This is a genomic window from Brachybacterium vulturis (assembly GCF_002407185.1).
Taxonomy (GTDB): Bacteria; Actinomycetota; Actinomycetes; order Actinomycetales; family Dermabacteraceae; genus Brachybacterium; species Brachybacterium vulturis.
Genome location: NZ_CP023563.1, coordinates 1021963 through 1079633, shown reverse-complemented (window position 1 = coordinate 1079633; position 57671 = coordinate 1021963). Strand labels below are relative to the sequence as shown.

Genomic DNA, 57671 nt, shown 5'->3' with positions numbered 1-57671 from the left:
ATCGCTCCGGCCAGCACGGGAGCAGCCACCTGCCACCACTGGCCGCCGGCCGGCTGCTGCAGGGCGGGGATCAGCAGCGAGCTCATCAGCAGCAGGGCGGTGGGGGTGTGCCAGCCCAGGTCCAGGAACATCAGGTCCAGCAGCAGAGTCACCAGCCCGATCAGGGCCACCAGGAGGACCGTGCCGGGAGCTCCCAGGGCCACCGGCGGGACGCCCGAGGCCAGCTCGTTCACACCGCGGGTGACGATCTCCGCCTGCGCACGGAGCACAGCGACCGGGCCGTCCTGCCACGGTGCCAGACCCAGCACCGTCTCGGCCACCAGCACCAGCACCACCAGCAGTCCGGCCTGGGCCGGCGGCACCAGCAGCTGTCGCGGCACCACGGTGCGCAGCACCACCCCGCCGAGGATCACGGGGACGGCGGCGACCAGGGTCAGCAGCAGCCAGGACGAGCCGGCCAGCAGCTGGGAGGCGGGGGCCGAGGCCAGCACCAGGCCGCACAGCAGCAGCAGCGCCCGACCGGTGAGGTGAGCGCCCTCCAGCGGTGGCCGGCCCAGCAGCGGGCTCATCGTCCCGGCTCCTCATCGGCGGTGAGCAGGTCGGTGAGGGTGTCCGCGGCGGTGCCGCGCACCAGGGTCCAGGTGCCGAGCCGGGAGCGGGTGGGGGCGTGCCGGTCACGGATGGCGGCCAGCTGCCGCGCGTGCTGCTCGTGGGCATGGCCGAAGTCCTCCCCGTCGGCCGGGCCGAGGCGGCGGGCGGGGCCGCCGGGCCGTGCGGGGTGCGGGGCCCTCGCCTCAGGGGCGTCGGGGGCGGCGTCCGGGTTCTCGCGGGCGGGGCGCAGTGCGATCGCGGTGCGGTGGGCGGCGCGGCCGGCGAAGCGGTCCAGCTCGAGGCCGGAGAAGGGGTCGCCGTCGTCGGGTCCGAGGGCGATCGCGAGCGCGGTGTGCCCGGCGGCATGGTCCCGGCCGATGCCGCCGGGGGCGTCGTCGTCGAAGTCGACGTCGGCGAGCGCGAGCAGGGAGGCCCGCTGCTCGACGGTGTCCGCCTCGCGTCCCAGCGGGGACGCGCCGGCCAGGCCGCGGCGGCGGCCGGTGCGGGTGATCTCGTCCCCGGAGGCGTCGACGATGCGCACCTCCCACCCGTTTCGGCCCAGGGCCTCGAGCATGGTCGCGGCGTGTGAGACCAGCGCATCCTCGACCTCGGCGGAGGGGTTCTCACGCCGGCTGGTGTCGAGCACGATCACGGCGCTCTGGGCGGCGGCGGGCTCCTCCTCGCGGGTCATCAGCTGGCCGGTGCGGGCGCTGGCGCGCCAGTTGATGCGGCGGATGTCGTCCCCGCTGGCGTAGGGGCGGGCGATGGGGCCGATCTCGCCGATGCCCGGGGAGCCGGCGGCGCGGTGGGCGCTCTCGCGGCTGATGCCGGTGGCGCGCTCCGCGGCCGGCTCCATCACGCCGATCACCGGCAGTCCGGTCAGGCGCAGGTCATCGTCCACGGTGCGGCGCAGATGGAACAGGCCCAGCAGGTCGCGGACGATGAGCGAGTAGGGGCCCAGGTCGTGCCCGCCCCGTCGGCTCACCTGCAGCACGTGCGGCATCCGCGCGGCCAGCGGCAGATCTCCCTGGCCGCCGAGCGGCTCGGGCAGGTGCTCGCGCACGATCCCGCGACCCAGCGGCACCACGGTGATCCAGGCCGGGCCCTGCAGCTCGAGCATCACGCGGGCGGTGGAGCCGACGGGCACCGCGTCATCGACCAGGTACCGCCGCGCCCGCAGCCCCACGCTGCTCACCGCGATCCCGATCGCCCCGAGGACCAGCATGAGCAGCAGGGCGGCGGCGAGCTGGCGGGCCGGGGTGACACGGGCCAGGTCACCCAGGACCCACATCCCCGCGCACAGCCCGAGCACCGCCACGCCCCGCCCGGTGGGGCGCAGCATCGTGCCCGGGTGCGGGCTCATGCCTGCGAGGTGCCGGCCAGCACCTGATCGACCAGCTCCTCTGCCGTCGCACCGCGGGAGAGGGCCTGCGGGGCCAGGTGCATGCGGTGGCGCCACACCGGCATGATGACGTCGGCGATGTCCTGCGGGGTGACGAAGGTGCGGGCGGAGAGTGCGGCCTTCGCCTTCGCGGCGCGCACCAGATGCACGGCGGCGCGCGGGGACGCGCCGAGGGTGACCTGCGGATGGGACCGCGTGGCCTGGGCCAGGCGCACCGCGTAGTCGAGGATCACCGGGGAGGCGTACACGCTGCGCACCAGGGAGATGTGCGCGGCGATCCGCTCGGGGCTGGTGCGGGTGACGACGGCATCGATCACGTCGTGATCGCCCTCGGGGACGGGCCCGGTCTGGGTGGCGAGCATCCGCGCCTCGGCGCTGGGCACCGGGTAGCCCATGGTGGTCTGAGCCAGGAACCGGTCGCGCTGCGCCTCGGGCAGGCGGTAGGTGCCCTCCATCTCGACGGGGTTGGAGGTGGCGACCACCATGAACGGCTCGGCGAGGGGGTAGGTGGTGCCGTCGACGGTGACCTGCCGCTCCTCCATCGCCTCCAGCAGCGCGGACTGGGTCTTCGGGGAGGCGCGGTTGATCTCGTCGGCCAGCAGGATCTGGGTGAACACCGCGCCCCGGCGGAACTCGAACTCGCTGGTGGCCTGGTTGAACACGCTCGCGCCGGTGACATCGCCCGGCAGCAGGTCGGGCGTGAACTGGATGCGGTGGCGGTCGGCCCCGAGCGAGGCGGCCAGGGACTTGGCCAGCATCGTCTTGCCCACCCCGGGGATGTCCTCGATGAGCAGGTGCCCGCCGGCCAGCAGCACCAGCACCGCGATGCGGGCCACCTCGTCCTTGCCCTCGACGACGGTGGCGATCTCCGAGACCACGCCCTCGGCCTCGGTGGCGATCTCGTGGGCCTGCGCCTCGGTGAGGGACCCGGCGGTCTCGCCGGTCCGGGGGCGGGGATCCCGCGGAGTCTGGACCGCGACGTCGTCCTGGGTCATATCGTGCTCCTTTGGGTCGCCGCCGGCACCGGATCACGAAGAATTTGCCACTCGATGAACTGACCGAGCGGTACTCATGCGTCGACGCCACTTACAGTATGACTGGTCAAATCTGTCGTGCCTGAGGAGTTCCGATGTTCGTCCGACGTGGCCGAGCCCCTGTGAGGCTCGGCGCCGGGCTCCTGCTCGCCATGGCATGCACTGCGGCGCCGGCTCTCGCGCTGGCCCCGCCGGCCGTGGGTGCGCCGACGCCGCCCGGGGCGTGCACCGGTGTGGCAGCGAGCGCGACGGCGACATCGACGGAGCTCGGCGGGCCCGTCGAGGTCTCCGGCGACTGCTTCCCGACGCGCACGACGGGCGAGGTCGAGATCTTCATCCAGGGCGACGACAGCTCGAAGCAATCGACGGAGGTCAGCACCGAGGGCAGGCAGTCCGTCTTCGCCTCGTTCACGCCGACGGTGGCCGGTGAGTACCAGGCGGTCATCGAGGTCGGCGGGACGACCGCGAGCACCACGTTCACCGTGGAGGACACCGGCGACGGCGACGACTCGGACAACGGCGCCGGTGGTGACGGTTCCGATCCCGGCGCCGGTGGTGACGGTTCCGATTCCGGCGCCGGTGGTGACGGTTCAGATTCCGGCGCCGGTGATGACGGCGGCGACGGCGCGGACACCGGCGACGGCGGAGATGGCTCGGACACCGGTGGCGGCGGGGACGGCACTGACGAGGGTGACGGCTCGAATACCGGCGACGGTGGCGACGGTTCAGGCACCGGAGACGGGGACGGGACCGGTTCCGGCGACGGCGCCGACGATGGAAGCGGCGCAGGCGCTGGCGATGGCACCGACGGTGGCGACGGCACGAGCGACGGCTCGGGCGACGGTTCCGGTTCCGGTTCGGGTGGCGACTCAGGCACGGGTGACGGCACGGGCTCTGGCGACAACACGGGCTCCGGTGATGACGCGGGCTCTGGTGACGCCGGCGATGCGGGAGACGGCACCGGTGATGGTGATGGCACGAGCACCGGCGACGGCACCGGAAACACCGACGGGGACGGCGCCCCGTCGGGGAATGACCAGCAGAACGACGGCGATCCGCAGGGCGCGCCCTCGTCGTCCGCCAACCCCTCCCCGAGCCCCGAGGAGGACGAGGAGGGCTCTGCGCCGCCGACGACCTCCGACCGGCCGAGCGAGTCCTCGCCGTCGTCCGACTCCTCCACCCCGTCGGACCCCGGCCCGACGACCGACGACGTCCCGTCCTCGACTCCTGAGCACAGCGCCGACCAGAAGGAGGCGGCCGCGCTCGCGGTGCTGATGACCTCCCTGTTCGCGCACGGGGTCTCCGAGGGCGAGGTGGGCATCTCCCCCGCCGAGGCCCGGGCGGAGACCGAGGCCTCCGGCGACGGCGGCACGTCCGACGGGAGCGATGCCTCCGACAGCGACGGCGCCACCGACGGCGCTGGCGATGAGCTCGCTGAGACGGGGACGAACACCTCCGCGCCCGCGGCGCTCGCAGGGCTCGCCCTGTTCAGCGGTGCCGGTCTGCTCTGGTATCAGCGGCGGCGGGACTGACTTCTCGCGCAGTCGAGCCGTAGGAAGCGTGCGCCAAGACGGGCGATGGGGAACCTTTCCTACGGGTCACCGAGCATTGCCGCACGGAACCTACGGCTAGCACGCCGCCGGGCCGCCGGCGCCGGGGCGGGGCCGACGGGCCGAGGGTCGCTGCGGCGGGGTCCGACGTCGGGCCCGCGGCCAGCAGGCGTCCGCTCAGGCGCTGAGCCCGCGCCGGGCCTGCAGTGCGATCAGCGCCGCGATCAGCAGCGCCCCGACCACCAGCGCGGCCCCGCCGACGGCGACCGCGCCGCTGACGCCGAGCAGCGCGCCGAGCCAGCCGAGGGTGATCCCGTTGCCGGTGCGCATGCCGCTGCCGATCATCGAGTAGACCCCCACCACGCGGCCGCGCTGGTGCTCCGGGGCGCGCAGCTGCACCAGCGCCTGACCGATCGCGGTCGCGGCGAGGTTTGCAATGCCACCGAGCACCAGGGCGATCAGCGCCACCGCGTAGTGGCCGGTGGTGGCGACGATCAGGGAGGTGAGCCCGAACATCACCGCGGCGATGACCGCGCCGCGCACATCGACCTTGAGGATGCCGGTGGCCTCGAGCAGGATCCCGCCCACCACTCCCCCGATGCCGTTGGCGAACAGCAGCGCGCCGTACCCGATCCCGGCCTCGTCCCCCGCACCGAGATTCTGGGCGAAGTTCGGCATCGCCACCTGCAGCGAGGCGCCCACGCACACCGCGATCAGGCCGGCCAGCGCGATCATGCCCACCAGCACCCGGTCACCGCCGACGGTGCGCAGCACCCGCGGGGTGTCCAGGATCGAGATCCGCTCCCTGTGCACGTGACCGCTGCGCACGTGCCCGGTGAAGGGGGTGCGGATCATCAGCAGGGTCATCGGCAGGTAGAACAGGATGTTGACGAAGATGCCGTACGTCGGCCCCAGCGCCAGCAGCAGCACCGAGCCGACCACCGGACCGGCGAGGACGCCGAGGCTCTTGAAGGTCGCGTTCAGCCGCACGGCACTGGGCAGCTCAGGGGGCTCGGCGAAGTCGTGGAGCATCAGCTGCTCGGCCGGGCCCCACAGCGCGCCCGCGCAGCCGTGCAGCACCAGCAGCACGCAGGCGCTCCACATCTCCAGCGTCCCGGTGAGGAACAGCAGGCCCCAGCTGAGCGAGACGAGCGCGAACAGGATCTGGGCGGCCTGGATGATGCGCCGGCAGTCGTACTTCTCGGCCAGGCCCCCGAACAGCACGGAGAACAGCAGGAACGGCAGCCAGTGGCTGATCACCTGGAAGCCCACCAGCCAGGGCGAGGCGAACACCTCCCACAGCACCCAGTAGGTGATGACGTGCTCGATGTTGTCCGCCATCATCGAGAGCCCGGCGGTGATCAGGTAGGGGCGGGAGTGCTTGTCGCGCAGGGGGCCGAAGCGGCGCGTGACGGGCAGGTTCAGCGGGGTTCAGCCTTTCTTGGGCGACGGTTCGACGACGGAGGAATTCGACGTGCTGCTCCGCCGGGCGCCCGGTGGTGACGGACGCACTGGTCCGTCGTCCACGGCAAGGCTACGCGGCGTCGGACAGTCCGCCGAGACGTCGCCGCTCTCGGTCTTAAGGTGCGCACCCACCTCGCTTCATCCAACTTTAAGCCTTAAAGTTGGATTAAGGGCACGAGATCACCACCTTGGGGACTACGCATGGGGCACTTCACGTGGCAGCACTGGGAGAACCCCTACGACTTCGGTGTTGCGCGTGCGGATCGGCGTTCCGGGGAGTTCCGCACCTTTACGCCGTCCAGACTCACCGGGATGAGACTTGCGATCGGTCCTGAGGTCGATGCCGAAGTGGCCGCCGCGGAGCGTGCGGTGCACGCGCTGAACCGCGGGACGCACCAGGATCTGGGGCTCGTCTCTCGGTTCCTGCTGCGCTCCGAGGCGATCGCGTCCTCCTACATCGAGGGGATCGCGCCCAGCCTGAAGAACGTCGCTCTCGCCGAGATCGCCCTCGATGAGGATGTCCGCGGCCTTTCCGATACCGCCCACCAGGTGGCGAGGAATATGGCGATCGTGCGGGCCGCTTCGGACGCCCTGTCCGAGAGGGATGTCCTCACGGTCGACGACCTGGAGGCCCTGCAGGCATCGCTCATCCCGTCGCCGGCCGAACTGCAGGGAGTGCGCACCACCCAGAACTGGATCGGCGGATCCAGCCATCACCCGCTCGAGGCCGCTCATGTGCCCCCGCCGCCCGAGGAAGTCCTCGTGCTGCTCGAAGACCTGGTCCGGTACATGGCCGGCGCGACCCACTCACCGATCATCCAGGCGGCGCTCGCGCACGCCCAGTTCGAGACGATCCACCCGTTCCCGGACGGCAACGGTCGCGTGGGACGCGCCCTCATCCACACCGTCCTCACCCGCCGAGGGCTCACTGCGGAAGCGATCCTGCCGGTGAGCCTGGTCCTGGCCACCCGTCACCAGGAGTACATCGACGGGCTGGACTCGTTCCGCGTCGAGGGGTCACCGGAATCCCCAGAGGTCTCCGCTGCGATCGAGACCTGGGTCGGCACGTTCGCGAACGCGGTGCGCATCGCCGCAGAGCAGGCCGCGATCCTCGAACAGCGCCTGGCCGTACTCCGTGAGGAGTGGTCGCAGATCCTCTCCGAGGCTCGACGCCGGGAGGGAAGGGTACGAGCGACCCGCCGAGACTCCGCGCTGTCCACCATCCTCGACTCGCTTCCCGGCACTCCCGTGCTCACCACCTCCACGGTCACCCGCGTGCACGACGTGACGACCACCGCTGCACAGAATGCCCTCTCCCAGCTCACGGAGTACGGGATCCTGGAGAAGATCTCGATCGGTCGGGCGCAGCGCGCCTACGTGTCCCTCGACGTCCTGGACCTCCTCACCCGCAGCGAACGAGCCATGGCGAGCCGGGACCTCGACACCGCCAGCTCATCCGCGATGAGGCCGGTGCCGGCGCCTCGCACCGGATGAGTACGGCTCACCTCGGCCGCGCCACGTCAGAGGTCGAGCACGAAGCGCAGCGCCTGGTCGACCTCGCTCAGCTGCTCGAGGCCCACGATGCCTCGGCGGGTCACGAGCCGTTCAGTGGAGACGGCCCGCAGCTGATCGCAGCGGGCATAGGAGACGTGTCCCAGGCCGCTGGTGCCCGGTTCCACCTCGACGTGACTGCGCAGGCCGTAGGCGGCAGAGGCGACCGGCACGACCATGACCAGCCCGCCAGGCCCGTTGTTCAGGATGTCGACGGACACCACGACAGCCGGGCGCCGGAACGCCGGCTCATGACCGATCGGCTGACCGAGATCGACGTCGTAGACCTCTCCCCGCCAGATCACGAGAGCGCGTCCCACTCCTGTCGCTCGGCCACATACTGCTCCCAGCGCTCGGGGTCGTCGCGGAGCCGCTCGTAGTCCGCAGCGAGCCCCTCGAGGAACTCCTTCCGCTCGAGCGCGTCGATCGCCACGTGCACAACGTCGATGACCGAAGTCCCACGGGACTTGGCGAGCACTTGAAGACGCTCTGAATCGGGTCGTCGAACTCGAACGGTCGTGGTCTCTGTAGCAGCCATGCTCCAATTGTAGACGAAACGTCTACATTCGGGAAGGGCGTGGCGGTCGCCTCACGGCGCCAGCAGCACCGCGAAGGTCTCCAGCGTCTCCTTGAGCGCGATCGAAGGCTCGAGCAGCCACTGGATCTGCAGGCCGTCGCTCGCGGCGACGACGAGCGCGGCGGTGCGGGCGGGGTCGATGTCGGACCGGACCAGCCCGGCCTCCTGGTCCTCGCGCAGCTTCCGCTCGAGGTTCTCGCGCACCCGCTCGAAGCGAGCGGTGAAGTACTCCTTGGCGGGCCCGGACTCGACCTCGAGCGCGGTGGCGACCAGGGTGGAGTAGAGCTGGACCAGGCCCGGGACCTCGAGGTTCGCCAGCGCCGCATTGGCCATCACGTCCACCGAGCGCTCCTGGCTGCGGTCCCCCCTGCCGGGATCGGGGCGGTTCTCGGCGTGCTCGTAGACGGCGACCAGCAGCTCCTCCCGGGAGGAGAAGTAGTGCAGCAGCGCGCCGTGCGAGATGCCGATCGATTCGGCGATGCGGCGCAGGGAGGTGCCGTCGGCCCCGCGCGCACGGAACACCTCGATGGCGCGGTCGAGGATCTCCTGGCGGCGGGCGATGCCCTTGGAGTAGGAGCCGGCGCGGCCGATGCGCCGGGCGACGGCGGAGGGCGGGGCCGACGGGGTCTCATCGGGCGCGCCCGGCGCTGGATCCTCGGTGCTCATGCCGCCAATGTACCCAGCTCGCGAACTGCTCCGCAGATAAAACCTCCAACTGGTGGCTTCTTTGTTAGGCTGACGACAGCGCGCCCCCGGGGGCGCGAGCCCGCCCTCTGACAACGACGCACGAAAGCAGGTTCGACGTGGCACTGCCTCTCGCCTCCGTCCAGCTGTACACGCTGGCCGCGGAGTTCTCCGCCGACATGAACGGCTCCCTCGACAAGCTCGCGCAGATCGGCCTGAAGAACGTCGAGGCGTTCGACTTCGTGCGCCGCCCGAAGGAGATCCGCGCCGCCCTCGACGCGAGCGGCCTCGCCTCGCCCACCGGTCACGCCCCGCTGCTGTCGGACGAGCTGTGGACGCCGGACGGCTCCATCCCCACCCCGGCCAACGAGGTCGTGTTCGAGGCCGCCGCCGAGCTCGGCATGAAGACAGTCATCGACCCGATGGTCCCCACCGAGCGCTGGCTCACCGAGGACGGCGTGCAGGACATCGCCGAGCGCCTCAACGCCGCCTCCCAGAAGGCCGCGGAGTTCGGCCTGACCGTGGGCTACCACAACCACGCCCAGGAGTTCCTCGCCGACTTCGACGGCCAGAGCGCCTACCAGCGCTTCCTGTCGCTGGTGGAGCCGTCGGTCGCGATCGAGCTGGACCTGTACTGGGCCCTGGTCGGCGGTCAGGACGTCGTGTCGCTGGTCAAGGAGCTCGGCGACCGCCTGGTCGCGATCCACGTCAAGGACGGCATCAAGCCGCCGACGAACCCCTTCGACCCGGACGCCCCGAAGTTCGACTCCTCCAGCCTGGATCAGCGCCACGCCGGCCAGGGCGAGGTCCCCACCATCGAGGCGATGCAGGCCGCGACCGGCGTGAAGTACGCCGTCATCGAGTACGACAACGCCCCCGGCGAGGTCTTCTCGGACATCGAGAACAGCTACCGCTTCCTGATCGACGGAGGACTCGCCGCATGACCACCCTCTCCCCCTTCTCCGGCCCGGTGGGCGTCGGCTTCATCGGCGTCGGCGTCATCTCCGACACCTACCTGGAGAACCTCAGCTCCTTCCCGGACGTCGAGGTGCTGATCCTCGGCGACATCAACACCGAGCGCGCCGCCGCCCAGGCGGCGAAGCACCACGTGCCGGCCTCCGGCACCGCGCAGGACGTGCTGGATCATCCGGGCGTGCAGGTCGTGGTGAACCTGACCCTGCCCGCCACCCACGTCGAGATCTCCTCCGCCGCGATCGCGGCGGGCAAGCACGTGTGGACCGAGAAGCCGCTGGGCCTGGACCGCGAGTCCACCGCCGCACTGCTGGCACAGGCCGACGAGGCCGGGCTGCGGGTGGGCTGCGCCCCGGACACCGTGCTCGGCGCGGGCGTGCAGACCGCCAAGCGGGCGGTCCTGGACGGGCTGATCGGCCGGCCGCTGTTCGCGCAGACCTCCATGCAGTGGCAGGGCCCCGAGGTCTTCCATCCGAATCCCGCGTTCCTGTTCGCCCACGGTGCGGGCCCGCTGCTGGACATGGGCCCGTACTACTTCACCACTTTGGTGAGCCTGTTCGGCACCGTCGACAAGGTCGCCGCGGTGGGCCTGAAGGCCACCGAGGAGCGCGCGATCCGGGTGGGCGAGAAGGCCGGGACCAGCTTCCCGGTCGAGGTGCCCTCGACGATCTCGGTGCTCACCCAGTTCGAGGGCGGCCAGACCGGCACCTCGCTGCTGAGCTTCGATTCTCCGCTGGCCCGCCAGGGCATCGTGGAGATCCACGGCACCGAGGGGTCTCTGGTGGTGCCCGATCCGAACATGTTCGAGGGCCGCATCGCCTACGTGCGCCCCTTCGAGTCCTTCGGGGAGCGCCCACCGGAGCAGGAGTGGATCGACGTCCCGCAGGCCGGGCCGACCACCGGGCGCGGCCTGGGCCTGCTGGACATGGTCCGCGCCATCCACACCGATCGCCCGCACATCGCCACCGGCGAGGTGGGCTACCACGTGCTGGACGTGATGCTCTCGGCCGAGGAGTCCGCCGCCAGCGGCGAGTTCGTCACCGTGGACTCGTCGGTCTCCGAGATCCCGGCAGTCCCGGCGGACTTCGACCCGCTGGCCCGCACCGTCTGAGACCCGCGGGCTGGGCGGGCAGGCCCGCTGGCGCTCCGCCCCGGGCGGACCGGCCGCTGGTGCCCCGACGCTCGCGGGTGCCGACGGATGCGCGCTGAGGACTCATGCGACCACCTCGCATAGGTCCTCAGCGAGCATCTGCATGCGCCGCGCGCCCGACGTGCCGGGCGCGCGGCGCTCGGCTGGGCGGGGGCGCCCGCCCCGGCACCGGCCCAGGCCCGTCGCTCAGGCGCTCAGCAGGAGGGCCTCGCCCTGGCCACCGCCACCGCAGAGGCTCACGCCGGCCCGGCCGCCGCCGCGGCGGGCCAGCTCGAGCGCGGCGGTCAGGGCCAGCCGGGCGCCCGAGGCCCCGATCGGGTGGCCAAGGGCGATGGCGCCGCCGTGGATGTTGGTCTTCTCCAGCGGGTAGTCCAGATCGGTCAGCGATTGGACGACCACTGCCCCGAAGGCCTCGTTGATCTCGATCAGGTCCAGCTCCTGGGCCCGCCAGTCGGCCCGCTCCAGCGCGGCCCGCAGGGCGTTCGCGGGCTGTGAGTGCAGCGAGGAGTCGCGCGGACCCGCCACCTGCCCGGGCGCCCCGATCGCGGCGAGGATCGTGAGGCCGTGCTCCTCGGCATAGGCGCGCGAGGTGATCACGAGCGCCGCCGCCCCGTCGGACAGCGGCGAGGAGTTACCGGCGGTGATGGTGCCGTCCTTCGCGAAGGCGGGGCGCAGGCCGGCGAGGGTCTCGGCGGTGGTGTCGGGACGGACCCCCTCGTCGCAGTCCACGAGCAGCGGGTCGCCCTTGCGCTGGGGGATCTCGACGGGGGCGATCTCCTCGGCGTGGATCCCGGCCTCGGTCGCCGCGGCGGCGCGCTGATGGGAGGCGGCGGCGACCTCGTCCTGCGCACGGCGGTCGATCCGGCGCTCGGCGTTGCCGCCTTCGGTGAGGTCACCCATCGACTCGTGGCTGAGCGCGTCGGTGAGCCCGTCATGCGCGACAGAGTCGAGCATGGTGGCCGGGCCGTACTTGAACCCCTTCCGCGAGCCGGGCAGCAGGTGCGGGCCGTTGCTCATCGACTCCTGGCCGCCGGCGATCACGGCGGTGGCCTCGCCGGTGCGGATCAGCCGGGCGGCGTCGATCACGGCAGTGAGCCCGGACAGGCACACCTTGTTCAGCGTCACGGCGGGGACGTCCCAGGCCAGGCCTGCGGCGAGCGCGGACTGGCGGGCGGGGTTCTGGCCCTGACCGGCCTGGACCACGTGGCCCATGATGACGGTGTCGACCACGGCGGCATCGAGCCCGGAGCGGGACAGGGCGTGGCGGATGGCGTGGGCGCCGAGGTCCACGGCGGCCAGCGCCGCCTGTTGCGAGAGCAGCCGGGTGAACGGGGTGCGGGCGCCGCCGACGATGACGGGCTCGTGGGCGGAGGTGTCGGCGCGGGTCATGGGGTGCTCCTTCGACGGATTCAGCCCTCGGGAGGCAGTCGCGAGGGTCGGAGGGGAGGCGGCTGCCGGCGCGTCGAGGGGCGGGCAGCGGGGAGAGGGTCGGTGGCGACCATCATCCTCCTCCCGGCGCCAGCGGGGAAGGTGAACGACGCAGTCAGGCGGTGCGGTCGGTATCGCTGCCCGCCACCGTGACCGCGGGCCAGTCCAGCGCCGCGAGCTCCTGGAGCTGCGCGGTGGTGACAGCGGCATCGTCGGCGAGGACCTGCAGCTCCTCCACCTCGGCGGCGATCGCGATGCGCCGGGCGAGCACTGGCAGGTCACGCCACCCGGTGAGCGCCGCCACCGTGAATCGGGCGCGCACGGCCGAGGGGGCGAAGCCGGTGGCCGGCTCGGGATGCTCAGCGGCCGACGGGGTGGGGCGCTGCTGGCTCACCTGCGTCACCAGGCGCAGCTGGGCGACGTACCCGCTCGGGTCGAGCCTCTCGGCCAGGTAGCGGAACCGGGCGGACGGTGCACAGCTCGCGCTGAGCAGTGCGTACTCCCGCGGGGCGGCGGCATCGCAGGTCAGCGAGGCGGGAGCGCCGAGGGGGTGGCGGGCGGAGTCCCTCTCGTCGGGGTCGGCCCCGCCGGCGAGGCCCCGCTCGGGGGCCGCGCCGTGCTCGTCGATGCGGCCCTGAGCGTCCGGCACGACTCCCCGTCGCATCGTCGGGGTCCCGTCGGCGGCGACGACGTGGGTGAAGGCCTCCGGATGCAGGGCGGGGTCGGTGCGCTGGCCGGTGGCGGTGAAACGGGCGGCGGGGTCCTCGCCGGGAGAGAGCAGCTGCCGGAAGCGGGCGCTCCCCAGCCATCCCTCGAGGTAGACGTTCGCGGCCTCCGGCACGGAGTCGTCGGCGAGCTGGACGCGGTGGGAGACGGCGCCCTCCCGGGCGGTGGAGGTCAGGCCGGTGACCACCAGCGGGGTGGCCGTGCCGTCGGCCGTGCCGGTGGCGAAGCCGCGCAGCAGGGACAGCACGGTGGGCAGGGACTTCTTCGCCACGGCGGCGTGGCCGCCGCCGATCCGATGCTTGGTCAGGCCTGTGGCGTCGCGCGCGTATTCGATGAGGGAGTCGTTGCTGGACTCGTCGGGGTCGGAGTAGAAGTAGTCGATGCGTCGGCCCTCGGCGAGGTAGCGGCGCAGCAGGGTGCCAGGCTGCTCGACCTCCCACAGCGCCCGGTCCCGGAACAGCCCACCCCGCAGCACGGGCTTGGCGAAGTAGTAGGGCAGGTTCATCTGCGGGGCGACCAGCACCTGCCTGGCCCCGGGCAGGTCGCGGGCGGTCATCGCCGCGATCGAGGCGCCCTTGGAGGCCCCGAACACCAGCACATCCTCCTCGGCGATGCCGTGCCGCCGCATGAGGGCGGTGATCGCGCCGGTGACCCGGCCCGCGAGGAGCCTGCCGGCATTGTCGTGGACCATATAGGTGCCGCTCACGCCGTAACGGTCCTGGAAGCACACCATCAGGGTGTCCGCGAGGTCCTCCTCGGTGAGGGCCTTGAGATAGCTGACGGCGTAGGAGACGCGCGAGTTCGCCGGCGGGAAGCCGGGGAAGGTCACCAGCAGCCGCGCCGGGTTCGTGGTGTTGCCGCGCACCGAGGAGAACAGGCCGTCACGGCGGTGCACGTGGTACTTGCGGTCGTATGCATCCTGCTCCGGCGTGGAGAAGGCACCGGCGCCGATGTGGAGCTGGTGCTTCACCGGGAGGTCGAGCGTGAAGTCGGCGGGGTCCGACGAGGTGACGAGAATGTTGCGGTACTCCAGCGGCGTGCCCGGCGGCGGGGCCTGGATCCGGTTGCCGTAGACCACCTCGCCGCGCTCGAGCAGGCGGAAATCGGCGCCGCGGTGCTTCGCCCAGCCCTTGAGCGTGAGGCGGGCATAGTGGTGGCCGGCGGGCAGAGCCTCGGAGGCGATGCGGCGGAGCAGCTCTCCGTGCCCGCGCTTCTCCAGCGCGTCCCGGACTCCGGGGCGTTCCTCCAGCAGCCGGGCCAGCGCGCGCGAGGGCGGGCTGTAGGCGAGATCGCGCAGCGCGGAGCGCAGACGGCGAGCGGGGGTCCGTGGCGCGGCTGCTGACATGCCGGGCCCTCCTCGATCGGATAGGGGTCGCGCCGGGGCACGAGGTACGCCCGGAAGACTAGCCCGAGGGCCGCGGCACGGCCGTGCGCTCGCAGACCGAGATCGAATACCACTGCCTGCGCACCATCCCGCGTTTGTGACGGCCCTCTCCTCTACTCTGGCCATATGACGCTCCGACAGTCTGCCGCCTCCGCTCCCGATGCCGACGGCACCCAGCGCATGGACCTGGTGCTGGAGGGCGGCGGGGTCAAGGGCATCGCCCTGGCCGGTGCGCTCGAGGTGCTCGAGGAGCGCGGGTACCGGGTGAACCGGGTGGCAGGCTCCTCGGCCGGCTCGATCGCCGGGGCTCTGGCGACCGCCGGGATCCCGGTGAACCAGATCGCGCAGATCCTGCGGGAGACGGACTACCGCCGCTTCGAGGACGGGCCGTGGTGGACCCGCACCCTGCCCGGCAAGGCGCTCAGCATCCTGCTGTTCAACGGGATCAACCCCGGCACCTACCTCCGTGACTGGCTCGAGGAGCAGCTCTCCCTCCACGGGGCCCCGGGCCGTACCGGCACCTTCGCCGATCTGCGCTACCAGGACCCCGATCCCGGTGCCGAGGTCTGGGGTCCGCGCGCATATCGGTTGGTCGTCACCGTCTCGGACCTGTCCGCCGGGCGGCTGCGCTACCTGCCGCTGGACGCGGAGATCATCGGCTCCACCCCTGACGCACTGCGGGTGGTCGACGCGGTGCGGGCCTCGGCCTCGATCCCCCTGTTCTTCCGCCCCGTGCGGCGCAAGAACCTGCGAGGGAAACCGACGGTGCTGGTGGACGGCGGGATGCTCTCGAACTTCCCGGTCTCCGTGTTCGACCGGCCCGGCGGCAAGGAGCCGCGCTGGCCCACCTTCGGCGTCAAGCTCTCCGCCAGGCCGGACCCGGATCGCGGAGTCCAGAACCGGATCACGGGGCCGTTGAGCTTCGGCAAGGCCGTGGTGGACACCGTCACCGGCTTCTACGACCGCCTGCACATCGACTCCTCCCACGCCGTGGCCCGCACGATCTTCATCGACACCTCCGCCGTGCGCACCACCCAGTTCCATCTCAGCGACGCGGACCAGGAACTGCTGTACCGCACGGGGCGCAGAGCCGCGACCGAGTTCCTGGACGGCACGGGCACGCGGGAGGCGTGGGACTTCGAGGCGTACAAGGCGCGGTTCCGGCAGGGCTGACCGGCTCGGGGGTGCTCGACGGGAGCACGAGGCCCGGCCACAGGCCGGACCAGGCAGTTTGCAGCCAGGGGTCGCCAGGGGTCGGCTGAACCGGGTCCCGGAGTGGTCAAGCGTGGTCAAGCACCGCCGGGGAGGGTGCCGGGTCGTTCACGAAGTTGCGGATCCGCAACTTCGCGAACGGGCGGGAGGTAGCCTCCGGAACACCAGAGGAACCCCCCGGAACACCAGAGGAACCCCCCGGAACACCAGAGGGACCCTCCGGAACACCAGAGAGACAGAGCCGGCTGACGAAGCGCTGCCGACAGTCGGGCTCTTCCACGAGGAGGCGGGAGGCTCTATGGACGCGTCGATGATCCTTCACGGGATACGGCGTCAGCTCGGTATCATCCGTGCGGATCTGGCACGGCTGTGCGGGGTGAGCCGATCGACCGTCAGCCGGATCGAGGACTGCGAGTTGGATCCCACCTGGGGGACCCTCACACGCGTCCTGGAGTCATCCGGATTCATGATCCACGGAGAGGACATCGTCCCGACGGGCGACGCCACGGCCGCCGTCGCTGCTCGTTTCGTGCTCGACCGCGTGCTGGACTACGTCCTCATTCAGGAGAGCAGCAAGGAACCGGATCCGACGGCACCGACGGAGCCGGCGATCCTCGCGGCGCTGAACGGGCCGGCGGAGCTGCAGGCATGGTGGCAGCGTTGGCACCGTGCGGGCTGGCTCTCGGACTCGCCCACGACGATGGGCCTCAAGCACCTCTCGCACCACGCAAGCGTCATCTCGAGGGGCGGTCGTGCTGCTGCGCCTCGCCTCGTCGTCGGCGACGGACGTCGTTGGCGGGATCTCGCTCTGCGGATCGACGAGGCCGGATTCACGTATGCCGTATCGGACATGACGGCTGCTCTCGAGAGCCCGGGGGCCGGACTCGCAGAGGTTCCGAGGATCTACGTCTCCGACCCCTGGATGGTCGCCTCCGTGCTGCGCCTCGAGGGCTCCCCACCTGGTCGAGGCGTCCCACTTGTCACGGCGGAATGGCCGGAGCTGGAGGACATCGTGGTCGGTGACGGCATCTGCTTCACCTCGGTGGGCCACGCTCTCATGGACGGCCAGACCGGGGATGAGGAGGAGAGGCGGAAGTCCGCCCTGACCCTCTCTCGACTCGTGACGGGCACCCTCCCGGTCGGTTGAACTGTCGGCGGGTGTGGTGCCGTCGGCCCGGCGCGCACCGCCGGCGAGCAGCGCCAGCAGGACGAACTCGGCGTTGTCGTCGCCGAACGCTGCACCGGTCGATCCGACCGGGGACGGACCGGTGAGTCTGGGGTCAAGGGGCTCATGGGGCCGGCGCGAGGAGCCGTACAGCACCCTGGCCAGGCAATTTCCGTAGCCGGACCACCTCGGGTCAGCTGCGGCGGGCCGCGTCCGACAGCCGCTGAACGGCCTGTTCCAGCGGTTCGAGATCTTTGTCCACCACCGCTTGCACGATGGCCGGATCGGTGACGAAGTAGTGGTGCGCCAGGAAGTCGCGCATTCTGGCGATCGCGCGCCACGGGATCTCTGGTTCGCGGCTCGTGACGCCGTCGCTGAGCGCCTTGACTGCTTCTCCGATCTCCAGCAATCGCATCGCGACAGCGTCCTGGACAATCGCTGTAGAGGGCGGGCCTTACCGCAAATGCGACCGGATCGCTCTGATCGCTGCAGCGATGTCCTCGAGAAGATCAGCGTCCGAGCGGCTCACAGCGGCATCAGATCGTTCACTGCTCGTGCTCGAACTCGAGGCTTCAGGTCCTTGCGGGGTACGAGATCGACGGAGCAGCCCAGAAGGTCCTCGAGCCCGATCTGCACGCCGATGATGTCGAGCAGACTCGTCCCGGACGGCACGTCCACGAGGATGTCGATGTCGCTGTTCGCCCCGTCATCACCCCGAGCCACGCTGCCGAAGATCTCCGGTTCGGTGTAGCCGTGCTTTTCCAGGAGTCGACGGATCTCGACGCGGTGAAGAACCACTCGCCGCCCTCTCGGGCCGCTGAGCGGCTTCCGGTGCATGGCAGGCCCAGTCATGCCGCCATTCTATCGAGGCGCTGACTATCTGAAAGGGTGGTCAGATCCTGCTGGGCACCTCGGCATCCGCCACCTTGAGGCAATCTTTGGCTCTTCCCGGCCCGGGCCCTGCGGAGCGCGCCGCATCATGGACCCATGCCCACTGCACCCGTTCTCGATCACGACGCGCTGCGCGGCCTGGGCGAGCAGCTGGAGAGCTCCGAGATCCTCTGCGGGTTCCTACGCCGGTATCTCGCTCTCCTGGATCAGCGCCTCGGCCGGCTCGAGCGCTCGCTGGCCTGCGCGGACCAGGAGGGCTGGATGGATGCCGTGCTCAGCCTCAAGACCTCCTCCACCATGGCCGGTGCTCAGGCGCTGGCACAGGAGGCCGACGATCTGCAGCGGGAGTCCGTCCGGTGCCCGTCGTGGTCTGCGCCGGTCGGCTCTCCGCCGAGCCGGTCCCTCACCGCTGCGACCGTCCCGGACGGGCCCGCGCTCACGCGACGGGTCCAGCGCATGGCACAGCTGCGCGCACTGGCCGCAGAGACCGCGCGTCAGCTGCAGAACTTCCTGCAGCAGAGGGATGGAGCGCCCTCCTCGTAAGGCGTTCTGGCCGGTCCTAGCCGACGACGACCGGCCGCCCCACCATGCGGTAGCCGACGCCGCGCACCGTCTGGAGCCAGCGCGGCTCGTGCGGATCCTCCGCGAGCTTACGGCGAAGATTCCCCACGTGCACCTCGATGGTGCGCTCATCGGAGCGGGAGACGTAGGTGCCGCCGTCGGGATAGTCCCCGCGCACCGTGCGGGCGAGCTGCGTCTTGGAGCGCACCACCTGACCGCCGCGCAGAAGCACCTCCAGCAGGAGGAACTCCGTCGGAGTCAGCGCGATCTCCCGCCCCGCGACCTCGACGCGGTGCAGGCGCGGGTACAGCGCGAGACCGTCCAGCTCCAGACGGACGTGCGACGTTGCATCGTCCGGTGCGACGGACGCGGCGGAGTCCGTGTACGGGGTCGGCACGGCCGAGGCCTGTGCGGCGGAGTCCGCGTACGGAGTCGGCACAGCAGAGGCGTGCGCGGCACCGGCGGACCACGGCGCGGAGGCGGGCGGTGGTGAGGACGGCAGCGCCGGCGCGAGCTCGTCGGCCGGGGCGAGGGGGGCCGACGACGCGGTGGTGACGGAGGCCGTCGCGACCTCCGGCACGGCCGGGGTGCCGCCGCCGCGCGGCCGCCTCAGCATGGCCTCGATCCGGGCCCGCAGCTCGCGGGGGCGGAACGGCTTGGTGATGTAGTCGTCGGCGCCGGCCTCGAGCCCGAGGAGGGTGTCGATCTCCTCGGCGCGAGCTGTCAGCATCACCACGTAGGCGTCGGAGAACTGCCGCACTCTCCGGATGACCTCGTAGCCGTCGAAGTCGGGCAGACCCAGATCGACCGTGACCACCGTCGGGGCATGGGTGCGCACGGCCAGCACCCCGGCGGCGCCGCTGGCCGTCGGGTGCACGGTGAAGCCGGACTGCCCCAGCAGCTCGACCATGAGTCCCCTGATGTCCTCGTCGTCCTCGACGACCACGGCAACACGCCGATCCACTGTCATACCCCCGACGTCGATGTTCCCGCCACGGTACCGGGAACCTGCGACAAGGGGAGAGCGCACCCGCGGGACATCCGCCGGTGCCAGCTGGATCAGCGCCGGGAACCGGGCGGCGGGATCGGTGCGCGGAGCGGACGCGATGAGAGGATGAGCAGACGCCGTGGGGCGTCGCACCTCGCGGGGAGGATCCGAGCAGGTCGTCTCCCGCCTCCATGCCCCGCGGCGCCGGCGCGCCCTCATCACGGCGCGCGTCCTGACGGCCTGCGCATCGTCCGGCGGCCGCCTGCACAGGAGGCTGCTCCCCGCCCCCTCGAGGCAGTCCAGCCTCGCCACCGCCCGTCGAAGGATTTCCGTGGATGCACTCGTCTCCCTGACCCAGCGGCTCGGCAGGGTCGTCTCCCCCCACGGTGGGACGGCCTCGAAACAGCTCTACTTCGCCGGCTTCATGGTGGCGCTGACGGTGATGATCGCGATCTCCCGGCTCGAGCTGTTGACCGCACCGACGTACCTGCTCGCGCTCGGGGTCCTGGCCGTCTCCACCGTGCTCGCACTCGTGATCCGCTGGGACGAGCTGCGGACCGGGTGGGCGGTGGTGGTGCCGATGCTGGACATCATCGCGATCGCGCTGGTGCGGGATCATATGCGCGACACCGCGGTCGCGGTCTCCCTGCTGGTGTTCATCCCGAGCCTGTGGATGACGGCCCGGCTGCGCCTGCCGGGGGTGTGGATCTCGACTGCGGCCGTCACGGCGCTGTTCACGGGCCCCGTCATGCTCCGCGCGCCGTACATCGACACCCTGACCGTGGCCTACACCCTGCTCCTGCCGTTCACCGTGCTGCAGATCGGGCTGCTGGTCGCCGGCGGCCTGACGGTGCTGGACGGCCAGAACCAGCGCCTGGCAGGGGCTCTCGCGGAGAAGGACTCGCTGCTGGATGACGCGGCCACTTCCGAGCAGCTGATGAAGAGCATCATCGACAGCGTGGACGTGGGCATCGTGGTGGTGGACCGCGACGGGCACGACATGCTGATGAACCGGACCCAGCAGCGGATCCATGCCCTCGCCTCCTCCGTCGATCTTGCCGACCCCGAGGAGTCGCAGCTGCTGGTGCGCTACCCGGGCACCTCCACCACGATCCCGCCGGATCAGCGCCCGGTGAGGCGCGCCGTGCTCGGAGAGACCTTCAGCAACTACATCGTGGACATCGGACCGCCCGGGCACCATGCCACCGTCTCCACCTCGGCGCGGCAGATCCTGGACCACCACGGCCAGCATGCGGGCGCCGTCGTCGTGTTCTCGGACGTCACCAGCTACATCGAGACGGTCCGTTCGCAGGAGCGGTTCGTCGCAGCGGTCTCGCACGAGCTGCGCACGCCGCTGACCTCCGTGATCGGCTACCTCGAACTGGCGCGGGATGATGAGGACCTCTCCCCGACGACCACCTCGTTCCTCGAGGTCGCCCATCGCAATGCGGAGCAGCTGCTGCTCATCGTGCAGGATCTGCTGGCGGACCAGGTGACCCGCTCCGGCACCCAGCAGCTGCAGCTGCGTCCGCAACGGCTCTCCGAGCTCGCGCAGCAGTCCGTAAACTCCTTCGCGCTGCGCGCCGCCGAGGCCGGCATCACCTTGGAGACCGAGATCGTCGAGACCCCGGAGCTGCCGCTGGACTCGAACCGGATGCAGCAGGCGGTGGACAACCTGCTCTCCAACGCCGTGAAGTACACCCCTCGCGACGGGCGGGTACGGGTGGTGACCGTGGTGGGTGAGAGCCACCTGGAGCTGCGCGTCGTCGATTCCGGGATCGGGATGAGCGCTCAGGAGCAGACGAATCTGTTCACCGAGTACTACCGCACGGCCACCGCCCGCGACAGCGCGATCGAGGGCCACGGCATCGGTCTGGCGCTGACGCGCAGGATCGTCGTCGCGCACGGCGGGCAGATCAGCGTCCGCTCGACCCAGGGCACGGGGTCGACGTTCACGATCCACTTCTCGCTGGACGGGATCGACGGCGCCAACGGCTGAGATCCCGGTCCGGCAGGATCATCCGCCGCCTGCGGGGCGGGACGGCTCGCTAGGATCAGCCGGAAGGACCCCGGGGGAAGCGAGACCATTGATGCGAACTGCGGTGACGGTGTGCCTCGCCGTCCTCTACGCCCTGCTGGCGGTGGTCGTCTTCGGGGTGAGCGGCGTGTTCGGCGGCTTCGGGGAGGCGCTGTGGCGCGATGTCGCGGTGCTGCTGCTGACGGTGGTCGCCGCCTGCGCGCTGACCTACGTCTCGCTGCTGCTGATGACGTTCCTCCATGCGCTGCGTCATCCACCGACCTCCGCCGGGGACCCCGCAGCGCTGCAGTGGCATGTGCTGGTCCCCTGCCGCGACGAGGAGAGCGTGATCGCCGAGACGGTCTCGGCGGCGCGCACTTCCTTCCCCGGCATGCACGTGTGGGTGATCGACGACGCGAGCGAGGATACGACCGCCTCTGTGGTGCAGGATCTGATGGTCTTCGACGACCGGGTCCACCTCATCTCCCGCGTCGCCCCGGAGGCCCGGACCGGGAAGGGTGATGCGCTCAACGCCGCCTACCGGATCGTCTCCGATCACGTGGGAGGTGACGCCGAGCAGCGCCACCGGACGATCGTCGGCGTGCTGGACGCCGACGGATTCCTCTCCGACAACGCGCTGACGCTGCTCGCCGGCCCGGAGTCCTTCGGCGACCGGCAGATCGGTGCCGTGCAGCTCGAGGTGTGGATGAAGAACCGCGGCGACCGCCGTCCCCGTCCCGGGGAGGGCAAGGTGCGCAACGCCATCGGACGACTCCTGGTGCGCATGCAGGATCTCGAGTTCCGCACCACGAACTCGGCCATGCAGGTGCTGCGCGTGCGCACCGGCACCGTCGGCATGGGCGGCAACGGCCAGTTCACCCGCCTGTCCGTCCTGGACACGCTCACCGCGGAGCACGGCCGGCCCTGGGGGAAGAAGCTCTGCGAGGACTACGAGCTGGGCCTGAACATCCTCGGACAGGGCATGCGCAACCACTACGTGCGCGAGGCCCACGTGTCCCAGGAGGCGCTGCCCTTCACCCGGCGGCTGATCACCCAGCGCACCCGGTGGGCGCAGGGCAACATGGAGTGCGCCTCCGCCCTGCCGGGGCTGCGGCGCAGCGGTCACCTCAGCGCCGCCGGGCTGGTGGAGATCCACTACTTCATGCTGCAGCCGGTGGTGATGATGCTGAACCTGGTGCTGGTCCCGCTGCTGCTGGTCCTCGGCGCGCTGCAGGAGCGGAGCGGGTTCTGGTCCGCCTCGACCTGGCTCACGCTCGTGCTGGCGGGGCTGTTCTTCCTGGTGCTGCCGTACGCGGCGTGGGGGCTGGTGTACCGGAGGGCGAGCGGCGGCGAGGTGTCCCTGCTCGGCGCAGTGGGGCTGGGGCTCGTGAACCTGGTGTACGTCTACCTCACCTACGTGTACTACCTGCGCGCCACGTGGCGCGCGGTGACCGGGCGCACCGGCTGGGCGAAGACCCGCCGCAACGCCGACGGGCGCCGCCTGGTCCCGGTGCCGCTGTCCGCGGCGCTGGAGGCGCTGCCGCTGATGCGCCTGGAGCAGCTCGAGGAGCTGAGCGCGGAGCTCGAGGGCCGCTCGGACCTCGGCATCGATTTCGTGGCCGGGTGGGCGCTCATGTGGCCCACCCGCTCCGCACGCCTGGAACGAGCGATCGCCGCCGAGGACAGGACGGCGATCCGCGACGCGATCGGCAGCGTGAGGGTCTCCTCGGCGATGGTGGGCGCGGCCCGGCTCGAGCAGGCCGCCACGGATCTCGAACTGGCACTGAGCAGTGGAGACCTCGAAGCGTGCCGTGCACAGCTGCCTGCGGTCACCGCGATCGGTCAGGAGACGGTGGGCATGCTGCGCAAGGAGGTCTCGGTGCGCCGCTCGCTGCTGCAGACCCCGCACCAGGCCGACCCGGCGCTCACCGAGCTCCGGATGGTCACCGTCCCCCGCGCGTGACGGGCTGCGCCACGATCTCCGCCAGCCGCTCGCGCAGCTGCCGGGGTCGGAACGGCTTGGTGAGGTACTCATCCGCGCCCGCGTCGATCCCGAGCTGGACGTCCGCTTCCTGCGAGCGGGCGCTGAGCATGACGATGTGCCCGTCCACCCGATCGCGCGCGCGGCGCACCACCTCATAGCCCTCGAGGTCCGGCAGTCCCACATCCACCAGGAGCAGATCGGGCACCTGCGCCTCGAGCGCCTCGAGCCCGCTGGTCCCGGTATCGGCCCCGGCAACGGAGTACCCGGCCTGCGTGAGCACCACCTCGAGCAGTCGACGGATGTCGTCGTCGTCCTCGATCACGAGTGCTGTCGTCATGCCATTCCCCCTGTTCGGCTCGTCCACCTGGTACCAGGGTATAGAGCGACGGTGCGAGCTCGCCGGGACCGGAGGGTCTGTTCCCGGAGACGTGATCCGCCACCGCAGGGACTGACCATGACACCGCCCGTGACGGCCGGGCGATCGGTCAGGATCATGGCCTGCGGGAGCGATCGGTGGCACTGTGTTCCTGTTGACCCGTTCCCGGACGAAAGGCTCATCATGACCAGCACGCCGATGGATCACCCCGAGGACGACGCCCACCCGCATGCCGAGGATCAGGGCGAGAAGAGCCCGGACTCCACCTCGGAGCAGCAGGACCTCGTGGATGAGCGCACCAAGGAGCTCTCTGAGCGCGAGGCCGCCCAGCACGACGGGATCATCGAGGCTCAGGAGGACGAGAAGCGCGACGCCGGCGGCTACGGGCACTGACAGCCCTGGCCGGTGATCCCGGCGTCGTCCGCAACCACCCTGATGGTGCGGGGCGCGGCGCTGGGACCTCTCGGCGCGCCAACGGTCGCGCACCGCACTGTGCGGGGGCGATGCGGCGATCCTGCGTGCGTGGCGGACGTTTTGGGATTCTTTCGGACCCGTGATTTACGCCACGTTTTCGTTCATGGGGTTCAATGCACGTCCCGGCATGGAGATACACCCGGGCCTTCGACGACAAAGTCGGCCCCTCGAGAAAGCGTGCGGAGGAGCGTGCATCGCGGATCACCGCACTAATCCGAGGAGGTAAACGCTGAAGGCGAGAGTCGATGCCCTGCGCTCGGGCATCCTCGCGGCCTCCAGCGCCCAGATGGCCGATTCTCCATGGAGGTGGATAGAGCCGCTGGGCGCCGCCGGGCGCACACAGGGACTCGGATCCCGTCTCACACCATGGGAGATAACGTTTTAACTTCGCTTGTGGGATTTTTCGAGCATTTGTCGTCGCACGTCAGCACCTCGGTCTAATTTGAGGAGGTCCTTTTCAGTTCGCACACCTTGAGGTGATTCGTGAAGACCGCTCTACGCCGAGTCGCGGCCATGTCCGTGGCGGCACCGCTCGTTCTCACCGGCGCTGTCGCCGCCCACGCCGATGGACCCGATACGCAAGCTCCCCAGATCGCCGAGTATTCGGTGACGTCCGATGACGGCGATGATGATCTGACGTACTTCGTCGAGCACGAGCCGGCGACCTTCACCGCCACGGTCCGTGTTACCGACGAGACCGGGTCCGATGGTCCCATCGTCAGAGTGCGCAGTGTCGACACCGGTCAGTCCGTCGGTTTCGGCCGGATGGAACGGGTCTCCGGCGATGCGCACGACGGCGTCTACGCGCGGACCATCACTATCCCCGAAGGGCACGCTCCCGGTGACTGGGAGGTGACGATCTATCCCCTGTCCGATTCGCTCGGAAACAGCACCGACCCAGGGGAGTTCGCCTACTTCGCCACTCTGGGAGTCGTCGACATCGTCTACGGCACGCCGGTCTCGCCAGCCGCGGTCACCTTCGACGACGATGCCCGCACTTACACGATCCCGGCGGCCGAAGGTGCCCAGTACCTGGTGGACGGCGAGGTCGCCGACGCCGGGACCTACAGCGCGACCGGCACGGTCGAGATCACGGCCAGTGCGCTGGACGGCTACATCCTCGACGGCGAGTCGGAGTGGACCCACACGTTCGCCGCAGAGTCTGTGACCGCCGGCGCTCCTGCCTTCGACGATCGCAGTGGATCTGCGGAGGACACCGTCACGATCCCGGCGACGGATGGCGTCGAGTACCTGGTGAACGGCGAAGTCGTCGGGGCTGGCGATCACGCCGCGTCCGGCACCGTCACCGTCACCGCGCGCGCCCTGTCCGGCTACGAACTCACCGGCACCACCACCTGGACCCACGGGTTCGACGCCACCACGCCGTTCATCGACGTCGAGCCCGGTGTCGAGCACTTCGACCACATGGCGTGGATGGCCGAGTCCGAGATCTCCTACGGCTGGCAGACCCCGGACGGTCCCGAGTACCGCCCGCTGAGTCCCGTCAACCGCGACGCGATGGCCGCGTTCCTGTACCGGATGGCGGATGAGCCGGCGGTCGACCTGCCGGAGTCCTCCCCGTTCACCGACATGCACCCCGGCCAGCAGCACTACAAGGAGGTCGTCTGGGCCTACCAGGAGGGCATCACCACCGGGTGGACGATGCCTGACGGCACCCACCAGTTCCGTCCGGTCGAGCCGATCAACCGCGACGCGATGGCCGCGTTCATGCACCGCTTCGCCGGCGCCCCGGACCTCTCCGTCCCCAGTGCGCAGTGCTTCGAGGACGTGCCCACCGGCATGCTGTTCGCCGAGGAGATGTGCTGGATGAAGTCCGAGGGGCTCTCCACCGGCTGGTCCGACGGCACCTACCGTCCGCTGACTCCGGTCAAGCGCGACGCGATGGCCGCCTTCCTCCACCGGTTCGACACCAACTTCTGACGCAGTTCCGAGGAACGCGAAGGCCCGCCGGGGACATCCCCGGCGGGCCTTCGTCATGGCGGGCAGTCTCGAGCGCGTGCACGCGATATACCTGCGGCGTTATCTGATCGTTATACTGGATGCTGTTCTTGTCGCCGGCATCGAGGAGCATCTGTCGTGACCGCCCCTGACGTGGCTGCGCCCCGCACGGGACCCTCCCCGAAGCCCGGCTTCCGCCCCGACATCCAGGGGCTGCGGGCGATCGCGGTGATGCTCGTGGTGCTGTTCCACTCCGGCGTGGCGGCCCTCTCCGGCGGGTACGTGGGCGTGGACGTCTTCTTCGTGATCTCCGGGTTCCTCATCACCACCCACCTGCTGGAGACCCTCGAGCGGGACGGGCGGATCAGCTTCAGCAGCTTCTACGCCAAACGCGCGCGCCGCATCCTGCCGGCGGCGCTGCTGGTCGCCGCGCTCACCCTGGTCGCCGCCTGGATCTGGATGTCCCCGCTGCTGATGCGCAAGGTCGTCGACGGCGCGATCGCGACCGCGCTGTACGGGCCGAACTACTTCTTCGCCCTCCAGGACACCGACTACCTCGCCGAGACCACGCCCTCGGTGTACCAGCACTACTGGTCCCTCGGCATCGAGGAGCAGTTCTACCTGTTCTGGCCGGCGCTGCTGGCGGTGGGGTTCTGGCTCTGCCGGCGCCGCGAGCAACGGGTGATGGCGCTGATCGCCGTGGTCACCGCTCTCTCGTTCCTCGCCTGCGTGGTGCTGATGAACATCTCCCAGCCGTGGGCGTTCTTCTCCCTGCCCACCCGGGCCTGGGAGCTGGGCGCGGGCGGACTGGTCGCATTCCTGCTGCGCTCCGGGGCGCGGTGGCTGCACAGCCGGTTCACGGGCCTGCTCGCCTGGGCGGGACTGGCCGGGCTGGCGATGGTGGCCCTGACCTTCGACGGAGCCACCGTCTTCCCGGGCTGGGTCGCTGCGCTCCCGGTGCTGGCGACTGCGGCGATGATCATCGGCGGCGCCGCGCCCGGGCCCCTGAACGCCACGCGTCTGCTGGGGCTGGCCCCGCTGCAGTTCCTGGGCGCGATCTCCTACTCGCTGTACCTGGTGCATTGGCCGCTGCAGGTGATCCCGCAGGCCGCGACCTTCTCCGACGCTCCCCTGCCACTGGAGCAGCGCCTGGCACTCGGCGCGGTGGCGGTGCCGCTGGCATGGCTGCTGTACCGATGCGTGGAGCGGCCCGTGATCGGCTGGCGCGTGCTGCGGCAGCGGCGGCAATGGCTCACCGGATTGGTCGCGGCGGGCGCCTCATTCGCGGTGGTGGTCAGCTCGGGCGCGGTGGCCGCCGTCAGTGCGCAGCAGCCGCTGTCCACCGACCGCACCGCGGCCCCGGCCACGGCGACCCTCGATCCGGCCGGCACCAGCTTCGTGCCCGCCAATATCGCCCCCTCGCTCGATGCGGTGGCCGAGGACAACCCGGCCGTCTACGGCACGGGCTGCCACACCTCGACCTACGACTCCGATCCTGCCGGCTGCCGGGTGGGGGACAGCCCCGAGGCGCCGCTGGTGTTCCTGGTCGGGGATTCCCACGCCGCCAGCTGGTTCCCGGCACTGGAGACGCTGGCGAAGGAGGGCAGGATCCGCCTGGACAGCAATAGCAAAAGCTCCTGCCTGCCGCTGGATACCGAGCAGCAGTACCTCGCGAAGGAGTACACCTCCTGCGAGCAGTGGCGGGACGGGGTGCTGGAACGCATCGACGACGAGCAGCCCGACCTGGTGCTGCTGGCGATGTACGACAGCCCGGACCGACTCCAGGAGGAGCCCGGCACACCCACACACACGCAGTGGCAGCAGGGACTCGCGGCGACCCTCGAGCAGATCGACGGCCCCCGGGTGGCAGTGATGAAGGACGTCCCCACCCAGGCCCGCAACCCCGATGAATGCCTCTCGACGCATCTCGAGGAGGCGCAGGCCTGTGCCGTGCCGCGCGAGCAGGCCTTCAAGGAGAGCCTCGTCGAGGCCGAGGACCAGGCCATCGAGGAGGCCGGGGACGAGGCGGCACGGGTGGACCTCACCCGGTACTTCTGCAATGCGCAGACCTGCCCCCTCGTCATCGGCAACACCGTGGTGTTCCGCGACACGCACCACCTCACCGAGACCTTCAGCCGGCAGATGGCCGAGCCGCTGTGGAAGGAGATCGAGCCGCTGGTGGGGTGAGCGGCACCCAGGAGCGGGCGGCACCGCCCCCTGGGTCCGATATCGTGCCAGCACGGCACCCACCGTCCCCCGCTCATCGCCGACCACCCGAAGGAGCACCCCTCATGGCCCGAAAGGCACTGGTGCCGAGCTCAGGACGAGCCGGCGCCGCACTGAACGCCGCGCGCTGGGCGCTGCCTCTGTTGGCGGCCGGCGCCCGCTGGATCTCCACGCACCCCGAGGTATGGGAGACGGTCAAGGAGCAGGCGACGAGGCTGCAGACGACGACCACGAACCGGCCAGACGGGGTGCTCGCGACCGTCGCGATCCTCCGCGAGCAGGTGGACTACCTCGAAGGTTCCGCCGACGACGCCGGGGAGACCCGGCGCGCGCAGGACTGGGCGAAGCGGCTGGATTCCTGTGAGCGCGCGGCCCAGCTGCTGAAGGCCCCCGGCGCGACCCGCAAGGATCGCAAGACGCTGAAGGTGCGCACCGAGGCGCTGCGCTCGGAGATCTTCGAGGCGTATATCGAGGAGATGGGTGAGGATGCGGAGGTGGCGGAGCACAGCGTCGGGTGATTCCCGGTGTGTCCGCCCCGGTTGAGCAGATCGCTTCCCCGCTGCCCGATGGCTCGGTTCGATTCGACATACGTGCGCAGCTGATGTTTCCGTGACACCGACGGTCCGACCTCGCCCGTATGCTGAGCACATGGCACATAAACGCGAGCTGGAGCAGCACATCGCCGTGTTTGGCGAGTCTGGGAGCGGCAAGACGGTTCTGCTCTCCTCGTTCTACGGCTCTACACAGGATCCCGAGTTCATCAAGAACAACGAATTCAATGTGGTCGCGGAGGACATCGGCCAAGGTCACCGCTTGCTGCAGAACTATTACAAGATGCGCAGTTCCGCCGAGACCCCGAGGCACAACCGATTCAAGGCCGACCCGTACTCCTTCTCGGTGAAGCTGAAGAAGTCCGCTGGCGCTGCTGCCAAGGAGAAAGTCCCCTTCGACGCTCTCCGCATCGTCTGGCACGACTATCCCGGCGAGTGGTTCGAGCAGGATCCGAGCAGCCCCGAAGAAGGGCGCCGACGGGTAGACACGTTCCGCTCCTTGCTCACGTCCGACGTCGCCCTTCTACTGGTCGACGGTCAGAAGCTGCTGGAGAATGCAGGCGAGGAGGAGCGCTACCTGCAAGCGCTCTTCGCTAACTTCAACACGGGCCTGCTGAATCTCCGTGACGACCTCCTCGAGGACGGGAAGCCCCTGGTCCGATTCCCCAGGATCTGGGTGGTGGCTCTGTCCAAGGCGGACCTCCTGTCCGACATGTCGGCGCACGATTTCAGCACGCTTCTCATCGAGAAGGCCGGCGGGCACATGGCGGAGCTCCGCCGCACGATCGCCTTGATGGTCGAAGCCGATGCGGCACTCTCCGTGGGCGAGGACTTCCTCGTGCTGTCCTCCGCGAAGTTCACCCCGGGCACGATCGACGTCTCTGATCGCATCGGCGTCAATCTGCTCCTGCCTCTTGCGGCGATGCTGCCTTTTGAACGGCACATGAGCTGGGCGAAGAAGAAGGAGATACCGGTCAAGGTCGCCCAGCAGATTCTCAATAATTCGCAGTCGATCTTCACTGCCCTGGCAATCCTCGCGCCCTTCGCCAACGGATTGAAGAGGTTGAAGCTTCCGGGTTCGTTCGGGGTCGTGAAGAACTTCGCTGTCTTCCTGATCTCGGGTGGCGCGCTGGCCAAGATGGCCGATCTTGCTGGCGAGAAGCTCGAAGAGATGAACGCTGAAGCCAAGGCCAAGAATCACAAGATGACGGCTGTTCTGACCGGTTTCCTCCTCGCCCTGGAGAAGGGCGAGGAGGATCAAGTACTCCTGCGGAGCCAGAGATGAGCCTCATCTGGGCGACCCGGGGACGGTCATGGGGATTCCGGTTCCTCCGCTCCGGTGGGACAACGGATCCGCTGTTCGCCTACGAAGAGGCGTTCTCCGGCATCGAAGATGAGCCGCAGGTATACCGTCGCGTGGGCGGTAGGGTCGCCCTGCGCTTTCCTGATCCGGAAGAACGCAAAGATGCCGCCGGCAGGCTCATCCCCCACGAATTCGTCCTGGATGGCGAAATTGCGGACGGTGTGAGATCGCTTGATGAGGGACGGGCGGTCATCTGGCCACTGATCTCCGAGGAGTACGCGCGAATCTGGGACGGATCGTCACCGCCTCCGGTCTGCGGCTGATGACAACGACGAGAGTTGAGAGCCGGTCAGCTCGCTTCTCTCCCGGGACGAGGCTCCCCCAGTCCGGCCACGTCTCATGACGTACGGATTACCAGCACCGAGACGCTGCACTCGGAGATCTTCACCGGGCACATCGGAGAGGTGGGTGAAGTCGCGGAGGCGGCGCGGCGCGGCCCTGCCTCGTGACCTGGGCCCTGGCGGCGTCGCCGCCCGCTCAGGGGCTGTGGGTCAGACCTTCGACTCCGACTCGGGTCCGGGCAGATCCGCCAGCACCCGCTCGACGATCTCCTCGTACACATCCTGCGTGTAGTGGAACGCCGCCAGACCCCAACGATGGTCGGGGTCGGCGAGCACCCCGAGCGGCTGCAGCTCCAGGATGCGGAAGCCGAGTTCGCCGAGCAGCTCGTAGTAGCGGTGGTAGGCGGCGTTCGCCTCCCGGGCGGAGGTGCCCATGCTCCAGGGGGTCGACGTGCCCTCGGTGGTCACCAGCGCCCACGGCACCCGCAGCACCACGGTCTTGGCGAACAGCCCCAGCTTCTCGAGCACGTCGCGCAGCCGCTGGGCCTGGGGCGCCCACAGCGCGAAGTGCTCGTCCGTCCCGAACGGGATGTGGCGCGCTTCCTCGACAACGGAGAGCACCTCGGGCGTGCGCACGATGTCGATGCTGCGGGTGACGACGCTGCCGTCCTCGAACAGATGCACCCCGTGGCGCTCATCAGCGAGATCCCAGAGGAGCACGTCGGTCTCGGGAGCCGCCTCCGCGAGGCGCTCCTCGAGGTTGCCCGCGAAGTCGCCGGTCATCATGCGGCGCTGGAACTCGGAGTCGATCTCCACGGTGGCGGGGAACTGCGCGGAGGCGTCGTGATCCGCGGAGAGCAGGGACTGCCGGGCGATGTAGGCGACGACGTCGAAGCGTGCGGAGCCGGCGAGGTCCATCGTGTCCCGCGCGACGCAGCTGCCGTAGACGGTCGCGCGCACCTTCGGCGCGGGATCTGCGGGCTGCTCGGTCACGGGTCTCCTCCGGAGTGGGTCTGGGCTTCGCCCGACTGTGGCCCTCTGAGCGGGGCCGCGAGACGGACGGTTTCGGACACAATACTCAGCGTGCCGCTGACGCACTGCGCTGCGGTGCGATTGTGGTGGGGAACGCAACGCGGAGGGCATGTCTTCGACGAGCAGGTGCGGGCTCATAGGATGGCCCGGTCCTGTCCCGCTTCCGGAGGTGCCGATGCCCGCGCAGTCCTCGTCGTCCCCGCTCCAGACCCTCCGCACGGGCCTGTGGCATCTGCGCACGGGCGGCCTTGCGCAGCTGCGCACCTGGCAGCGTCGACGCCGCACCGTGCACTACGGCGTCGGGAACGGGATCGGCTCCTTCGACAGCAAGGGGCAGCTCTCCTTCCCGCCGGCGAAGCAACCCGATCGCCCGCCTCACGTGCCTGGTCTACGAGTCGCGGTGATCCTGGACGACTTCTCGATGCTCGCCTGGTCCTACGAGTTCGAGACCGTCGCTGTCACCCCCGGGGCGTGGCGGGAGCAGCTGGCCGAGAAGTCGGTGGATCTGCTGCTGGTGGAGTCCGCGTGGCACGGGAACCAGGACGCCTGGCAGTACCAGCTGACCGGCTCCAAAGCGCCGAGCGAGCCTTTGCGAGAGCTGGTCGCGCACTGCCGCGACAGCGGTATCCCCACCGTGTTCTGGAACAAGGAGGATCCCCCGCACTTCGAGGACTTCCTGGACACCGCGAAGCTGTTCGACCAGGTCTTCACCACCGACATCACGCTGCTGCCCCGCTATCGGGAGGAGCTGGGCCACGACCGCGTCGCGGTGCTGCCGTTCGCGGCGCAGTCCGCGGTGCACAATCCGATCCGGCCCCAGCACGGCCACCAGGTACGGGACGTCGCGTTCGCCGGCATGTACTTCGCGCACAAGTTCCCGGAGCGGCGCGAGCAGATGGACATGCTGCTGGGCGGGGCGCTCGACGCCTCGGCCCGCATGGAGACGGGCCTGGAGATCTTCTCCCGCTTCCTCGGCGATGACGAGCGCTACCAGTTCCCCGGCGAGCTGGCCGATCGCGTGGTGGGTTCGCTGGCCTACGACCGGATGCTCACCGCCTACAAGGCGTACAAGGTGTTCCTCAACGTCAACTCCGTGGTGACGAGCCCGTCGATGTGCGCCAGGCGAATCTTCGAGATCACCGCCTCGGGCACGCCCGTGGTCTCAGCCCCCACCCCGGCGATCGAGCAGTTCTTCACGGCCGACGAGGTCCCGCAGGCCGCCTCCCGCGAGGATGCGGCGCACCTGGTGCGGGCATTGGTCCGCTCCTCGGAGCTGCGGGATCGGACCGTGCACCTGGCCCAGCGCCGGATCTGGCACGAGCACACCTTTACCCATCGCGCTCGGCAGGTGCTGGACGCCGTCGATCTCGGCGAGAAGGCCGGCTCCTCCGGCCTGGCGGGCGGGGCGGGGCTGCCGGCGGTAAGCATCATGGCCGCGACCAACCGCCCTGGCCAGCTGGACCACCTCGTGGATCAGGTCGCCCGGCAGGCAGGGGTGGAGCGGCAGCTGCTGCTGATCACCCACGGCTTCGAATCCCCGACGGCGACGGCGGAGCGCGCCCGCGAGCTCGGCGTCGAGAACGTCGTGGTCCTGGAGGCACCGAGCAGCTGGAGCCTCGGCACCTGCCTGAACGCCGCCGTCGACCGGGCCGACGGCGAGGTGTGCGCGAAGATGGACGACGACGACCTCTACGGCGAGTTCTACCTGCACGATCTGCTGCGCGCCCGAGAGTTCTCGGGCGCGGACGTGGTCGGCAAGCATGCTCACTTCATGTACCTCGCCGGCGCCGACGCCACTCTGCTGCGCTTCCCGTGGATGGAGCACCGCTTCACCGACCGGGTGATGGGGCCGACCATCACCGCTGGCCGGGACGTGTTCCGTTCGCATCCCTTCGAGGACCGCAACCGCGGGGAGGACTCCGCATTCCTGGAGTCCGTGGGGCAGGCCGAGGGCCGGATCTACTCCGCGGACCGATTCAACTTCACCCAGATGCGCCATGGCGACGTGGGTGGCCATGCCTGGTCGGCGAGCGACCGTGAGCTGCTGTCGACGGCAGACGTCTCATGGTTCGGCCGCAATGACGGCCACGTGATGATCTGAGCGGTGTACGCCGACGACGCCAGCAGAACGGAGTCACCGTGACGAGACAGCGCTGGCTGCTGCTCGGCGCCGCCCTGATCGCGATCGCCCTGGTCATCACCGGGACCTTCGCGCTGCGCCCGCTGCTGACCGGTCCTGATCCTGCGTTCGGGCCCGACGCGACCGCTTCACCGACCACGTCGCCCCCTCCCCCGCCATGGGAGTCCACCTCACTGCCGGGCTATGACCCGGACCCCGGCGAGCTCGAGCTCACGCCGCTCGATCAGGCGCAGGGAGAGGCGATCACCGTCTCTCTCGCCCTCGAGCCGGATGCGGTCACGACCGGCGGCGAAGTGGGGTTGAGCTTCGATGCGACGGAGCTGGCGAACCCGATGTGGGACTCCGACCGCTCCAATCTGACCCTGACCCTGCAGGAGCTGGACCGACCGGTGCTGCGCTTCGGCGGCAACGGCGTGGACCGCCGCATGTGGTGGACCTCGAGCGGGGAACCGGCACCCGAGTGGGCCGAAGCGACCGTCACGCCGAAGGATCTGGAGCGCGTGGCGGCTGTCGCCGACGAGGTCGATGCCGAGGTCACGATCGCCCTGGATCTGGGCCACGATGACCCCGCTCGCGCCGCGGACATGGCCGCCCACGCCCACCAGGCCTTCGGCGACCGACTGCTGGCAGTGGCGATCGGCAATGAACCGAACGGCTACTTCCATCCGAACCAGCCACAGCTCGCCGTCCGGGGAGAAGCCTGGGGTCCGTACGCCTATCAAGCCTCCCTGCGTGAGTACTCGCAGGCCCTCCAGAAGACGGTGCCTGGCCTTCCGATCGCCGGGCCGGGCGCCTATGACGCGACCTGGTGGCGTGCCTTCGCGGACTCGGGCATCCCTGATCAGCGGGCGCTGTCCATGCACTGGTATCCGCTGTGGGACTGCGGAGGCCCGGCTTCCTCGATCGCGAATCCGACGGTGGATGATCTGACGTCTCCGGAGCTGCGCGAACAAGCCCGTCACATCATCGGCATGGGGGCGGACGTCGCCTCCGAGAATGACCTGCCGCTGTGGATCGAGGAGACCGGGCCGACCTCCTGCCCCGGCACCAATGACACCTCGCGAACCCACGCCCAGGCGCTGTGGACGGTCGACTTCGTGATGACCGCTGCCGAGCTGGGCGTGGAGCGCATGGCCTTCCATTCGACGTTGCAGGCCTGCCAGGGTGGTGCCCCGATGAGTCCACTCTGCGCCACCGGCGATCTCGCCGACCCCGGCCTGATCGTCGAGGGCCGCACCAGCTACCTTGCGCTCATGCTGCTCGGCCAGCTGCCGGATGGGCGGGTTCTCTCCCCCGCAGTGAGCGGGGACGGGATGGTGATGGTCCACGGTGTGCTCGCCGAGGATGGTTCGCTCGCCCTGATGGTGGTGGACCTGCGCGATCCGACCACGGCGGAAGCAGCTCCTGTACAGATCAGCGCGCCCTCGGGACTGCCGGCCGGGGCCGCTGCTTCCTGGGAGCTCACCGAGGGCAGCCGCCTCTCGGGCGAGGCGCTGATATCCCAGGAGAGCACCCTCACCGCTCCTGCACCGATCACGGGCGAGTTCGCCGGCGCCACTCTGGGTCGTGCCGCCCCGATGACGGTGACCAGTGATCCGGGCGCGGTCGCTCTTCTGCGCTTCGAGCCGGTCCGGGAGCCGGACCCGTCCGACGGTGGTGGCGAGTCGACAGCACCTCGGGCATGAGTGCCCGATCTGCATTCTGGTGCGCTGGTCCGGACGTGAGCCCGAAATGAACACGACGTGACAGGTCGGGGAACTCGGTACCAGCATCTCCCCGGACTGTTGTACACGTGACAACTGGCGGCGGTTTCGTTCCTCGATCCTTCGCTCCCGCGTTACGGTATGGGCATCCCGCCCCCCGGCTGCAATCCCCACTTGAGGAGTCCTTGATGAGCCCGAATGTCCCCCTCGACACGGTCGGAGTCATCGGCCTCGGTTATATCGGCCTGCCCACCGCAGCCGTTCTGGCCCAGGCAGGCAAGACCGTGATCGGTGTCGACGTCAAGCAGTCGAGCGTGGATGCGATCAATGCCGGCGAGGTGCCCTTCGTCGAGGACGGACTCGAGTCAGTCCTGGCAGGAGTGGTCGCGAAGGGCAAGCTGAGCGCACAGCTGGAGACCCCCGAGGCCGACGCCTACATCGTGTCGGTGCCGACCCCGTTCAAGGGCGACCACGACGCCGACCTCTCCTACATCGAGACAGCCGCCAGTGGCATCGCGCCCAAGCTCAAGGGCGGCGAGCTGATCGTCCTGGAGTCCACGGCACCTCCCGGCGCCACCGAGCGCATGGCGAAGGTCATCCTCGATGCCCGTCCCGAGTTCACCGAGGAGCCGAACCTCGCGAATTCCCTGTACTTCTCCCACGCACCCGAGCGCGTGCTGCCGGGTCGCATCATGATCGAGATGGTCGAGAACGACCGCATCATCGGCGGCACCACTCGTGAAGCCGCGGAGCTGAACCGCGACCTGTACGCGAGTTTCTGCTCCGGAGAGCTGCTCCTGACCGACGCGAAGACCGCCGAGATGGCCAAGCTGACCGAGAACGCCTTCCGGGACGTGAACATCGCGTTCGCCAACGAGCTGTCGATCATCGCTGATCGCCAGGGCATCGACGTGTGGGAGCTGATCGAGCTCGCCAACCACCACCCCCGAGTGGACATTCTTCAGCCCGGCCCGGGCGTGGGCGGCCACTGCATCGCTGTGGACCCGTGGTTCATCGTCTCCGCAGAGCGCGAGCACTCCAACCTGATCCGCACCGCGCGCGAGGTCAATGACTCCAAGCCCGAGCTCGTGGTCGAGAAGGTGATGCAGAAGGCGGATCGTTTCAAGAATCCGACGGTCGCCGCCCTCGGCATCGCCTTCAAGGCAAACATCGATGACTTGCGCGAGTCTCCCAGCCGCAACATCGCCGGCGCCCTGGCGGAGAAGCTCACCGACGGTGCCGTGCTCGTCGTGGAGCCCAATGTCGACGAGCTCCCGAGGGAACTCGCAGAGCGCGAGAACGTCGAGCTGGCCGAGCTCGGCTCCGCTCTCGAGCGCGCCGACATCGTGCTGCTGATGGTCGATCACGACCCCTTCAAGGAGCTCGACCGTGAGCTCCTCAACGAGAAGATCGTCATCGACACCAAGGGGCTGTGGCGATGACGCAGGCCAACAACTCCGGGGCTGGGAGATCCTGGCTCCGTGGCGGGAAGGCAGCGGACGACCGCGCGCGAGCCTCTCAGCAGGAGCGGAGCGACGCCATCAAGGCCATCCTCGCCGAACTTCGCCAGCTCACTCTGGATGCCCCGGGAGCAGAGAAGGCCCTCCCGCGCTACCGCGAGGCCGTCGCAGCGTCAGGCTTCGACACCAAGGTTCTGCTTGAGTACGCGCGATTCCTGATCCGCATCTCTCGCGGCAGCACTGCCGAGGAGGTCCTCGCGCTGTCGCTTGCGCAGAACGGCGCCCAGGTCGACGCCCTCGAACTCTATCTGGAGCTCGTGCGCGAGCTGGATCTTCCTGCCGAGCGGAACTCATGGGCTCTCGATCGCCTCTCAGCAGATATCAGCGCCCACCCGGCAGAGCACCGCGCAGCGCTCGACTACGCGATCCCGCACCGGCTCACCCGAGTGCTCGACACCATCAGCACCGCCGGGGATCCGGTCAGCCGCGCGATCGTGCAGATCAACCAGGCCTATCTCGACCAGGCTGTCTCCACGGAAACGCTCACGGCGATCGGCTCCGGAGCCGGAATCGGCGAGAACGATCTGGTGCGCGCTCACATCACCGTTGCTCTCGCGCGCGGGAATCGCGGGGTGGCTTCAGACCTCCTGAAGTCCGCCGATATGAAGGCAGTCCCGCTCAATGCCCTGCGTCGCGCAATTCGTCGTGCGCGTACGGCTGGCAAGCAGAAGCAGCTCGTCGAGTATCTGGAGCGGTACCGCGCGCTCAAGCCGGAGGATGCGTGGGCGAAGCGTCTTCAGGCCGATGTCCAGCGGAATGCGGTCAGCAATTATCAGCTGGGCAAGACCGGCTTCCCGTTCCCGAAGATGAAGCCGACGCCCGCCTACGAGGCCCAGCGGGATCACGTCTTCTACCTGCTGCACAACTCCTTGCCGCATAACTCTGCCGGATACGCCACGCGTACCCACGGCTTGCTTTCGGAGCTGAACCGTATCGGGTGGGACGTCGACGGGGTCACGCGGCTGGGATACCCCTACGACATGCCAGGGAAAGCGGACCTGCCTGATGTGCCGATGCACGAGGTCATCGGCAACGTCGACTACCGCCGCCTGCTCAAGGGCCGTGACATCGAGAAGAAGAATCCGCTCTTCAACTACACCGAGCGGTACTCCAGCGTCCTGCTGGATCTCGCGAAGGAACAGCGACCGGCGATCATCCACGCGGCCTCGAACCACTGGAACGGGCTGACAGCGGTGAAGACCGCTCGCCAGCTCGGGATCCCCTCGATCTACGAAGTGCGCGGTCTCTGGGAGGTCACCCGCGGGTCCCGCAACCCCGAATGGGCCAAGAGCAATATGTACAAGTACATCGCTCGCATGGAGGCCGACGCGGCCAAGGGTGCCACGCGAGTCTTCGCGATCACCGAGGCGCTCCGCGAGGAGATGATCAACCGCGGCGTCGACGAAGAGAAGATCAGTGTCGTCCCGAACGGTGTGGACACCTCACGCTTCACTCCGATCGCCCGGGACGAGGAGCTCGCTTCGCGGCTCGGAGTCTCGGGCAAGACGGTCATCGGCTATGTCGGCTCGGTCCTCGACTATGAGGGCATCGAGCTGATCCTCGAGGCAGCGGAGGTGCTGAACCGTTCACGCGACGACTTCCACGTGCTGATAGTCGGCGACGGTGCCGAGCTCGAACGCTTCCAGAACCACGTGCAGGAGCATGAACTCGAGCACGTGGTGACGTTCACCGGCCGGGTGCCGCATGAGGAGGTCGAGCGCTACTACTCCCTCGTGGACATCACGCCGTTCCCGCGCCTGCCGCTACCGGTGTGCGAGATGGTCTCCCCGCTGAAGCCTTTCGAGGCGATGGCGATGGGCAAGGCTGTCATTGCCTCCGATGTCGCCGCGCTCAAGGAGATCGTCACCCCGGGTGTGAATGGCTACCTCCACGAGAAGGGCAGCTCCGAGTCGCTCATCGAACAGCTGACCACGCTGTTGAACGACAAGGAGCACACTCGCCGTATCGGCGACCAGGCACGGGCCTGGGTCGTCGAGCACCGTGATTGGAAGCAGCTCGCCCAACTCATCTCGGAAACGTACTCAGAGCTGAGTAACTGAATACCCTGGACGATGCGCCCGCAAAGCCGCGGGCGCATCGTCGTAACCTTTGAGAGGCCCGACTCCGATGAGTCTTGATTTCACCGTCGCCGAACGCCAGTCGTTCGGCACGACGTTCCATGCGCCGACAGTGAAGAAGCTGCTCGCTGGCAAGCTGACGATGACACCGCATCCGGAATGGACCCTGCCGGATGTAATTGATTGGACTGCCGATCCCTTCGAGGACGTCAATTGGCAGAACCAGTACCACATGCTCCGCTGGCTCGATCCTCTGCGTCGGGCTGCGATGAAGGGGGACGACGCCGCCTACGATATGTGGATCCGCTACGTCCGCGATTGGGTGCAGAACAACCCGCGCTCGAACCCTGCACACCAGTGGGTTTGGCGCGACATGGTCGAAGGCATCCGGGTTATCCAGTTCTGTCTGGCTGCGCCGCTCGTCCGCAATCGCTCCCCCGAGGATCTCGGATGGCTCGAGGCCACCATCCGCGAACATGCCGAATTCATGGCGGATCCGGCGAATCTCGGCAAGGCTAACCACGCCATGCATCAGCACGAGGCGCTCTTTGTGTGCGGGCGCATCCTCCGCGACCAGAAGTTCACGGACCTCGCCATAAAGCGCTTCGATCAGCTGCTCAATGAGGAATACGATGAGCAGGGCGTCAACGGCGAGGGTGCCATCGCCTACCACTACAACAACTACCTCTGGTACGAGCGCGCACTGAAGCGTTTCGACGCCGAGGGAGCCCCTCGCCCCGCCGCTGCGGAACGTCATGCGCGGGCACCCGAAGAGATCGCCCATGCCACCCGTCCTGACGGCACCTTCGTCTCGATCGGTGACACCGATGGCGGCACGGCCCAGAATGTGCGATCACCGTTCACGGACTACGTCACCAGCGGTGGCGCGAAAGGCGAACCGCCCGCAGATCTCCTGAAGATCTATGACCGCGGCTATCTCTTCGCGCGGAGCGGCTGGGGAGAGACCGAGAAGAATCTCGACGAGGAGACGTTCTTTTCCGTCAGTTTTGGGGCCGCGAATCGTGTCCACGGACATCCTGATGGCGGGTCGATCACGTTCAGCGCCGACACCGTCAATTGGCTTGTCGATCCCGGGAAGTTCCAGTACGGCTACAGCATCCCTCGGAAGCATCTCGTCTCCCGGGCCTCGCACAGCCTGGTATCCATCGAGGGTAGAACTCCTCGTAAGGATGCCGTCGTGGAGCTCAGTCGGCGCGCGATCACCGATCGAGCCTACGACTTCCTGTTCTCCGATAGCAGCTTCGAGGGGGTCACCCTCACCCGACGCGTCATCTACTCGACCGCCGGCGAGTATCTCGTCATCGTCGACCACGTGCGATCACGGGATGACGTCACCGCCATTCAGCGTTGGCAGCTGGGCCCGGACGTCGACGCCTCGATCACGCGCCACCGCGCCGAGCTCGCGTCCGGCGAATGCAGGGCCTCTTTGAGTTACGTGGGAACGGCGACGCAACTGTCCCAACTCCGAGGACAGAACAGCCCCTTCGACGGGTGGGTGGCCACCGGCTGGAAGCAGAAGACTGAGGCGACCGTCGTCAACGCGTCTAAGCGCGGGAAGAACTTCCGGTTCATCACGGTCCTGGCCTCCGGGAACACCTCCTCGCCGGCCGTGGAGAATGTGCCCGGCACCGAGAGAGGATACTTCTGCCTACGGGTGAGCACGGGCAAAGTCACTGAGATGATCCTGGTCGGTCGTGACGCCGTAACCTTTCCGACGTCACCGCCGACTTCCGGATCAATCGGGGCGGACACGGAAAAAGCACCCACGTTCCCCACTGCGAGCGGGAAACCGCACTTCCAGGAGAAGGCGAGCCGGCGTGAGGTGTTCGAGAAGCTGGAGGCATCGCGCCTCGAGGCTTGGGATGCGCCCGTGACTCGGCGCGAGGAGCTCGCGAATGAGCTCAATGAGGAACAACTGCGAAAAGGACTGCACGAGCCCGTCGACCTCGGACTCGCGGCTGGGATCGCCGACCTGCGATCGCTCGAACGGGGACACAGCAATCCCAAGCTCATCGAGCCCAAGAGAACGTCTCTGGTGAACTGGGATGGTGTCTCGGACTGGCGACCGACGTTTTACCCGCTGCCCGTCGTGTCGCACCGGAACTCCGGTTCGATCAACATCGCTCCTGCTGGCCCGGCGATCCACAGCATCATCGAAGGGCCGTTCGTCGTGCCGTTCGCGATCGACCCACGCGCAGGCACAACGCTCACCGTCCTCTTCCAGGGAGCCGTCGACCGTGCCAAGGTTCGGATTCCCATCTTCCTCCGCTGGCGACACCAGCTGGAGCTGAACGCTGGTCCGACCATGGCGATCGCGGATCCGACACTCGATCTCTCCACGTCGTTGCGTCTCGGCTGGTACCTCGGGACCGAGAAGCTCGATCTGGCACCTAGGCTCGCGGAGCTCGTCAAGAGCACCGCGCGGTCGCTCGGAGCGCAGAACATCGTCCTGGTAGGCAGCTCCGGTGGCGGATTCGCAGCGCTCCAGATGGGTGCACATATACCCGGCTCGACGGTCGTGGCGATGAGCCCTCAGACCGATCTCCGCCGCTATCCGCCTCGCCTCGTCGGTGCTGCCACAGAACCCGCCTTCGGGCTACGGAAGGCACCGACCGACGGATATCTGATCAAGCGGATCAACGTCGCCGAACGAATGCAGAACACGCGGCACTACCCCCGGGCCTGGATCGTCTCCAACTCTGGGGACTCCCACCACGTGACAGAGCACGAATCACCGCTTCGCGAGCACTACGCGTCAGCAGGTCAGGCAGAGTCCCTTTTGACCCTGGACATAGATCTGGGGCAGGGCCACAGGTCCGTGGACAACGAAACGTATACACGGGTGCTGACCGAGGTCTATTCGACACTGCCGTGACCGTCTGCATCTACGCTGGGTCGCGACGCATGAAACCGCGTGCTCAGCTCTGTACCCCGCCCCGCGAAGAGGACCGATGACGACACAGCTCAACTCTCCCGGATCAGTGGGTGCTGGACCGGACCCGTCTGTCCAACACAGCATGTTGCAGACCTTGTTCCTCCACGCCATGGGTGGGCCCATGGACATATTCCTTGAGCCGCGGCGAAAGCTCGATCCCCGCGCACTCCGCAATCAATGTGGAATGCGAAGCCGCAATCGACGGCTCACCGAGGGTATAGAAGACTGACTGAGACCCCAGCGGATCGTGGAGTACCGTCGCCGACTCCCCCTCAATCACGATCAGGGCATACCGCCCCGACAGATCATCCAGCGATCGACGATCCCCACCCGCAATCTGCAGGAGCAGCTCGGGAGTACTCGCACTGACGCTCGTGCTGAAGATGTCCCCGATAGCAAGGACGAGTCGACCCTCATCGTCTTCGTTCCGCACGACATCAGCTTCGGGGTGGATGAAGATCTTGTATCGTGACGTCAGCACTCGATTCCAGCCGCTCAGCGGTCCCGGGTCCACGAACCGATGGCCCCTTTCGGTGCAGATGAATCCCCGCCGGAAGTCCCGCAGATGCGCCATGGGCGGTAGGCCTTTCTAGGTATCGAGGTATCGAGCGAGGTGCAGGATGCCCCCGAGGCAACGGTCCCAGCCCTGATGGTCGAGAGCTGTTGCGCAGACGAAGAGCCGAGCAGCGCTCTGGTCATTCACCGGTGTTCATGACGAACGTCGAATTGCTCCGATGGATAACCAGCGGTGCCGGGCCTTCGTTCTCCAGCGCCACGACGAATCGTAGCCTGGTCCCGCAAGCATCGGCTGGGTGCGCGATCGGGGCATCGCCGTGCAGGACCAGATGGTGCGTGAGCCTCTCGATCCGCGCGTCCTCGACATCGATGGTCCGGCTGTCACAGACCTCGCCGTTCCCGTCGATCGAGACGAGCCGGTAGGTGAGCTCCACGGCACTTCCGGCCGGATCGACCTGGTCCTCGGGGCACCACGTGCGTCCATCCTCGGTCGATCCGTTGACCATCGTGCACGACGTCACATGGACTGTGCTCAACAGGTCGGAATGGTCTCCCCAGGCGTCGCTGGTCTCGCGCTCCGCCCGGAAGACGGCGGCACGCTCCCCTGGCTGCACCAAGCGCGGCAGGCGCTCGTCCGCGGGAACCTCGACTGCCTCGGAGCGCGCCGGAGCGACGCTCCACGTGCTGTCGATCGTCGCCGTGGTCCCCGCAGCGGCCGCCTCGTCGCTCGGCGAGCTGAACGAGACTCGGCATGCATAGTTGCCGCTGCGATCCGCGTCGAGGAGGAATTGGTTCCGGATCGTCACGCGCTCTCCCGAGCGGACGTTCTGGGTGCCCCCGACGGATCGGATCGTCCCACCGTCCGGCCCGCCGCAGGCGAGGCTGGCACCGAAGTACATGGCGGAGCCGGGGGATCCCTCCGGCTTCAATGCGGTCGCCTCGAATTCCACGAGGTAGGTGCTTCCGCCCTCCGCCTCGAAGGTGCGTCCAGGGAGGCGCATGGTGTCGGGCACAGAGAGGGAGGTTGATTCTTGAAAGGTAACCGGTTCCTTCGAGACGTCTGGGACCGCAGTCGCTGATTCGGAACCGTCCGGTTCCGATCGATCCGGTCCTGGACGGGAGACCACCACGGAGGTCACCACGAGGATCACCGCCACGGTGACCACACTGAAGACCCACCACGGCTTTGGCCGTGGTGGTCGATCCTTCGGCGTCGTGCCCATCGCTCCTTCAATCCTCCCGCAAGGGCAACGGACCTGTACGGAACCGCCGCGCCCTGAGTTGACGCATTTGCTTAGCCTCGGTATTTCATGGTGGTGTGGTCCCGACCGGCGGACGGCATAGAGAAAGGTGCTCCTGACCTGGAATGATACGGGGTGTTGAAGCTCGTATCGATCTGGCGGAAGGAGCACCTTTCAGGTGTCCCACCCTACCTTGTTCTTCTACCCCCGACCGCGAGTGGACATCGCCGAGGTCCCGGCGGTGTCGCATGCCGGCGCGGTGCTACTGACCGACACGATCGGTGCCACCGGCCTCGCCCGCTCGCTGCGCGAAGCACTGGATCCGTGGACGAAACCGCTGGCAGAGCACCACGCGGCGAAGGTCTTGCTGGACCTGGCGATGACTCTCGCGGTGGGCGGGGAGGTCGCCTCGGATACCGATCTGCTGCGGTGCGAGCCGGGAGTGTTCGGTGACGTCGCCTCGGCTCCGACGATCTCCCGCATACTCACCGCGCTCGCCCAGGACGCTCCTGCCGTGATCGAAGCGATCTCCCAGGCCCGCCGGGTTGCGCGAGAGCGGGCATGGGTCCTGGCCGGCGACCATTCCCCGGCTGCGGCGGCCAGCGCAAAGAAGCCGCTGGTCATCGACCTCGACGCCACCTTGATCACCGCCCACAGCGAGAAGGAGCAGGCCGCACCCAACTTCAAACGTGGCTACGGCTTTCACCCCCTGTGCGCGTTCCTGGACCACGGCAGCGACGGGACCGGGGAGCCGTTGGCGATCCAGCTCCGTCCCGGCAACGCCGGGTCCAACACGGCTGCCGATCACATCACCGTCACCCGTCAGGCTCTCGCTCAGCTGCCTGCGGGCCCGCTTGTCCGGGGTGGGCAGGGATCGAAGAAGGTCCTGATCCGCACCGATGGAGCCGGCGGCACCAAGGACTTCCTCCAGTGGCTGACCAGACGGCGGCTGGCTTACTCCGTCGGGTTCACCCTCCCCGCAAACACGCCTGACCTGCTGAAACGCATCGACGAGGCCGCGGCGTGGACCCCCGCCTATGACAGTGACGACGATGGCGTCCGCGATGGGGCATTCGTGGCGGAGCTGACCGGACTGCTGGACCTGACCGGCTGGCCTGCGGGGATGCGGGTGATCGTGCGGAAGGAGCGCCCCCACCCCGGAGCGCAGCTGCGGATCACCGACCACGAAGGAATGCGGATCACCGCGTTCGCGACCAACACCCCGCGCGGCCAGCTGCCGACCCTGGAGCTGAGACACCGTCGCCGAGCGCGCTGCGAAGATCGGATCCGTAACGCCAAGGACATGGGCCTTGAGAAGTTCCCGCTGCAGGGATTCGCGCAGAACCAGATCTGGTGCCAGATCATCCAGCTCGCCTCCGAGCTGGTCGCCTGGATGCAGACCATCGCGCTGACCAGTACTGATGCGAGGAAGTGGGAGCCCAAACGACTTCGCGCGCGGCTGTTCGAGGTCCCCGCGATCCTCGTGCGCCGTGCCCGGCGCAAGATCCTCCACCTCGCCCAGCACGCTCCCGAAGCCATTAAGGTCCTGACCGGCGTCAACCGGCTCCGCACCGCCGTCGCGCAGACCTGACCAGGCGGCTCCACCTGTCCCTACGGCCCCCAGCACCTTCTCGGGAGTGGAACCCGACCGCCCGCAACGGACACTGCGACAATCTGTCACACCCAGATGCCAGAATCAGCAGCTGAGCATCGGCAACGACGCCGACCGCCCCCGCTCACCAACCCGATGAAACATCGAGGTTAGCGTTTCGGTTCTTCGGCGACCTGTTCGATGAGCGTGGCGACAATCTCGGAGATGTGGCGTGGAATCTGTGGGCTTTCAGAATTGAGTTTGGATGGGGCGACAAGCCCGCCGGTAATGATGAGTGGCGGCGAATAAACTTAGGCAGAATCCAACATTCCCTTTCTGTGCGACTACCCAGCCCCGGTCCCAGAAGTTATGCTCAAACAAGGCTCAAGCGGGTGGTTGTACCAAACTCAAAGCTCGTCGACTGACCCAAGACGGCGTCGATAAAGGGCAACACAGTTCCGGGGAGTGCGTGGACCGGCACATTCTCCGCCGTCGGCCAACGGCACACTGACATCACGTCACCGGCCTCAGTACGCCCCCCAACTGAAGGGTCTACGCCCAGGTACTCTGCGAGCGCAGGAAACATCGGCAATCTGGTCATAGTGTTCGGATCCTCTGCGTGCGCGAAGTAGGCAAAGCGCGTGCCTTCCAATCGGTTACTGAGAATTTCTCGCAGGTCAAGCCTACTGCGGTAACGCTCTATCATACTCTCAACAGTCTCCGTCCCCGAGAAGACAGCATCCCGCAGCTGCCGCAGAGTCCAGGGCTCATACTTCTCAAGTACCGTCTGCCCATTAACCGAAATAGCGATCGATCCAGCTATCATCGAGCCAATTGCAATTGACATAAATCCGCCAGCGGAGTGCCCAACAAGCACGCTCTGTTTCGCAGCCAACGAGTCTTGAACCAGATCTACTACCCGGGCATACCTCGGAAGAAGATGATTCCCTTCAGTTCCCGCCATCCAACCCAAATTGAGCTGGTCGTTCTGCAGTAGCGTGGAATCCGCTAGAAATAGCAGAGATTCGCTTCTCGTTAAGAACGACCGGACAAACTGAAACTTTGGCAGGTCCGCAGTCTTGCGAAACTCGGCGCCATGAAGCCCGACGAGAACTCGGTCTGAATCTCTGGGATAGACAAGGAAGTCCAACGGGAGTGGGTCGTGCCGCTCCGAAACAATATATCTTGCAGGGCTCTCAGTGTCTATTTCTACATCACTAAGGGAGGTGAATCGTCTGATCGGCACATCGTGCATTGCGTCCCGAACGACATCCGACGCTGAGCCACGGAAAGCACTAATTTCGGGCGCCATCGCACTCCGATCTTCCAAGGCAAAGGATCCGGTCCGCAAAGCGACAGAAACTTGCCTTCTCGGCGTCCCGGCGGACAACACGCCGAGAAGTTCCCTCGCACTATGAGACCCACGATCCCGGTCGCAGAGCGATGTTTCAGCCTGCAACCAAAGGCTACCAAGTTGCTTGGATAGCGCAGCCGACATTACTTCGCGATCCTCGTAATAGAACGTGCCCGGTGTAAACGTGAACTCTCCAAACACCGGGCCGTCAGGAGTATCATAGAGGTCTATCCGAACAAACGGAGTCGGCATTGCCGAAGAAATCTCTTTGGCCATTTCGATCAATTCTGAAGCGTGCACCGGGAGAGGCAGTTCATGGAGTTCAAGAATTGCGGGGTTAACTCGAATACCCGACTCCTCCGGCGTGAAAGGCAGCCTTCGGAATTCACCATCGAAGAAAGCAACACGATTGCGCGGGCGCCGATGCTCCGTGAGTTGCACAAGACCAATTTGCCCATGGAAAGCAAAAAACTTGACGTCATGCGGAACTAAATCGTCGTTCGTGCCTCTAATTCGTTCTTCTGCGATCCATCTCTTATCTTCATACTGAGATGATTCAGATCGCTGCGTAAGCACCTGGAGGATTTCTGCGATAGACCTCTCGCACTGGTGCTGGTCATCCCAGAACACACCGCTTTTCTCGGTGCCTCTGAGGAGAAACACGCCGTGATTCGACGAAGAGAAGGTCGGCTTTAGAACGAATGGCTCCGAAATGCCCTCGATATCAATATCCTCGATACGCTCGAACTGGCGCAGTATGCGCGCCGACCGGAAACCCAACTCCTCGACGAACCGTTTTCCGACGAGCTTATCGTCCTTGATCGGAGGCAATAGATCCAACGGAATGGAACCACGGGACCTAATTAAGTCCAAGTATTCGCTGTAAGAACCCGGGTCACCGTCAACCACGTGCAACCCCCTGGACAGAATCCGCGAGTGCGATCACATCGCCGATCGGCACCTGATGCAAGCGGCCGGCAGGATCGTCGTGCTCCGCAAACACCGGGAGCTCAAATGCATGGATAGGCAATTCGCAAGCTAAAGCTTCCGCTACCGCGTACCCAAACGATTCCATCAACGACGTCGATATCAGAGCCCCTCCGAGACTGACAGCTTCACGATACATCTCGCCCAGTTTAAACTGCGGCAGATTTAAGAGCAGGCTTACTCGCGCAGATACCCCAGCCGCGCCAGCCTCGCCTAAGAATTCCGCAGCCCTTGCCGGATCATTTTCGATACTTGTGACTGCAACGCCGACATAGCTATCTGGGAGAAGCGAAAGCAACCGAAGGAAGGAAGTAAAACCCTTGCCCTTATCGAAGCGCCCAATCCATATCAGCGGAATCCTAACCGGGTCCAACTGATGCAACCTTGCAGGCCCGGCGTAGAAAGATGTCGAATCAACTAAGTTTGGCTGAACATCCGTCTGAACTTTTGACCTGGCAGGCAAACTCGAGGCAATCTTTTGGGCCATGAAGCGAGTCGGTGCGACGATACGGTCCAATTTATTGAATGCCAAAGCGTCGATCTCGCGAGCAATAATCTCCATGTTCGAACTGTGAAACTCGTACACTAGCGGAGTCATCTCTGGAAGTTCGGTTTTTTCGACCGTCTCGGGAGACGCAATAACGGACACCTGCACATAATTGTGCTCACGAGCGCTGTATGAAATATAGTTGTGTGAGCGTACTTTCTGGACAACACGCACATGAACGTTTGGGAGATCACTGTACGCATCCCGTCCCCCACGATCGTTAAAAAAGATGCAGTGAAACTCCGTTTGCGGTTCAGCGACGGCTCGTCCTCTGATCACCGCCGCGACTCCACCCCTGGATGCGTTCGGGTATACGATAAGCTTCTTCATGATGCGCCTTCCTTAATGAGCTCCATCATTTTGTCTGCCCGGTTGCGCCACGAAGAGTGTTCTGCGAAATCGGCAATGCGGGCAAGTTCGCTTGAATCCATTGGTGTGGCCATTGATTCCTGAATGGATTTAATAAACTCCTCGGCGCTACTGTAAACCCAGGTCGACGGATAGTGCTGGACTGAGCCCATAGGGGCCGTCACAACTCGCATTCCCCAGGCGAAGTATTCGTAAATCTTATTCGGATCCACGCCGCGAGTTAGAGGCGACGATATAAATGGAATTATGCCAGTTCGCCAGGTCGCAGCATGCGGAAGGAGCTCGTCGTGCGACATCGATCCAAGGAAGCGAGCATTGAAAGGGAGTTCGAGGTGCGAAGGCTTCCCGTGTCCGATGATCTCGAAGTTGAATTGGGGAAGACGCCTCGCTGCGGCAATCAAGAGTTCCCAATCGAACCATGACGGGGTGAGGTGCCCCACATAGCCGATAATGTTCGAAGCATTGCGATGCTCGAGCTGCGCTTCGGATCGCAGCGATGTCGACATTCGTAGCGTCATAGCCGCGACACCATTAGGTACTGTTGAAACGGTAGAATCTTCACGCGACATCGCCCGCATCTTTCGTGTGAGGGCATCTGAGACGGTAACGCGAACGTCTGCGATGGAAAGCATCTTACGTTCCAGGAGCGGATGATACCACTTGGAGTAGCCCACCCTATTGAACTCTTCCATGTCGTCGCGGACTTCGTAGACCACGCGCCAGCCTTGCCGCCTCAAATACTCTGCGCGCGTCACGCACTCCAGTGAGGGGAATGAGCTGCAAATATAGATGTTAGATTTACCGGCTCTACGTTCGACCAGTTCCTCTACGAGCGAGGAAACACTCTGCCGACCGACCTGTGCAAGTCCCGGCTTCACGATTGGAGGGAAACCCTTGAGCTCACCAAAGGGAACGAAGAGAACACTCGACCCCGCCCTGTTGTACTCGATAGATAGGTTGTTCGGACGCAGTGACAAAGTCTCGTGACCGAGTGGCGGAGCTGTCGTATCAATGACGACTAGATCTGAATCCTCAAATCCATTCAGTAGACATTCGAGGACGGCTTCCCTTCCGCTTGACGACTCGAATTGGAATTGAGGCTTCTCGGCAATATTGGCCTGGTTCTTGGCCCACTTCACTCCGTGAACGCGAATCTTCGCAACCCCATCAGGGATGCTCACTTTTAGCTTGTTGCGTTCTTGCGCGGCGGGTGGCGCGACAAGGTAGAGATAAGCACCTAGGCGAGGACTCTGCGGCAGCTCCGCCGGAGGAAGAAGCACTTCATGGTGGTTACCGTAGAATTCAAAGACGAGTGGCGACTTCGCTTCGGTCTTCGTACCGGCAACCAGAATGTCGATCTCAAGCGAATCCACGCCGGAGGGTACGTCGACAAGCTCGTTGTAGAGCTCGACCGGCCACTCGAGGCGCGTACCAAGTTCGGTGCGAAACGGAGGGACCTCTGACCTTCCGCCAAAAATTTCGAGCTTCCCGACAATAGTCGTCTGCGCTCGAGCACGCCACTGATGCCCCACAAGTTCAACCGTGGCCGTGCCCTCTGGTACTTCGACACTAAAGCGCGTCAACATTGGATCTGACGGGTCGCTCGGCGGAAGATAGATGTACTCATCTACACGTGCTGAGACGCGGGGCCAACCAGGAATTGGTATCCTCTTCCCGCTCTCGTCGGAAGCGATCACTTGTAGCAAGGCAGGATTCGCGTACTCCATAGTGTCGGAGTACGATTCAATGGCGAAATGGACGGTTTGTCCGGAGTGCACCTGGACCGTTTCGTGTAGGTCCTCGATCGCCGTCGTCTGAATCGAGCTTGTCTGCCTACCATGTCTTTGCTCTTCGGTCGGGCCTTGCTGCTCAGCACTACTAGGTGATTCTGTCATCGTGGTCTCCTCGCGACTCTGTTGAGTCTGCTATCGGTCAACTAACTGAGGAAGTCAAGCCGAGTCTATCCGGCGCTTTCTCATCCACACAAAGTCCTACCCCCAAGGGTACAGGGCCCGACCTTACGCGAATCAGCGCCTCGCAACATGTAGCTCGAAGCTACGATGCCTCAATAGCAATCGTCAAGGCTTTCAAGTAGGTTGCAGTAGTTGGTTGCACATGAGCTGCCGGCCCCTCGTATTCAAAGCATTTTAAATTGGGGATTCCAGAGCTCGCGCAAGCTTGAATGAAAGGTCGATAGTGTTCATCCACATGGTGTGCATCGTTAACGTTCTGCCAAAAGTTCACAGTTGTGCGCTGTCCCAGACGATATCTTTCGACTGCGCTTAGTCGGTGGGCCATGGGGAGCCACCAGTCAGATAACGTTGATGAGTCCTCGTCCGGGTTTCCAAGCTCGGGCATCACGTGGCGACGATAGGTTCTCTGAGGACCCATGTGGACTCCCTCCACTCGGTAACGAGGGATAGCGGTCTGGGGATTCATGGGTACAGCAATTGAACCTCGAACGTGCGGGGCTACCTGCAGTGCCGCGAAGCCCCCGCCCGAAGACCCGGCTGTTATCACTCTCCCCCCGCCGAGTTTTGCGGCGATCTTGCTCACTACCCTTCCAATGAGGGCATGTAAGTCAAACTCGATCCAAGCTGTATACCACGCCAACTGCAGACCGCTGTGCAACATGATCGTGGGATCGGCGAAAAAAATTGAGTTGACTTCCAGGTCCCTTAAAGTCGCGAGGCGCTCAAAACGCGGGGGGGCGTACTTGGATTTATCTAAAGCGCCGTGAAACTGCGCGACAACGGGCAACCCCCGAGCTTTTTTTAGTACGAGTGCTTGAAGCTGAAGCCCTCGTCCGATGGGTATCTCGATTCCAACGGCACTTCGATCGGGAAGGTCGTCAATTTCGTCTAAGGAGCGGAGGGTTGAAGCGTTTGCGCCCCGATCATCGAGCTCGCTAATGCTTATAGCTTTTGAAGGCATTTGCTTTTTCTCGTTTTCGCAGTGTAGGAATCTTCAGCGAACCTCGTTCAGGTTGCAAGCTATCGTCCTTAGAAATCGATCGGTCGAGGCCCGTTCGAAAACTTCCACCTGAGCGCGTCAATGGTGCGCTTTGCTGCGCCTCCATCGCCGTATGGATTGACGGCGTTAGCCATGCCGCTGTAAGCCTCCTTCGAGTCCAACAGCAGTGAAACCTCGTCGACAAGTCGATTCTGATGGGTGCCAATTAGTTTCACGGTTCCGGCGACCACGGCTTCGGGGCGCTCTGTGTTCTCGCGCATCACGAGAACTGGTTTCCCGAGGCTGGGAGCTTCCTCCTGCACCCCTCCCGAATCCGTGAGAACCACATCTGCGATGCTGAGCATCCGAGTGAATTGTGCGTACGCAAGTGGCTCTACAAGGAGAACGTTCTCGAGCCCTTCGACAGCTGGCCTAATTGCTGATCGCACCTTAGGGTTCAGGTGGATGGGGAAAACGATGGCGAGGTCGGGGTACTTTCGCGCGAGGTCAGCGATGGCAGCACCGATCCGCTCCATGGCAGATCCCAAATTCTCACGGCGGTGTGCCGTCACAAGAAGGACGCTGGTGAGGTTGCCACTCTCTTTGGCTTCCTGCAACGCCTCCAAACGCGTGTCATCGAAGTGTACGTCGAGAGTCTTCGACGTGAACATTAACGTATCGATCACACTGTTTCCCGTGACGACGATGTCATTCTCGCTGACATCTTCCCGCGTCAGATTTGCCTTACTGGTCGAGGTGGGCGCAAGGTGAAGCGCCGCAATCTGACTTGTTAGTTTCCGATTCGCTTCCTCAGGGAAAGGCGAATTTATGTCACCTGAACGAAGCCCCGCCTCCAGGTGGACGACGGGAATCTGTCGATTGAAGGTCGCGATTGCCGCACCCATTACTGTGGAGGTATCTCCTTGGACTATCACGACGTCCGGCTTCTCGGTTGCCAAAATCTGGTCGACACCGGAGATCACCTTAGCCACAATGCCATTAAGGCTCTGGCCTGCACTCATAATGCTCAGATCGTGGTCCGGGACGATGCGGAAGATGGTATTAACTTGGTCAAGCATTTCCCGATGCTGGCCAGTGACCACGATGACATTTTCGAGGCCGTCCGCCCGCTCGATTGCCTTGATGATAGGGGCGACTTTGATGGCCTCTGGCCGAGTGCCGTAGATGGTCATAATGCGAAGTGCCACGAAAGCTCCTTCTCGATGTGTTGGTGTGCAGGAAACCTGGCGGTCCTAGTCGGTGCGTCCCTTGTCGGTGGGCTCGAGGTTGGCTGGGAAGGGCCTCGCTTCGGAGTCTTCGGCGAAGATCTTCATGAATGGGTCGGGCTCGAGCTCGGGCGTGGGGCGTCTGCGCCGTCCGTTGCGGGGAGACGGCGCGCTGATGGCGCTTGGCGGCGCGAGGGCGAACTCGGAGGCGCGGCGCTGCTCGGCACCCTCCTCGATCGCGTCCCGCAGCAGACTCGCCGCCTTCTCCTCGTCGCCCTGTGCGAGGTTGTGGGCGAACCATCGATACTTCCGTGCCACCTCGACGGCATCACCGTCCAGCACAACCTGCCCGCGCTCCATCCAGATAGCGCGGGAGCACATGTTCTCGATCGTCTGTGCTGCGTGATTGACCAGGAAGACCGTGCCGGCCTTCTCGAGCATGGAGTCCATCGCCTTCTTGGAGCGTTCGGCGAACGTGGCGTCACCCGTGGAGAGCGCTTCGTCGATCATCAGTATCGAGGGGTTCGCCGCGAGCGAGATCGCGAACTTCAGCCGCGAGCCCATCCCGGAGGAGTACGTACGCATTGGCAGATCGATCGCATCTCCCAACGCGGAGAGCTCCACGACGTCGTCGAACACTTCTTTGGACTGCTGCGGGGTGAGTCCCATGGCGAGAGCGCCCAGTTTGATGTTCTCGGCTCCCGTGAGATCGGGGATCAGTGCCGCGTTGACACCCAGCAGCATGGGGTTTGCAGACGTCATCACGGTTCCCGAACTGGGAGGCTCCAGTCCTGCGAGCACGCGCAGAAGTGTCGACTTCCCCGATCCGTTGCGGCCGATGATGCCGATGAACTCACCGGAACGGGCAGTGAACGTGACGCCGCGTAGAGCGGCGACCGCAACCATACGTTTGCGTCGCAGCTTGCCGAGCAGGTCGTCACGCCGCGTCCTGTCGGTTCGCATCACCTTGTAGCGGACCCGCACATTGTGTGCCACGACAGTCAGCGGCGACTCCTCCGGTGCTGTCCAGCGTTCGCTGTCATCGCTGTTCTGCGCCATACGTCTCCTCCCCCTGCCAGAAGAAGATGAACCCGAACAATGCCAGCCCTGCCGCCCAGGCACCCAGGATCATCCAATGCTCTGCGGACGGGATGGACCCGTCCATCAGGATCTCGCGGTACATCAGGATCAGGTGATAGATCGGATTCGCCTCGATGATCGCCGTCAGAGCAGGGCGATCCACAAATTTCTCGATCGGGAAGATCACCCCTGAGCCGTACATGAGGAAACGTGCCACGAAGGACATGAACTGCACGGTGTCCGGGAAGATGAAGCCGATGCGTGCAAAGGTCAGCGACAGGCCGAGATTGAGCACGAACTGGAAGACATACACCACCGGCACCAGGAACCACGTCCACTCGGGCTGCTCGTGGTGCGGGACCACGATGATCATCACGAGCATGATTCCGATTGTGAAGATCATCTGCAGTGCTTCGCGGATCTCCGCGGAGATCGGCAACGCTGCACGAGGGAAGACGAAAGCTCTGATCATCGCCTTTCCCGAGTGCAGCTGGCTGGGCCCTTGGCTGATCGCCCGCATGGTGGAACGGAACATCAGCACGCCGATGATGATGAAGCCCGGGAAGTTCTCCATCCCGCGGTCCACCTTGAGGATGACTGCGAAGATGATGAAGTACATCGCGGCATCGAGCAGTGGTCTGAGCAGAAGCCAGAGGCTGCCCAGGCGATTGCGGCTGTTCTGTGTGGCCACGCGGTGCCGCGCATCCATCCAGATGAAGTGCCGCCGATTCCACAGCTCACCGATGTACTCACCGAGGCGTGGGCGCACCCCGATCGGAGTCAGACCGGTCGGGTCCATCCCCTGGTCGCGGAGCGCCTGCACAATGGTCGCCGGCGACTTGGCATCATCGGCCACGCGCGCTCTCCTCCTGTGTGATGACTTCGTCATACATCGTGCGGTATCGCTGGATCAGCGCCGGCCACGTTCTCTCCGCTGCCGCGCTCAGCCCTCGTTCGACCAAGATATTCGCCCGGGTCCGGTCCACCGCGAGAGCAATGATCGCATCAGCCAGGCCTTCGACGGAGTCGGCCTCATGAATCAAGGCGCAGATCTCTCCGCCGGTTCCGGTGACGGTCTCCATCAGCGCCGGGAGATCCGAGACGATCACGGGCCTCCCCAGCGCCATGGCCTCGACCGGCTTCTGAGGAGTGACGGTTCGCGCCACCTCCACGTCACGACGAGGGATCGCCACGACGTCCAATGCCTGCACCCAGTTCGGCGCAGCGTGCCGGGAGACCCGACCCGGCATGATCAAACGCTCTCCGATACCGAGTTCTTCGGCCAGAACGCGCAGGCCGGGTGCGGCCTGACCGTCTCCGACGATTATCACCCGCAGCCGGTCACGCAGAGACTGCGGCACCGAAGCGTCGGCGACGAGACGGGCGACCGCCCGGATGAGCACATCCAAGCCCTCGTAGTCGACGAGCGCGCTCACTGCGCCGATGATGAACGCCTCGTCCATCCCGACCCCGAGCAGTGCTCGCGCTTCCGCCGGCGTTCGGCGGGTGGTGAGCAAGGATTCCTCGACCCCGTTCGGCACCACGGTGATGGCCGCCCCGTCGACGCCGCGGTCGACGAGCTCAGCTCGCATCGTGTCGCTGAGAGTGACGACTGCGCTCGCATCGGATGCCAGCTCTCGCTCGCGTGCCGCAACCAATCGGGCCTTCTCCGAGTTCAGCGCCGCCCGCCTGCCTCGGGGTGAGCTGTGCGACGCCGCCCACGTCTTCTCCATCAGGCCGCGGACCTCCAGCACCCAGGGGATGCCTGTTGCCGCGGAGACTGCCTGAGCAACGAGCGCGTTGTAGTAGTTCGTAGTCGCATGGATGACATGGGGCCGGAACTCGGCCACCAGTTCGATCGCCCGTTTCGCTTCCGCCTCCAGACGTTCTTCCTGCGTCTGCGGCAATCGTGCGGGGAGCGTCCGGACATACCGGATACCGTCGACAGCATCCTCCTCTGCCGCCCCGAGCAGCCCCACCATCACCGGGTACCCCGTCCGGGTCAGTGCCACGGACTCGATGTTCTGATCCCGCAGCGTGGTGAGGATTCGGTGGGAACGCAATGAGTACCCCGACTGCGTGTGCGGCAAGGAGTTCGTCAGCAGATGCAGGACACGCAGAGCGCCCTCTTCACGAGTAGTGGCCCAGGATGCGTCCCCACGTGGAACGGAAAGTCGGTGACCTGGGCTCAGGAGCCGGATCTCGCTGAGAAGCCGTCGCGCATACCGGGATTCTCCACGTCCGGAGCCGCGCAGGATCTGCAGAGAAGAGGTGAGGTCGCCACGGGCCCACGCTGCTCGCGCGCGGGTCGCGGGCGCGGCCTCCGGAGTCAGCAGATCCGATCGATCGAGCAGCACTGCCACTTCGCCGCCCAATCGCGAGCCGGAGCCCACCGAACGCCTGACGTGACGATGCGCAGCCTCGTCGTCTCCTGCCATGAACGCACCCAGAGCGGCGGCACCTGCACATCCAGGGAGTCTGCCGGCCAGGGCGCGCACCATGTCGCCGGCCAGTACGCGAGCCCGGAGGGGGAGCCTCCGACTGACCTGCACAACGAGCAGGGCGGGGTCGTCCACCAGGTGTTGCGCGGCTGATTGCAGGAGGAGGCGCGCGTTACGCACGATCCGGTACGGGCTCGGCACAGTCCTCCTTCTCCACGTGAGCGTCGGAACGATGGCTCCGCGGGATTCTACCCGTCACTTTCAGTCAATCATCAACAAAGTACCGGATCGCACACAGGATCAGGACCGACCCGCCTTCGCTCGCGCACCGGGTCCAGGGTGCGGTAGGACCGCGTCGGGTTGCCGGGCAGGCGCTGGTCGGTGTGGTTCACGGCCCGGGTGCCGTGAAGGTAGACGCCCTCCTCGTAGATCTCGAAGGGGACCGGTTCGGTCATCGCGTCCTCACTTTCCGTCGGGCCCTCTCCTACCGGTGCTCATCCTCCCGCATGCGGATCCTCCACGCAGCAGGTACAGGAATCCCGCGCCTCGGGAGGGGGTTCGCCCCGTCGTATCGCCACCCCGGCATCTGGCACCCTTCGGTCATGACGTTCGTCGGGATCCTCGCCTTCTTCGGGCTCGCGGTGGTGACGATGGACGTACTGGGCGGCGCCATAGCCATCAGCGTGCTGCTGCGCGGCGGCACGGTGCGGCATCTGCTGGCCTTCGTGGCCGGGTACACGGTGGTCATCATCGCGGCGACACTGATCCTGCGCCCCCTGCTCGCGCTGCTGAACCGCTGGCTGCGCCCCGTGCTGGATTCGAACAACGCGATCGGCGCGGTGGAGATCGTGGTGGGGCTCGCCCTGGTCGGCTTCAGCGTCCACCAGTTCCGGGCCGCCTCCCGCCCGCCGCTGCCGCACAACCGGCTCGAGCGGCGCTCCACGCCGAAGCGTCTGGCCACCGCCCCGCTGATCCTCGCGGGCGTCGGATTCTCCGCGACCGCGCTGGCCGATCCCGGGTTCACGATCGCCGTCGGCATGGCCTCCCAGGAGCCGCGCCTCCCCCTGCAGGTGGCGCTGCTGGTGCTGTGGAACCTGCTCTACCAGGCACCACTGTGCGCCGTGCTCGGCACGGCACTGTTCGGCAAGCACGAGCTGCTCGTCACGCGGGTGGTGGAGGTGTTCGGTCCCCACCGCCGCGCCCTGCAGACGGCGCTCGCCGTCCTGCTCGCCCTCGCAGGTCTCGCCGTGCTCGGCGACGGCCTTCTCGCGGTGCTCGGCGAGCATGTGCCGTGGCTGCGCCAGCTGCTCCTGCTGCGGTGAGCCGGCCCTGCGGAGCGCACCCGCGCCCGGGACACCGCACGGCGCGGCCACCCCG

46 protein-coding genes (1 of these 46 running past the window's edge) are annotated in these 57671 nt (G+C 66.8%); 22 read left to right on the top strand and 24 right to left on the bottom strand.

The window, feature by feature from the left end:
• The 3 genes in view from CFK38_RS04825 to CFK38_RS04815 are tightly spaced (each overlapping or abutting the next) and all read right to left on the bottom strand, a layout consistent with a single transcriptional unit that may run on beyond the window.
• Positions 1-569: the 5' portion of a transglutaminase TgpA family protein gene (locus CFK38_RS04825; protein WP_096802065.1), read on the bottom strand. The gene continues 2029 nt to the left of window position 1, outside the view; the window shows 569 of its 2598 coding nt (coding positions 1-569); its start codon is at positions 567-569; its stop codon lies off the left edge, out of view.
• On the bottom strand, positions 566-1954 hold the full coding sequence (locus CFK38_RS04820) for a DUF58 domain-containing protein (protein ID WP_096802064.1): 1389 nt from the start codon (positions 1952-1954) through the stop codon (positions 566-568). Before CFK38_RS04820 ends, CFK38_RS04825 begins: the two co-directional genes overlap by 4 nt.
• A complete protein-coding gene (locus CFK38_RS04815) occupies positions 1951-2988 on the bottom strand; it encodes an AAA family ATPase (RefSeq protein ID WP_096802063.1) in 1038 nt (345 codons plus the stop codon). The genes CFK38_RS04820 and CFK38_RS04815 overlap by 4 nt, the downstream gene beginning before the upstream one ends.
• 134 nt (positions 2989-3122) lie before the next feature.
• Here CFK38_RS04815 and CFK38_RS04810 point away from each other — a divergent pair, with 134 nt between their 5' ends.
• The gene (locus tag CFK38_RS04810; protein ID WP_157773359.1) at positions 3123-4559 is read left to right on the top strand and encodes an LPXTG cell wall anchor domain-containing protein; all 1437 of its coding nucleotides are present in this window, start codon (positions 3123-3125) and stop codon (positions 4557-4559) included.
• Between the two features lie 195 nt (positions 4560-4754).
• Here CFK38_RS04810 and CFK38_RS04805 read toward each other — a convergent pair whose 3' ends face one another.
• On the bottom strand, positions 4755-5969 hold the full coding sequence (locus tag CFK38_RS04805; RefSeq protein ID WP_275542295.1) for an MFS transporter: 1215 nt from the start codon (positions 5967-5969) through the stop codon (positions 4755-4757).
• Between the two features lie 384 nt (positions 5970-6353).
• On the opposite strand from CFK38_RS04805, the gene CFK38_RS04800 reads away from it, so the two are divergent.
• Positions 6354-7535 (top strand): Fic family protein, encoded by a 1182-nt coding sequence (locus CFK38_RS04800; protein WP_245851225.1) that lies wholly within the window; start codon positions 6354-6356, stop codon positions 7533-7535.
• Positions 7536-7561: 26 nt separating this feature from the next.
• Here CFK38_RS04800 and CFK38_RS04795 read toward each other — a convergent pair whose 3' ends face one another.
• Genes CFK38_RS04795 through CFK38_RS04785 form a run of 3 tightly spaced genes read right to left on the bottom strand, consistent with a single transcriptional unit; the run spans position 7562 to position 8835 of the window.
• Positions 7562-7897: a type II toxin-antitoxin system PemK/MazF family toxin gene (locus CFK38_RS04795; RefSeq protein WP_096802059.1), complete on the bottom strand. Its 336-nt coding sequence runs from the start codon at positions 7895-7897 to the stop codon at positions 7562-7564.
• Entirely contained in the window at positions 7894-8130 is a 237-nt protein-coding gene (locus CFK38_RS04790; protein ID WP_096802058.1) for a hypothetical protein, read from the bottom strand. Before CFK38_RS04790 ends, CFK38_RS04795 begins: the two co-directional genes overlap by 4 nt.
• A 51-nt stretch (positions 8131-8181) precedes the next feature.
• On the bottom strand, positions 8182-8835 hold the full coding sequence (locus CFK38_RS04785; RefSeq protein ID WP_096802057.1) for a TetR/AcrR family transcriptional regulator: 654 nt from the start codon (positions 8833-8835) through the stop codon (positions 8182-8184).
• A 137-nt stretch (positions 8836-8972) separates the two neighbouring features.
• Here CFK38_RS04785 and CFK38_RS04780 point away from each other — a divergent pair, with 137 nt between their 5' ends.
• Together CFK38_RS04780 and CFK38_RS04775 are read left to right on the top strand one after the other, a co-directional pair.
• A complete protein-coding gene (locus tag CFK38_RS04780; protein ID WP_096802056.1) occupies positions 8973-9797 on the top strand; it encodes a sugar phosphate isomerase/epimerase family protein in 825 nt (274 codons plus the stop codon).
• Positions 9794-10936: a Gfo/Idh/MocA family protein gene (locus CFK38_RS04775; RefSeq protein ID WP_096802055.1), complete on the top strand. Its 1143-nt coding sequence runs from the start codon at positions 9794-9796 to the stop codon at positions 10934-10936. The genes CFK38_RS04780 and CFK38_RS04775 overlap by 4 nt, the downstream gene beginning before the upstream one ends.
• Before the next feature lie 225 nt (positions 10937-11161).
• Here CFK38_RS04775 and CFK38_RS04770 read toward each other — a convergent pair whose 3' ends face one another.
• Positions 11162-12364: an acetyl-CoA C-acyltransferase gene (locus tag CFK38_RS04770; RefSeq protein WP_096802054.1), complete on the bottom strand. Its 1203-nt coding sequence runs from the start codon at positions 12362-12364 to the stop codon at positions 11162-11164.
• Between the two features lie 154 nt (positions 12365-12518).
• A complete protein-coding gene (locus CFK38_RS04765) occupies positions 12519-14474 on the bottom strand; it encodes a hypothetical protein (protein ID WP_096802053.1) in 1956 nt (651 codons plus the stop codon).
• A gap of 165 nt (positions 14475-14639) precedes the next feature.
• On the opposite strand from CFK38_RS04765, the gene CFK38_RS04760 reads away from it, so the two are divergent.
• Positions 14640-15686, top strand: coding sequence for a patatin-like phospholipase family protein (locus tag CFK38_RS04760; RefSeq protein WP_245851224.1), 1047 nt, complete (start codon positions 14640-14642; stop codon positions 15684-15686).
• A gap of 112 nt (positions 15687-15798) precedes the next feature.
• On the top strand, positions 15799-16872 hold the full coding sequence (locus CFK38_RS04755; RefSeq protein WP_157773358.1) for a helix-turn-helix domain-containing protein: 1074 nt from the start codon (positions 15799-15801) through the stop codon (positions 16870-16872).
• Positions 16873-17083: 211 nt separating this feature from the next.
• On the opposite strand, the gene CFK38_RS04750 is transcribed toward CFK38_RS04755, so the two are convergent.
• Together CFK38_RS04750 and CFK38_RS04745 are read right to left on the bottom strand one after the other, a co-directional pair.
• Positions 17084-17326, bottom strand: a complete 243-nt coding sequence (locus tag CFK38_RS04750; protein WP_275542294.1) for a HepT-like ribonuclease domain-containing protein — start codon at positions 17324-17326, stop codon at positions 17084-17086.
• An 89-nt stretch (positions 17327-17415) separates the two neighbouring features.
• The gene (locus CFK38_RS04745; RefSeq protein WP_096802051.1) at positions 17416-17742 is read right to left on the bottom strand and encodes a nucleotidyltransferase family protein; all 327 of its coding nucleotides are present in this window, start codon (positions 17740-17742) and stop codon (positions 17416-17418) included.
• A gap of 135 nt (positions 17743-17877) precedes the next feature.
• On the opposite strand from CFK38_RS04745, the gene CFK38_RS04740 reads away from it, so the two are divergent.
• Entirely contained in the window at positions 17878-18324 is a 447-nt protein-coding gene (locus tag CFK38_RS04740; protein WP_096802050.1) for a hypothetical protein, read from the top strand.
• Between the two features lie 16 nt (positions 18325-18340).
• Here the strand turns inward: CFK38_RS04740 and CFK38_RS04735 are convergent, their stop codons facing one another.
• A complete protein-coding gene (locus tag CFK38_RS04735) occupies positions 18341-19306 on the bottom strand; it encodes a response regulator transcription factor (protein WP_420835788.1) in 966 nt (321 codons plus the stop codon).
• Positions 19307-19661: 355 nt separating this feature from the next.
• On the opposite strand from CFK38_RS04735, the gene CFK38_RS04730 reads away from it, so the two are divergent.
• Together CFK38_RS04730 and CFK38_RS04725 are read left to right on the top strand one after the other, a co-directional pair.
• Positions 19662-21329: a sensor histidine kinase gene (locus CFK38_RS04730; protein ID WP_157773357.1), complete on the top strand. Its 1668-nt coding sequence runs from the start codon at positions 19662-19664 to the stop codon at positions 21327-21329.
• Between the two features lie 91 nt (positions 21330-21420).
• Positions 21421-23310, top strand: coding sequence for a glycosyltransferase (locus tag CFK38_RS04725; protein WP_096802048.1), 1890 nt, complete (start codon positions 21421-21423; stop codon positions 23308-23310).
• Here the strand turns inward: CFK38_RS04725 and CFK38_RS04720 are convergent.
• A complete protein-coding gene (locus CFK38_RS04720) occupies positions 23291-23668 on the bottom strand; it encodes a response regulator transcription factor (protein WP_096802047.1) in 378 nt (125 codons plus the stop codon). The genes CFK38_RS04725 and CFK38_RS04720 overlap by 20 nt on opposite strands.
• A 222-nt stretch (positions 23669-23890) precedes the next feature.
• Between CFK38_RS04720 and CFK38_RS04715 the strand changes: the two genes are divergently transcribed.
• The 6 genes from CFK38_RS04715 (at position 23891) to CFK38_RS04690 (ending at position 30543) form a co-directional block, all read left to right on the top strand.
• Positions 23891-24100, top strand: a complete 210-nt coding sequence (locus CFK38_RS04715; protein ID WP_096802046.1) for a hypothetical protein — start codon at positions 23891-23893, stop codon at positions 24098-24100.
• Positions 24101-24664: 564 nt separating this feature from the next.
• Positions 24665-26122, top strand: coding sequence for an S-layer homology domain-containing protein (locus CFK38_RS04710; protein ID WP_157773356.1), 1458 nt, complete (start codon positions 24665-24667; stop codon positions 26120-26122).
• Positions 26123-26278: 156 nt separating this feature from the next.
• The gene (locus tag CFK38_RS04705) at positions 26279-28327 is read left to right on the top strand and encodes an acyltransferase family protein (protein WP_245851222.1); all 2049 of its coding nucleotides are present in this window, start codon (positions 26279-26281) and stop codon (positions 28325-28327) included.
• Positions 28328-28431: 104 nt separating this feature from the next.
• Positions 28432-28884, top strand: coding sequence for a hypothetical protein (locus CFK38_RS04700; RefSeq protein WP_096802043.1), 453 nt, complete (start codon positions 28432-28434; stop codon positions 28882-28884).
• A 130-nt stretch (positions 28885-29014) separates the two neighbouring features.
• Positions 29015-30202 (top strand): TRAFAC clade GTPase domain-containing protein, encoded by a 1188-nt coding sequence (locus CFK38_RS04695; protein ID WP_096802042.1) that lies wholly within the window; start codon positions 29015-29017, stop codon positions 30200-30202.
• Positions 30199-30543, top strand: a complete 345-nt coding sequence (locus CFK38_RS04690; RefSeq protein ID WP_096802041.1) for a hypothetical protein — start codon at positions 30199-30201, stop codon at positions 30541-30543. The genes CFK38_RS04695 and CFK38_RS04690 overlap by 4 nt, the downstream gene beginning before the upstream one ends.
• Positions 30544-30771: 228 nt before the next feature.
• Here CFK38_RS04690 and CFK38_RS04685 read toward each other — a convergent pair whose 3' ends face one another.
• A complete protein-coding gene (locus tag CFK38_RS04685) occupies positions 30772-31554 on the bottom strand; it encodes a DUF6270 domain-containing protein (RefSeq protein ID WP_096802040.1) in 783 nt (260 codons plus the stop codon).
• Positions 31555-31768: 214 nt separating this feature from the next.
• On the opposite strand from CFK38_RS04685, the gene CFK38_RS04680 reads away from it, so the two are divergent.
• The 5 genes from CFK38_RS04680 to CFK38_RS04660 all read left to right on the top strand — a co-directional run bounded on the left by CFK38_RS04680 (position 31769) and on the right by CFK38_RS04660 (position 41930).
• Positions 31769-33694 (top strand): glycosyltransferase family protein, encoded by a 1926-nt coding sequence (locus tag CFK38_RS04680; RefSeq protein WP_096802039.1) that lies wholly within the window; start codon positions 31769-31771, stop codon positions 33692-33694.
• A gap of 38 nt (positions 33695-33732) precedes the next feature.
• Positions 33733-35418, top strand: coding sequence for a hypothetical protein (locus tag CFK38_RS04675; RefSeq protein ID WP_096802038.1), 1686 nt, complete (start codon positions 33733-33735; stop codon positions 35416-35418).
• 206 nt (positions 35419-35624) lie between these two features.
• On the top strand, positions 35625-36878 hold the full coding sequence (wecC, locus tag CFK38_RS04670; RefSeq protein WP_096802037.1) for a UDP-N-acetyl-D-mannosamine dehydrogenase: 1254 nt from the start codon (positions 35625-35627) through the stop codon (positions 36876-36878).
• Positions 36875-39016 carry a glycosyltransferase gene (locus tag CFK38_RS04665; protein ID WP_157773355.1) on the top strand — a complete coding sequence of 714 codons (2142 nt, stop codon included), beginning with the start codon at positions 36875-36877 and terminating at the stop codon, positions 39014-39016. The genes wecC and CFK38_RS04665 overlap by 4 nt, the downstream gene beginning before the upstream one ends.
• Positions 39017-39083: 67 nt before the next feature.
• Complete coding sequence (locus tag CFK38_RS04660; RefSeq protein WP_096802035.1) at positions 39084-41930, top strand: heparinase II/III domain-containing protein; 2847 nt, start codon at positions 39084-39086, stop codon at positions 41928-41930.
• 103 nt (positions 41931-42033) lie between these two features.
• Here CFK38_RS04660 and CFK38_RS04655 read toward each other — a convergent pair whose 3' ends face one another.
• Positions 42034-42564 carry a hypothetical protein gene (locus CFK38_RS04655; RefSeq protein WP_157773354.1) on the bottom strand — a complete coding sequence of 177 codons (531 nt, stop codon included), beginning with the start codon at positions 42562-42564 and terminating at the stop codon, positions 42034-42036.
• Between the two features lie 121 nt (positions 42565-42685).
• The gene (locus CFK38_RS04650; RefSeq protein ID WP_157773353.1) at positions 42686-43729 is read right to left on the bottom strand and encodes a hypothetical protein; all 1044 of its coding nucleotides are present in this window, start codon (positions 43727-43729) and stop codon (positions 42686-42688) included.
• Positions 43730-43925: 196 nt separating this feature from the next.
• On the opposite strand from CFK38_RS04650, the gene CFK38_RS04645 reads away from it, so the two are divergent.
• Positions 43926-45338: an IS1380 family transposase gene (locus tag CFK38_RS04645; RefSeq protein ID WP_096801454.1), complete on the top strand. Its 1413-nt coding sequence runs from the start codon at positions 43926-43928 to the stop codon at positions 45336-45338.
• 373 nt (positions 45339-45711) lie between these two features.
• Here CFK38_RS04645 and CFK38_RS04640 read toward each other — a convergent pair whose 3' ends face one another.
• The 8 genes from CFK38_RS04640 to CFK38_RS04610 all read right to left on the bottom strand — a co-directional run bounded on the left by CFK38_RS04640 (position 45712) and on the right by CFK38_RS04610 (position 56749).
• Positions 45712-47532, bottom strand: a complete 1821-nt coding sequence (locus CFK38_RS04640; RefSeq protein WP_157773352.1) for an ATP-grasp fold amidoligase family protein — start codon at positions 47530-47532, stop codon at positions 45712-45714.
• A gap of 61 nt (positions 47533-47593) precedes the next feature.
• Entirely contained in the window at positions 47594-48556 is a 963-nt protein-coding gene (locus CFK38_RS04635) for a glycosyltransferase (RefSeq protein ID WP_096802031.1), read from the bottom strand.
• Positions 48553-50490: a glycosyltransferase family protein gene (locus CFK38_RS17060; RefSeq protein WP_157773351.1), complete on the bottom strand. Its 1938-nt coding sequence runs from the start codon at positions 50488-50490 to the stop codon at positions 48553-48555. Before CFK38_RS17060 ends, CFK38_RS04635 begins: the two co-directional genes overlap by 4 nt.
• A 1107-nt stretch (positions 50491-51597) precedes the next feature.
• Positions 51598-52755: a non-hydrolyzing UDP-N-acetylglucosamine 2-epimerase gene (gene wecB, locus CFK38_RS04630; protein ID WP_096802030.1), complete on the bottom strand. Its 1158-nt coding sequence runs from the start codon at positions 52753-52755 to the stop codon at positions 51598-51600.
• A gap of 45 nt (positions 52756-52800) precedes the next feature.
• Complete coding sequence (locus CFK38_RS04625) at positions 52801-53832, bottom strand: ABC transporter ATP-binding protein (protein WP_096802029.1); 1032 nt, start codon at positions 53830-53832, stop codon at positions 52801-52803.
• A complete protein-coding gene (locus CFK38_RS04620; protein ID WP_157773350.1) occupies positions 53813-54709 on the bottom strand; it encodes an ABC transporter permease in 897 nt (298 codons plus the stop codon). Before CFK38_RS04620 ends, CFK38_RS04625 begins: the two co-directional genes overlap by 20 nt.
• Positions 54699-56495, bottom strand: coding sequence for a glycosyltransferase (locus CFK38_RS04615; protein WP_096802027.1), 1797 nt, complete (start codon positions 56493-56495; stop codon positions 54699-54701). The genes CFK38_RS04620 and CFK38_RS04615 overlap by 11 nt, the downstream gene beginning before the upstream one ends.
• Before the next feature lie 71 nt (positions 56496-56566).
• A complete protein-coding gene (locus tag CFK38_RS04610; RefSeq protein ID WP_096802026.1) occupies positions 56567-56749 on the bottom strand; it encodes an NAD(+)--rifampin ADP-ribosyltransferase in 183 nt (60 codons plus the stop codon).
• Positions 56750-56896: 147 nt separating this feature from the next.
• Between CFK38_RS04610 and CFK38_RS04605 the strand changes: the two genes are divergently transcribed.
• Positions 56897-57616, top strand: a complete 720-nt coding sequence (locus CFK38_RS04605) for a hypothetical protein (RefSeq protein WP_096802025.1) — start codon at positions 56897-56899, stop codon at positions 57614-57616.
• Positions 57617-57671 lie beyond the last annotated feature (55 nt).

What these genes read in the sequence shown, in the direction of transcription:
- CFK38_RS04820 (WP_096802064.1), bottom strand. Translation starts at nt 1,954, where the DNA reads ATGAGCCCGCACCCGGGCACGATGCTGCGCCCCACCGGGCGGGGCGTG.
- CFK38_RS04815 (WP_096802063.1), bottom strand. Translation starts at nt 2,988, where the DNA reads ATGACCCAGGACGACGTCGCGGTCCAGACTCCGCGGGATCCCCGCCCC.
- CFK38_RS04810 (WP_157773359.1), top strand. Translation starts at nt 3,123, where the DNA reads ATGTTCGTCCGACGTGGCCGAGCCCCTGTGAGGCTCGGCGCCGGGCTC.
- CFK38_RS04800 (WP_245851225.1), top strand. Translation starts at nt 6,354, where the DNA reads ATGAGACTTGCGATCGGTCCTGAGGTCGATGCCGAAGTGGCCGCCGCG.
- CFK38_RS04790 (WP_096802058.1), bottom strand. Translation starts at nt 8,130, where the DNA reads ATGGCTGCTACAGAGACCACGACCGTTCGAGTTCGACGACCCGATTCA.
- CFK38_RS04785 (WP_096802057.1), bottom strand. Translation starts at nt 8,835, where the DNA reads ATGAGCACCGAGGATCCAGCGCCGGGCGCGCCCGATGAGACCCCGTCG.
- CFK38_RS04775 (WP_096802055.1), top strand. Translation starts at nt 9,794, where the DNA reads ATGACCACCCTCTCCCCCTTCTCCGGCCCGGTGGGCGTCGGCTTCATC.
- CFK38_RS04770 (WP_096802054.1), bottom strand. Translation starts at nt 12,364, where the DNA reads ATGACCCGCGCCGACACCTCCGCCCACGAGCCCGTCATCGTCGGCGGC.
- CFK38_RS04765 (WP_096802053.1), bottom strand. Translation starts at nt 14,474, where the DNA reads ATGTCAGCAGCCGCGCCACGGACCCCCGCTCGCCGTCTGCGCTCCGCG.
- CFK38_RS04760 (WP_245851224.1), top strand. Translation starts at nt 14,640, where the DNA reads ATGACGCTCCGACAGTCTGCCGCCTCCGCTCCCGATGCCGACGGCACC.
- CFK38_RS04745 (WP_096802051.1), bottom strand. Translation starts at nt 17,742, where the DNA reads ATGACTGGGCCTGCCATGCACCGGAAGCCGCTCAGCGGCCCGAGAGGG.
- CFK38_RS04740 (WP_096802050.1), top strand. Translation starts at nt 17,878, where the DNA reads ATGCCCACTGCACCCGTTCTCGATCACGACGCGCTGCGCGGCCTGGGC.
- CFK38_RS04725 (WP_096802048.1), top strand. Translation starts at nt 21,421, where the DNA reads ATGCGAACTGCGGTGACGGTGTGCCTCGCCGTCCTCTACGCCCTGCTG.
- CFK38_RS04720 (WP_096802047.1), bottom strand. Translation starts at nt 23,668, where the DNA reads ATGACGACAGCACTCGTGATCGAGGACGACGACGACATCCGTCGACTG.
- CFK38_RS04715 (WP_096802046.1), top strand. Translation starts at nt 23,891, where the DNA reads ATGACCAGCACGCCGATGGATCACCCCGAGGACGACGCCCACCCGCAT.
- CFK38_RS04700 (WP_096802043.1), top strand. Translation starts at nt 28,432, where the DNA reads ATGGCCCGAAAGGCACTGGTGCCGAGCTCAGGACGAGCCGGCGCCGCA.
- CFK38_RS04695 (WP_096802042.1), top strand. Translation starts at nt 29,015, where the DNA reads ATGGCACATAAACGCGAGCTGGAGCAGCACATCGCCGTGTTTGGCGAG.
- CFK38_RS04690 (WP_096802041.1), top strand. Translation starts at nt 30,199, where the DNA reads ATGAGCCTCATCTGGGCGACCCGGGGACGGTCATGGGGATTCCGGTTC.
- CFK38_RS04680 (WP_096802039.1), top strand. Translation starts at nt 31,769, where the DNA reads ATGCCCGCGCAGTCCTCGTCGTCCCCGCTCCAGACCCTCCGCACGGGC.
- wecC (WP_096802037.1), top strand. Translation starts at nt 35,625, where the DNA reads ATGAGCCCGAATGTCCCCCTCGACACGGTCGGAGTCATCGGCCTCGGT.
- CFK38_RS04665 (WP_157773355.1), top strand. Translation starts at nt 36,875, where the DNA reads ATGACGCAGGCCAACAACTCCGGGGCTGGGAGATCCTGGCTCCGTGGC.
- CFK38_RS04660 (WP_096802035.1), top strand. Translation starts at nt 39,084, where the DNA reads ATGAGTCTTGATTTCACCGTCGCCGAACGCCAGTCGTTCGGCACGACG.
- CFK38_RS04655 (WP_157773354.1), bottom strand. Translation starts at nt 42,564, where the DNA reads ATGGCGCATCTGCGGGACTTCCGGCGGGGATTCATCTGCACCGAAAGG.
- CFK38_RS04650 (WP_157773353.1), bottom strand. Translation starts at nt 43,729, where the DNA reads ATGGGCACGACGCCGAAGGATCGACCACCACGGCCAAAGCCGTGGTGG.
- CFK38_RS04635 (WP_096802031.1), bottom strand. Translation starts at nt 48,556, where the DNA reads ATGAAGAAGCTTATCGTATACCCGAACGCATCCAGGGGTGGAGTCGCG.
- CFK38_RS17060 (WP_157773351.1), bottom strand. Translation starts at nt 50,490, where the DNA reads ATGACAGAATCACCTAGTAGTGCTGAGCAGCAAGGCCCGACCGAAGAG.
- CFK38_RS04625 (WP_096802029.1), bottom strand. Translation starts at nt 53,832, where the DNA reads ATGGCGCAGAACAGCGATGACAGCGAACGCTGGACAGCACCGGAGGAG.
- CFK38_RS04610 (WP_096802026.1), bottom strand. Translation starts at nt 56,749, where the DNA reads ATGACCGAACCGGTCCCCTTCGAGATCTACGAGGAGGGCGTCTACCTT.
- CFK38_RS04605 (WP_096802025.1), top strand. Translation starts at nt 56,897, where the DNA reads ATGACGTTCGTCGGGATCCTCGCCTTCTTCGGGCTCGCGGTGGTGACG.